Source organism: Chryseobacterium sp. FR054 (genome assembly GCF_056844565.1).
This window is the reverse complement of the sequence record NZ_JBXDSA010000001.1, coordinates 115343-173013: the sequence shown is the minus strand read 5'-3', so window position 1 is coordinate 173013 and position 57671 is coordinate 115343. Positions and strand designations below refer to the sequence as shown.

Below are 57671 nucleotides of genomic sequence, written 5' to 3'. Positions count from 1 at the left end.
TTATGACTGGTAAAGATAATATATCTCGTAAGTTTGAAAAAATATTTTCCCAATAATTTTATCCTAAAAATACTAATTTATTGACATTAAACAGAATAATCTGTAACAAAATCCGTAAAAATACGGTAAACAGCTTCCTGGCGGAACTTCCGGCACAAACCTTATCTTCAAAGTTTCAATCTGATATTGAAGAGCTTACAGAGTAAAAATTCACAAAAACAAAAGATACCTGAATTTTATATTTTCACTTTTTTATTTAGATTAAATTTTATTAACATCCTTCCGGGCAATAATCAGGCTATAATTGATGATGATTCCGAAACCGGGCCGTATCTTTGCAGCTTGTAAAATGTTATTTATAATGAAAAGTATTTATTCTAAAATTCTGATTTTAGCATTCATCTCCTCTTCGCTTTATTCTTATGCATGGGGGCTTACGGGACACAGGGTGATCGCGGAGATCGCAGAAAACCATCTGTCGGGAAAAGCAAGAAGGGAGATCAAAAAAATAATGGGAAAGGAAAGACTGGCGTACTGGGCCAACTGGCCGGATTTCATTAAATCCGATACGACCGGGGTATGGAAGCAGGCTTCATCATGGCATTATGTAAATATTGATCCACAGGCTGATTTTAAAGCTTTCGGACAAAACCTGAAGCATCAGGCCGGCCCGAGTCTTTATACCCAGATCAATACCCTGTCCAGCCAGATCAAAGATGCCAAAACCTCTGAAAAAGACAGAAAAATTGCACTGATTTTTCTTATTCACATCATGGGAGATCTTGCACAGCCTCTGCACGTAGGAAGAGCTGATGATCTTGGAGGAAACAAAATCAATGTAACCTATTTCGGAGATAAGACCAACCTGCACTCCGTATGGGACGGCAAACTGGTGGATTCCCAGAAATACAGCTATACGGAATATGCAAAACTTTTAGACATCAAGTCTAAGGATGAAGTGAAACAGATCCAGACCGGAACTGTGGAAGACTGGCTGTATGATTCCCATCAGATTGCCAATAAAATTTATGCACAGACGCCGGATGGCTCAAAACTGTCTTACGATTACCAGTACAAATTCAATGATACAATGGAAAGACAGCTTCTGTACGGAGGTCTGAGACTGGCTAAACTGTTGAATGACTTATTTTAATCGATAATTAAGATTAATACTCTATCATGATAAAAAGCGGAACTTCGGTTTCGTTTTTTTTGTTTAGGCTTAAAAGGGATTGAAGCCGGGAGCTGGAAGGGAAAGTTATATTATAATAGCCTTCAATACCATAAGTGTTGATCTGTTTTTACTCTTTTATACCATTAAAATTTTATAATGACTTGTAATACTTTATAACTAAAAGTAACCTGCAATTCGCTTCTTTGCTCCTTTAATATCAACTGCCTGATACAATAATTTCATAAAAAAGTAAAACTGGTGTAACCTTTGTATCATTTCATACGTATAATATATAGTAACTCTTTTTTGAGGATAAAAATAGATGAGACAATTAAAAATCACTAAGCAGGTTACCAACAGGGAAACTGCTTCATTAGACAAGTATTTGCAGGAAATTGGTAAAGTGGAACTGATCACTGCGGACGAAGAAGTAGAACTGGCACAAAGAATACGTGCGGGCGACAGAGCAGCACTGGAGAAATTAATCAAAGCCAACCTTCGTTTCGTGGTTTCCGTATCCAAGCAGTACCAGAATCAAGGTCTTTCTTTACCCGATTTGATTAATGAAGGTAACTTAGGACTGATGAAAGCAGCAAAAAGGTACGATGAAACTAGAGGTTTCAAATTTATCTCTTACGCGGTTTGGTGGATTCGTCAGTCAATTTTGCAGGCGTTAGCAGAACAATCCAGAATTGTAAGGCTTCCGCTGAATAAAATCGGCTCCATCAATAAAATCAACAAAGCATACGCTCACCTGGAGCAGGAAAATGAAAGACCACCTTCTCCGGAAGAATTGGCTGAAGTTCTTGACATGAGCGAGGAAGATATCAAAGAATCGATGAAAAACTCCGGAAGACACCTGTCTATGGATGCACCTTTAGTAGAAGGTGAAGATTCTAATCTTTATGATGTCTTACGTTCAGGAGAATCTCCAAGCCCGGATAAAGACCTGATGCTTGAATCTCTTCAGATTGAAATTGAAAGAGCTTTAAATACCCTGACTCCAAGAGAGGCTGACCTGGTAAGACTTTACTTCGGACTGAACGGAAAACATCCGATGACCTTAGAGGAAATCGGGGAAACTTTCGATCTTACCAGAGAAAGAGTGCGTCAGATCAAAGAAAAAGCGATCAAGAGACTAAAACACAATACCAGAAGTAAGATCTTGAAATCTTATTTAGGTAAATAACTTTAACGTAATAACGTATTTCAACGGAGTCTGTTTTTCAGGCTCCGTTTTTTTGTAACAAATCCTGAATAAATTTCAACTAATAGAGAAAATTTAAGTTCCGGACACAATAAACAGTTCTTTTCAGAACGGGAACTTCTTACCCAATACAAAAACGATTATGAAAAAAATACTTTTCGCCTCTGTCATGGCTCTGTCTTTCATCGCCTGTAAAGATAACCGCACTGAAAATGCTCCTGCCGTTGCCAATGCAGTAGACAACGCTGAAGAATCATCAGTTTCCCGTTCTCTTAAAGAAAGCTACCGTTCTGATGATATGATTGATCAGATTTATGCTGAACTTCTCAAAACCGACACCAATCTCAAGGCTTTGGATGAAAGGATAGCCGGAATTTATGATAAAAGCGGAAAACTCCTTGCCTCCTATGAACCTATTATCTATAAATCCGAATCTTATTATCAGAATGCCCGTGAGAAAACAATGGCCATTAAAGATTCACTCTTAAAAAAAGAAGTTGAACAACAGATTAAGATAAGTGAGGATGAGTACAGTCTTAAAATCAGGAGCATAAAGGAACTGATTAAAAAAATCAATGCCAATACCGGGGTAATTACAGACCAATATACTGCTTTTAAAATCAGGAAAACACTTCCGGAAATTCAGAAATATCAGAATGCCCATCCGCTGAAAACAGACAGCCTTGAGCATTTTATTGTCAAACAGCAGAATCTGCTGAACCAGTTAAAAAATATGAAGTAATTATAAATAAAATGATGAAGTATACTACCCAATGGCTTTCAGATAAAACAAGGATTAAAGAACTCATCAGATTCTTTATCACTCATAAAACGGATTCTTATATTTCACACGGTGAGATCATTTCCGGAAGAGCTTTGGACTCCGGCCACTGGAATCCCGATCTTGAAACGATACTACTTTCCCAGTTTTCTGATGATTTTAAAGATTCAGGGACTGAACTGAAGATTCTGATTGCTGAAAATGAGAATGGAGAAATAATCGGGATGCTTGTTTTTCATCTTATCTGTGGATTTAGAAAATATGCCGTCCTGGAAGATATGCTGCTCGATCAGTCTTACAGAGGACAATCCATCGGAAGCATGCTGTTGGAAAAAGCAATAGAAGAATCCGGAAACTGGGATATCGGTTTTATCATGCTGGAAAGCGGTGTACATAATACGGGAGCCCACCATTTCTTCGGAAAATACGGCTTTAAAAAGGTATCTGAAAATTATATATTAAATCTGTAAGGATCTTATGGACAGTATTTCAATCATAGGAGCAGGAATCGGCGGCCTGACACTGGGAAATATCCTGAAACAGCAGGGGTATGATTTTACCATTTATGAGTCTGCCCCGGAGATAAAACCTGTGGGAGCAGGAATTATGATGGCGGTGAATGCCATGCAGATCTTTGACAGACTGGGGCTTAAAGAAAAGATTGAAAAAGCGGGAAATAAAATTCACGGGATTTCTATTACCGATCCCTTTTTTAAAACCATTTCAAAAACAGATATTACGGAATTTGAAAAAAAATACAATTCCTGTAATGTAGCGATTCACAGGGCCGATCTTCAGAAGATACTCGCTGATCATGCAGGTTCTGAACATATTGAGCTTAACCATTCCCTTCGGCAGATCGAAAAAAAAGAAAACTATATTCTGCATTTTGATGGTCATTCACAGGAAAGTAAAATTGTTTTCGGAGCAGACGGGATAAAGTCCGGAGTGCGGGAACAGATCCTTCAAATCGGAACCATAAGAAATGCCGGGCAAAAATGCTGGCGAGGAGTTACAGATTTTGATCTTTCCGGGAAATTTTATCACGAAGCTTTTGAAATGTGGGGAAAAGGAAAACGTTTCGGATTTGTACGGATTTCTGATAAAAAAGTCTACTGGTATGCATGTATCAATGAAAAACAGTTGAACCGGGCAACAGATGTTTCAGCTATTTTCAAAGATTTTGATCCTCTGATTACAAAGCTTATTGAAGCAACTCCCAAAGAAAACATCATCTGTAATGAAATTGCTGACCTCTCTCCTATTCCCCAATGGTATTCTGAAAACCTCTGCCTGATTGGAGATGCTGCCCACGCTACCACTCCTAATATGGGACAGGGTGCCTGCCAGGCTATTGAAGATGCTTATGTAATCGGCAGACTGCTTGAAAAAAATAAAGATTTCAATTCTGTTTTTGAGGAATTTCAAAAGGTCAGAAGGAAAAAAGTAGATTATATCGTCGGTACAAGCCGGATGATCGGAAACCTGTCACAATGGGAATATGGAAACACTGTCCGTAATATTCTGATGCGGATGATACCGGACAGAATGAGCCAAAAGACGGTTGAAAAAGTGATTAAACTGGAGTTATAAAGAAAATAAGCAAACAGCTTTCAATAAAAACTAAATAATAGAAACAATGAAAAAAATCATTTATCTGGCACTGCTCCTGACCATAGGAATGCCAATGACACGGGCCCAGCAGGTTCCTTTACTGGACAGACAGTTGTTTTTTGGAAACCCTGAAATCTCCGGCGGACAGCTGAGTCCGGATGGAAAATGGATCTCATTTACCAAAGAATATGAAGGAATCATGAACATCTGGGTGAAGAAAATTGACGACCCCTTTGATAAAGCGCGTCCACTAACAGACAGTAAACGCCCGCTAAACGGCTATTTCTGGTCGGAGGACGGAAAATACATCCTGTTTGTGAAAGACAACAACGGGGATGAAAACATGAATATTTTCGCAGTAGATCCAATGGCAAAAGTAACCGGCGGAGTTCCTGAAGCAAGAAATATCACGCCGCTTAAAGATGTCACAGCACAGATCTATATGGTCAGCAGAAAAGATCCTGATCTGTTGATGATAGGTCTGAACAACCGTGATAAAGCATGGCACGATCTGTATTCCCTAAAAATATCTACCGGGGAACTGAAAAAAATCTTCGAAAATACAGACCGTATCACAAGTTATAATTTCGACTGGGACGAAAAACTCAGGGTTTTATACCGCACGGATGAAAAGGGAACAACCCAGTTCCTGTATAAAGACGGGGATAAACTGACTCCAGTTTACGAAACTCTGGTAACGGAAGAAGCCTATATTTCTGACTGGAATGAAGATAACTCGAAATTTTATCTGGTAACCGATAAAGGAAATCTGGATAAATCAGCCTTATTCCTGATGGATCCGAAAACCAGACAGCTCACCAAAGTAGAAGGAGATCCTAAGGGAAAAGTTGATTTCGGTGGATTATTTATCGACAGAAATACGAGAAAAATGATTTCCACGTCTTACACAGGTGATAAAACGGAAACGTACTGGAAAGATAAAACCTGGGAAGCCAATTATAAGTTCCTGCAAAGCAAATTTCCGGGAAGAGAGGTGAATTTTGCCAGCCCAACCAAAGATTATTCAAAATTTCTGATCTCGGTATGGGGTGATAAATATGCTCCTGAAGCCTACTTCTTCGATGCTAAAACCAAACAGCTGATCTTCCAGTATACCCCGAGAACCGAATTAAAGAAAGTGGAACAGTATCTTGCTCCAATGACTCCCATTTCTTATAAAAGCAGTGACGGCCTTGAAATCCCCGCTTATCTCACATTACCCACAGGCTCTTCAGGAAAGAATATGCCGGTTGTGGTACTTGTACACGGAGGACCGAAAGGACCGAGAGATTACTGGGGATACAATTCAATAGTACAGTTTTTGGCCAACAGAGGATATGCTGTACTGCAGCCTAATTTCAGAGCCAGTGGCGGCTATGGCAAAAAATTCAAGAATGACGGGGACCTTCAGTGGGGAAAACTGATGCAGGATGATATTACCTGGGGAGTAAAATATCTTATTGATAAAGGAATCGCTGATAAAAATAAAGTTGTGATCATGGGAGGAAGCTACGGCGGTTATGCCACGCTGGCAGGTCTAGCCTTTACTCCTGATCTGTATGCCGGAGGTGTGGATATTGTAGGACCGAGCAACTTATTTACACTTTTAGCCTCCGTTCCTGCCTATTGGGAAGCTGCCCGTGCTTCACTGTACGGAATGATCGGTAATCCTGATACGGAGGAAGGTAAAAAAGCCATCCGTGAAGCAAGTCCGTTATTCAGTGTGGATAAAATTGTAAAGCCTCTTCTGATCATTCAGGGAGCCAACGATCCGAGAGTTAAACAGGCTGAGGCAGATCAGATTGTCATTGCCCTGCGTGACAAAGGCAAAAAAGTAAACTATATTCTGGCTGATGATGAAGGGCACGGATTCAGAAAACCGGTCAACAGTATGGCAATGTATGCTGAAACAGAAAAATTCCTTTCTGAAGTTATCGGAGGAAGATACCAGAAAGAAATGCCTGAAAATGTAGCCAGGCGTCTGAAAGAAATGACGGTTGATATTAAGAAAGTGACTTATACACCGGCAGCAAAAACTGAGGAAGCTAAAAAATAAAAGCTGATTGGGTTCATAAAAACCGTCTCATTTTAAAATGGGACGGTTTTGTTTTGTAAAAAATAAAGAAAAAAATTAAGGTGGATATTATTCAGACCTTATAGGTTTTTTGAAACCTAACGTTTGCAAAATACAACGCAAACACCTACATATCAACAATATAATAAAAATACACCTTCAGGTTCTCCATCTGCAGGGTATTTATCCAAATAATAAAGGCTATCTATCAGACAGCCTTTATTTTTATAGTTAGTAAGTCAGGGTAACACCGGCACCCCAGCCCATTTCATTATCATAATTTCCGGAAACGGATAACCATTTCTGCAGGATATACCGTAATCCTGTGGTAAACTCTCCGTCGGAATTGATGCTGAAATTCCCTCTTATTCTTCTGGAAATGGGGATATCTTCCCTGCTCAGCTCCAGCAGAACCTTTCCGTTCTGGTCTACACTTGCATCAGCCGTGATGAGCATCGGTAAAACGTACTGCATTCCGACAATGAAAGAAGCTTTCGATTTAGAGGCTTTCTGCTGTCCGAACCATGATTTTTTCCCGTGAAAATCCATTCCCATATCCTCAGCCATCTGTCTTTCCATGATCTCGTGGTTTTTCTGGAATCTGAATCCGGCATATGGAAGTGCCCACTGGAATTTTCCTAAGAATCTTCCCACTTTTACATTTCCTTCAAAATGATCGAAATTCCAGTTGGAGTGGAACTCATTCAGATTAGCCCATCTCGGCCCGAACATCGTCATCGTTTCAGCATGCATTTTATTGCTGGCCACATCAAGCATCGCCATAGAACTGATCATCCTGTTGTCCTGTAAAAAGTTTTTCCAGGCCAGCTTTCTGTTGGGCAGCTGAGGATTGGGTCTGGAGTTTTCATAACTGAAAATTCTTCCCATCCCGGCCATCATATGATATAAGATATGACAGTGGAAAAACCAGTCTCCGTCCTGATTTGCCGCAAATTCTATTGTTACCGTTTCCATAGGCATAATGTCCACCACATTTTTCAATGGAGCATATTCTCCTTTTGAATTGATCAGTCTGAAATCATGGCCGTGAAGGTGCATCGGGTGACGCATCATAGAATTGTTATACAGCCTGATTCTTAGAATTTCTCCTTTTTTCACCAGAATTTTATCTGTTTCTGTTACCGTTTTATTATCCAGTGTCCACAGATAATGGTTCATGTTTCCTTCCAGGGTAAACTTCATTTCACGGATGCTGTCTGTTGGAAGAATGGTTTTTTCAGGAGATTTTAACAAATTATAAGACAGTCTCTTGATTGTTTTTTCCTCCTTCATATTCATTCCTGCATGCTGTGAGTGATCTTCTTCTGTCTGTTCTTTTTCTTTCGTTTTCACCCCCATCATTTCATTCATATGCTTTGCTGTCGTTTTACGCTGGCTTTCAGGAATTTCCGGATACATTACTTCATTCATATCCATCATCTGGTTGCCCATCGTCATGTTCATAGGTTTCATATTCCCGCTCATTTCCATCATTCCGTTCATCATTTTCATACCTTCGAACAGCATCAGTCTTGGCAGATTGGGAGCCTCAACCTTATCGCCGGAGCCCAGCCATAAAGAAGCATGGCCGATCCTGTCTTCAGAAGTGGCACGGAACTCAAAGCTTTTATTTTCAGGAACTGTCACTTCAATATCATAGGTTTCGGAAACTCCGATGATCAGGCGGTCTACTTCCACAGGAACCACATCATTTCCGTCGTTTCCTACGACTTTTATTTTCCCGCCGCCGTAATTCAGCCAGAAATACGTGGATGATCCTCCGTTGGCCACTCTTAATCTTACCTTGTCACCTGCTTTTAAACTGGAATAATCAGAACTTGGAAGCCCATTGATCAGGAACTTATCGTAATATACATCACTTACGTCCATCGCTTCCATTCTTTTCCATTCATTCAGGGCTTTTGTTCCGAAATGTCCGGATTTTATAGCTTCCCAGTAACTCTGAACTGCATTTTTCTTTATCGCATACCAGTCTGTATTGGCCATGTGAAGCCTTCTGGCGATCTGCATGGGATCCTCGTCACTCCAGTCGCCCAGAAGAACAGGAATTTCAGCATTGTATTGAGGAGCCGGTTCTCCCTCTCTTTTTTTGAATACAAGGATACCGTTCATCCCGATCTGCTCCTGAAGAGCTTCATGGGAATGATACCAGTACGTTCCGTTCTGGGAGATCTTAAATTTATATAAATGCGTTTCTCCCGGTTTTACAGGTTTTGTTGTAAGGTAGGGAACTCCGTCATGTTCATTGGGAAGAATAACGCCATGCCAGTGCAGTCCGGTATTTTCTTTCAGCATATTGTGAAGATAAATCTCTGCGGTATCTCCTTCTGTAAAATATAAGGTAGGTGCCTGGAGTTTGCCGTTGATTGCCAGCGCTCTCCTGTTTTTTCCTGTAAAATTAACGATCGTATCTTTCACATAAAGGTGGTATCTGACGGTTTTTCCTCCGAAAGTTACTTTTCCGTTCTCAGAATTTCTCTTTAAAACAGATTTCGCTTCTTTCGGTTCTTCAACAGCTCCATGCTGATGATCTTCTTTTTCTACCAGCTCCATTCCGCACTTCGGGCATTTTCCCGGCTGATCCGAAGTTACTTCAGGGTGCATCGGACAGGTGTATGTGGAGTGAGAATGATTCTGAGCTTTAGGCTGAGAAGTTATTGAGGGGCTGAGGGTCTGAACCGGTTTAGAAAGTTTGGTTTTTTCTGCTTCCTTTACCGTTTTTACCTTTTTAGCTTCTGTCGGTTTTGTTTTTGTTTCAGACTTCTTTAAGGGGGGTTCCTGAGGTTGGGCTGTTACTTTGGGCTTTATTACCACTATTTTCTTTACCAGTGTCATTTTGCATTTCGGGCAGTCTCCGGGTTTTGAGGAGACCACTTCAGGATGCATCGGACAGGTATAGTATGTTTTCGTTGTTTGCGCGAAGGTAAAAACAGAGAATAAAAGCACCAGAAATATGATCATTTTTTTCATAATATTCCGAACTTTTTTTAATTATACGGCTTAAAGCTAAATATAACCTAAACCGTACAACCGATTATTTTAAAGATAGATACAATACTTATTTAATCTCCGACTTTACACTTCCGCATGAAAGCATAGAGCTGCCGTAATACGGATTAGTGATCTTTTTTTCATCGCTTAGCCAGCTTCCGTCGGCCATTGGGCAGTATTGTACATAAACGGGCTTATCGGAAAGTTTGAATTCTTTCGTCAAAGCGATCATATTCTCTGAAAGGTTTAGGAAAGTTTCTCTCTGCGCAGCAATATTTCTGGCATCAGAAATTACCGTAGCATCTTTTCTCAGGATATTAAGGTTTCCTTCTGAAACTAATTTATAATCAACCGTAGAAGCAGTCTTAATGAACTCTGCTGCTGCTTTTGAGGTCTTATCAGCATCATCGGAAGCCAGGGCAGATTTGATGGCTATATAATTCTGGTAAAGTCTGGATACCTGCGCATCTTTTTTAGACTGTGCTGAAACTGAAAGGATTGAAAATAAAGACAGTGCTGCTGTAATGATATATTTTTTCATTGTTTTAAATTTTAGAATTAATTTTTAATAAGGAATTGCTGAATAACGCACGTAATGCGCCGAACCGTGTTGTCCGAGAAAGCATTATCACCCGGATAATACCAGACAACAGACGGATTCTAAATTCTAAAATTACAATGATTGATGTAGATAGGAACCGGCCTGTATTCAGGCGGTGCATTGATCCTTATCTGGGTAAATTTTGAAGCCGAAAAAGACCGGTCTGTAACGAAAAACTGATGGTCAGGTGCTTTTTCCGGAATCTGATTCAAAAAATTAATCTTCAGAAAATCCGATTTTTGGGAATCATCCACTTTTACGACCTTGATCTCTGTTTTGCAGCAGCTTTTTTTATTTTTAACACCGCATTTTCCACAGATATCATCTGTTTTCTGGCTTACGGAAACCAATTCCTGCATACAGTAATGAACACTGAAAGCCGCTCCGGAAGAAAACCCGAAGTAGAAAACAGAAAACAGTATGGCAAGAATCTTTTTCATTGATAGGGCAAAGTTAAAAATATCTCTGAAATCATTGTTATAAAATTCGGTATACTTGTTATAAAATTCTGCACAATAAATACGAGGACAGGAATTCTTCCTATCCCAGGTTAAAGCGTCCCTTCGGGACTTTGTGTTTTATATGAACTGTTATACTCTACAATATCAATCTTTAAAAGAAATAAAAAAAGTCTGCAGGATGATCTGCAGACTTTCTTTTTATTGTATAGCTGATTTTATATCATATTTACAGCTTAAATTCAAGCTTTACATTGAAGAAACGTCCTGTAAGACGAACAGGAACCGGATACATCTGATTCGAATTATAATCCGTGATCCATTGATTGGCCACTGTATTGTTGATATTGAACGCATTGAAAACCTGTACCCCTAAGGTAAGTTCTTCAAAATTACCCCAGAAGCCATATCTCTTTTTCTTGTCTTTGGAATCTATAAATACTTTGGAAAGTCCTAAATCCACTCTTTTATAGGCAGGTAAGGTTTTCTGGTACTGATAAGGGTCGGTAAATACAGGAGCCCCGTTAGGAAGTCCCATGGAATAAACCAAAGTAAGGTTTACTCTCATCGACGGGAATTTCGGCATATAATCCTGATAGAACATGGCAAACCTGAATCTCTGGTCAGTAGGTCTTGGGATGTTTCCTCTTCCGTCTATATTTTCGTAGATCCTGGAATAGCTTGCAGACAGCCATGAATCAACTCCGGGAACAAATTCCCCGAAAAGTCTGGTATCAATTCCGTATGCATATCCAGAAGCATTGTTTTTTCCGGAATAACGGATCCTTACATTATCCATATAATAAGGGATCAGGTTGTCCATTTTCTTGTAATAGGCTTCCGTAGTCAGCTTAAATGGTCTGTCATACATATAGAATTCATAGTCGTTGGCAAGGATTACCTGGATGGAACGCTGTGATTTTATATCAGAATTGAAATTACCGTCAAGATCTTTGATCTCTTTGTAGAAAGGAGCCTGGTAATAAATTCCTCCCGAAAGCTTGAAAGTCATATCAGATTCCCAGTCCGGCTTTATGGCGAACTGAGCTCTCGGTGAGAATATGGTTTCTTTATTGAAGCTCCAGTTGGATACTCTTGCTCCGGCATTTAAAAATACTTTACTTGCTCCCCAGTAGAATTTCTGGGAATACTGTGCATAAGCCGAAAGTCTTGATGGTTCAATATTATTTTTCCCTGCAATCTGGTAAAACAGTCTGAGATCCCCTGTTCCACCGGTTCTCGGGTCTACAATTGCTACCGGAAGGCTGTATCCTGCCGAGTCTACCAGTTTCCATTCGTTGGTAAGATCTTTCAGGTTTTCTTTTTCGTATTTGAAGCCTAATTCGATATTGGTATTTACATTCGGTGAAAAACGGGCTCTGAACTGGGTTCCGTAGGTTTTCACAAACAGGTCATTTCTTGCGTGCTCTATCTGTCCGCCCACATCAAAGCTGGATACAGGGGCCTGCGTTACAGGATCAAAGGTCTGAAGTTCATAGCTTGAAGCGATGGAATAGTATTCTTTTTCCCTGTTCTGATAGGCAAAGCTGTCTAATGTAAACCTCCATTTGTCTGAAGGCTTATAGTTCAGCGAGAATGTTCCCATCATGTTTTTGTACATATCCTGCTCTTTACCGCCATATCCGATATTGACCGTAATAGGCTGCTGAAGGCTTCCGAAAGTAACGCTTTTGGCTTTGGGAATCATTTCGTAGTCATTCTTGGAATAATATCCGATGAATGACATGGAAAATTTATCACTGACATGATAGTTGATATACGACTGGAAATCCCAGTAGGTAGGATTGAAATCTGTATCTTCATTCAGGGTGTTCAGCACAAGATTGGTATTCCTGTATCTCCCGGAGAATAAGGCAGTCAGCTTTTTGTTCTTTGAAGCCAGACCGGTTGTCAGTCTCCCCCCGATCAGACTTGCTTCTCCTGAAACTTCAAATTTTTCAGGTTCACGGTAATATACATTTAAGGCTGAGGACATTTTATCGCCGTATTTGGCTTCAAAACCTCCCGGAGAGAAGTTTACGATGGACACCATGTCCGGATTGATGATACTCATCCCTTCCTGCTGAGAGTTTCTGATCAGGAAAGGACGGTAGATCTCAATATCATTGATATAGATAAGGTTTTCGTCATAGTTTCCGCCACGTACCATATATTGTGAAGAAAGCTCGGTATTGGAACTTACGGAAGGCAGCGTTTTAAGCAGCCCTTCAATTCCTCCTCCTATGGAAGGAACACCTTTGGTATCTTTTGCTGAGAGCTTTATATTGGTAATATCAGAGGTTCTTCCGACTACTTTTTTCTGGAAAACAACTTCCTCAATATCGGTTACTCTTGTGGTTGTGTCTTTTTTTCTGTTTTGGGAGAAAATCAGTACAGGAACCATAAGGCTTAGTGGTAAAACTAGTTTTTTCAAAAGAAATATTTTAAGAATTTCTAAAATTAATTATTTTTTAACAATTACAAAATCGATTCTCTGATTCTTGTTAATTTTTGTAATAAATCTTCTAATAAATCCAGTCTTAGCATGTTGGCACCGTCTGATAAGGCGGTTTCCGGTGTTGGATGGGTTTCGATAAAAATTCCGTCTGCTCCTACCGCAATTCCTGCTTTGGCTACCGTTTCGATCAGGTCCGGCCGTCCTCCTGTAACTCCGGAGCTCTGATTCGGCTGCTGTAATGAATGGGTAACATCAAGAATAACAGGTGCATACTCTCTCATTGTAGGAATACCTCTGTAATCCACAATCAGATCTGTATATCCGAAAGAATTTCCTCTCTCAATAATGGCTACTTTCTGATTATCGGAATCCGTTATTTTCTGAACGGCAAATTTCATGGCTTCCGGAGAAAGGAACTGTCCTTTTTTCAGGGTTACACATTTTCCGGTTTTTGCTGCCGCTACCAGAAGATCGGTCTGACGTACCAAAAATGCCGGGATCTGCAGGACATCCACATACTGTGCCGCCAGAGCAGCATGTTCATTTTCATGAATATCCGTAGTAGTAGGGATATTAAAGGTCTCTCCTACTTTTTTAAGAATTTCCAGGGATTTTTCTTCACCGATGGTTGTAAAAGAATCTACACGGCTTCTGTTGGCTTTCTTAAAGCTTCCTTTGAAAATATAAGGAATATTATATTTGTCCGTAATACTGATTACTTTTTCGGCAATTCTTAAAGCCATATCTTCCCCTTCAATAATACAAGGGCCGGCAATAAGGAAAAAGTTTTTTGAATCTTTGTGACGGATATTATCTAAATACTGAATCATTTTTTATTTGAATTAAAAGTTCAGTAAAAATACTGAGAAAGTTTCAGAATAGGAAATTCTTTTATACAGTATCTTCTGATAAAATCCATTAATGATGATAAAAGTCTCTTTTAGAGTCTGAATTATAAATCCTGAACTTAAAAATATAGGCTGCAACCGATGTCTGTGGGGAATAAAAGTATGCCGGAAAACGCCAGATAGCGGTGTTTAAACCATTATGATATCTCCAATAAAAGTGCTCCATCACCTCATATCAAAAAATTAAAAAACCGTCCTGATACAGAACGGATTTTCGTATAATCAAAAGGTTAATTTTAATACCTGCTTGCCTGATTAAGCAAATCTATATCTTCTTTATCTAAAACAAGTTCCGGGGCACTGAACAGGGTTTCAAGCTGTGATGCACTGGTAGCACTTACGATAGGTGCGGTGATCAGAGGGTTGGAAAGAAGCCAGGCCAATGCAGCCGTGCTCTGTGAAGTCTGATGCTTTTCACTGACCTGATCGAGAGCTTTCAAGACTTCAAGGCCTTTCGGATTCAGGTATTTGCGGACACCTTCTCCTCTCTGGCTTTTTGAAAGATCTGCTTCCGTACGGTACTTTCCGGTCAGAAAACCTGCGGCCAGCGACCAGTATGGAAATACACTCAGATCATATTGTTCAGCCAACGGGGCATAATTTTTTTCAAATCCTTCCCTTTCCATCAGATTATAATGAGGCTGAAGGGCAACATATTTCGGGAGATTTTCTCTTTCGGAAGCATCAAATGAAGCTTTCAGCCGTTCAGGAGAGAGATTGGACGCTGCTATATAGCGTACTTTTCCGGCTTTGATGATTTCATCGTACGCTGAAAGGGTTTCTTCTACCGGAGTGGTGTTATCATCAAAATGGGTGTAATACAGATCAATATGATCCGTCTGAAGACGCTTCAGGGACTCATCCACAGATTTCAGGATGTGCTTTTTACTGATGTCATACCCATGTTCCTGGGTTTCAGATCCAACTTTGGTTGCAAGAACAATATTGTTCCGGCTGGCACGGCTTTTCATCCATTTTCCGATAATTTCTTCGGACTGTCCTCCTTTTCCGTTCACCCACCATGAATAGGTATCTGCGGTATCTATAAAATTGAATCCTGCATCTGTAAACTGATCCAGGATATCAAAAGACTGCTTTTCGTCCAGGGTCCATCCGAAAACATTTCCTCCGAAATTAACCGGGGCAACTGTCAGATCTGTATTTCTGATCTTTCTTTTTTCCATAAGAATAATTTTACTAAAGAGATACTAAGGTAAGGAATATCAGGAAGGATCACTTATTCAAAATAGGCATTTCGCTTATAGTTTTTATTCATGAAAAAGCTGATGAATTCTTTAAAATAAATGATACCGACAATGGAAAGTCTGCATCACAAAAACAGTCCTCCCGAAAGAAGACTGTTTTAATCTATCAATTAAAAAGAGCTGTTACTTTGAAGCCTGAGGAATCTCAATGGCTGTAAGTTCCAGTTTATGTTTCTGCAGCTGCAGGTTTATGGTATCCCCTGTATTTTTAAAGAAAGAAGATTTTTTAAAAAGTTCATGGTAATATTCTATGCCTTCCAGCAGATTCTTTTTGAATGCATTCCACTTTTTGGTTTGAGCATGGGTAACAGATACAGAAGATGTTTCCATTTCTTTTTTTAAATAATCAACGTACATTTTGAGTTCACTGATGAACATATTCGGGCGGTGGTTATCCGGCAGGATGTTGGCATTGCCGTAAATATGCTGTACCATTTCAGTCAGGGAGACTTCTTTATCAAAAAAAGCAAGATTAGGCCCCGGACATATCACAACTCCCTGTTTTTCTCCTTTGATCCGGATATTCTGCTCCATATAAGCTGAATTGACCAGCCCCACACACAGGCAGGCTTTATCTGTAATCTGCGCTTTTCTCCGGTTAAATTCCTCTGCGGATAATGTTTCTTTTTCCGACTGAAGCTCTTCCAGTTTTATATCCTGATATTTTTTAGATGCCGTACAGGTACCTTCCGGAGAATATTCTTTATTCAGTGCCAGAAGCTTTTTCGGACATGAACTTCCGTATCTTCCGGCTGTTTCTTTCTGATATTTCAGTACTTCGTTGGAGGTTCCGCGCACGGTATTGAAAGGAACGCCTAAAGGTGATATATTGCTCGTATAATAGTCCCGTTCTTTCGCTTCCAGAAGGAGTTTTCTGGTATCAGGATCTACGGAGGTCGCTTCCGGAACCAGCAGGAACGGAGATCCCCATCCTACGCTGTCCACATTGTAGTTTTCAAGAAGGAATTCATGTTCTTCCGAGGTTCCTACCCCGCCCTGAACGGTAATTTTCATCTCCAAAGGCTGAGAAACAGTAGATTTTCCTTTCTGTTCCAGCGCGGCTGTCATTAAAATATGAGCCGACTGAATCAGATCATTCTTTTTCTGCTTAAATTCTTCCATAATAGGCCCCAGAAGCAGCCCTTCCGTAGCAAATGCGTGTCCGCCGCAGTTAAGCCCCGATTCTATTCTGTATTCAGAAACCCAAAGCCCTTTTTTAGCCAGAAAATTCCCCTGGATCATGGCTGAACGGAAATCACTTACTTTTAAGATAATTTTCTTTTTTATCATTCCGTTCTGATCAGGAAAGAAATCGTCAAATTCTTCAAGATAGCTGTATAAACGAGGATTCATCCCGGCAGATAAGACCACGGAAGAAGACAGTTTGCTGTTGGCAAAACCCCGCAATGAAGCATGGGCATCATTGTAGATCACCGGAAGCTGCTCCCCTTTTTTATAGTTATCCTTATCTACTTTTGTCATGATATTGACATCTATATTTCCGGGCATTAAATTGGTTTCAATAAAATTTCTGACCACACACCCAAAATGATCCTTCTGACTGATAAGCTGCTGAAGTCCGGCTTTTAAATCTGAACTGTTGGGAAGAATCGAGATAAAGTTTTTTAATGCCTCTCTGTTTTTACTGATCTCCTGCTTGAACGATTCAAATTTTTCATTTACGATATCATCTACCATATCCAGGTAAGCCGTAATTCTTTTGGCTCTGTAATCCTCTGTTTTCACCGGGATTCCCAGATAATTGAGATTGAATTTTTTGTTATAAAAATCTTTCATTTTCTCCAGGATCTCATCATCAATAATAGAGATCACGGAAGATATTCCATATTGCGCGACACGAATCGGGCTGTCTATCGTATAGGCAAGCCCCATTACCGGAATATGGAAATTGTGCAAAGGTTTTTTTGTCATATTTTTTAATAAAAGTTCTTCATTAATAATACACTAAAATCCTTTTTAAACTAATTCACTGCTTAAATATATTACTTTAACATGAATTATGCACCGAATACTATTTTTAAAATTAAAAACCTGCGAAATATCATTCTTTTGCCACAGATCCTGAGTTTTCATTTTTCAGTTACCGCCAATTTTTATGCTTATGTTTACTTTCCTGTTTTATCTTTGTCTGTGAGTTCATGACTTCAGTTCTTTTTCACAAGTCCGGATTGCCGGTTTTCGGGAAACTCTTTTTCTAAAAAAGACTAAAAAGGTCCGCCACAGCCAACGATTGTAAGGTTTAAAATTTTCTATTCATTTCATAAGGCACAACCGGATATTTTATACAGTCGATAATAATTAACACCATCTGCCGTTCTTTAGATCATTAAACTTATCCTACCATGAAAAACCTGAAAAGACTCTTCACATTTTTAGTATTCTTATTTTTTAATTTCAGCAGTGCACAGAAAACAGGGTATGTAGATATTCAGTACATTTTGGAGAAAATGCCCCAATATAAGGAAGCAGAAGCAAGATTAAATGCTCAGATTAAGACATGGGAACTGGAACTCCAGCGTTTACAGTCTGAGTATGAAATCAAAAAATCAAACTTTGACAGCGAAAAGGTTTTACTGGTTGGAAATCAGCTGAAGATAAGAGAAAAAGAAATAGAGGAACTTGAGAAAAGCATTAAAAATACAACCAGCTTAAGATTCGGATCTAACGGAGAAATTACGACTCTCAGAAAAAACCTGATCGTCCCCTTTGAAGACCAGATCCATAATGCAATCACAATAATTGCTGAAAAGAATGGATTGAGCACGGTTCACAATAAAGACAGCAATATTCTTTATCTTCAAAAAAGATTCGATTATACAGAAAAAGTACTGGAGTTTCTTTTAAAAGGAGCATCAGTAAAAAAATGATAACACGAAATGAGCACCATAAAAGTATCAATAAAAAAAGCAAAAAAGACAACCTGAAACTGTTTCTCTTTTGCTTTATGAGGATAAGAAATAGATGAAGTATTCTACTCTGCTTTGTTTTTAAGCATCATCAGCAGGCTGTAAGCACCTTTCTGCACTATTTTTTTATTCTTCAGATGTTCTGCCTTTAAGATTTCCGTAAACTGATCATCTGAAATTCCGGCAGCCACCGGGATCATTTTATACTGCGATTTTCCGAGGTCTTCAAAAACATAGTTTTTATTCTCAAAAGATACTACGGATTCATTAGGCAGCCCTTCTGTATAACGGCTGCTGATAATCACTTCAGCATTGATGTACATTCCTTTTACAAACTCGGAATTGGTGGTTGACAGCCTGGCTATTGCCGTAGCGGAACCTCCGTTTTCGATATTCGGAACAACGCTTATGATCTTCGCATTGGATTTCAGTTCAGGATTCTGGTTGCTGTACACCAGGATTTCCTGCCCTGTTCTGATATCATTCACATCATTTTCAAATACTTTTAATTCCAGCAATAGTCCGGCCGGGTTGATCAGCTCAAACAAGGTATCGGAAGGATTTACATACTGACCGTTATTCACCAGGATTTTGCTTACAAAACCACTGAAAGGGGCATACACATTAATTTTGCTTCTGATATTTCCGGAATTCAGCCCTTTGGCACTGATCCCGATAATTCTGAGCTTTTCCTCCAGCCCTTTTAAAGTTGCATTAAGCGTGGAATAATCTGCCTGAGCCGTCTGTAAAGTTTTATCGCTGCTGGCTTTGCTTGTATTAAGGTCTTTCTGGCGGTTCAGGTTCAGTCTTGCCGACTCCAGCTGGGCTCTGGTTACCAGATAATCCTGCTGAAGCTGGATAAACTGTGGATCTTCCACTACCGCGAGAACCTGCCCTTTACTGAAACGGCTTCCGCTGATCACATTAATCGATTGGATATGTCCGCCCATAATACTGGAAACCGAGCTGATATGCGACGGGGCGATTTCTGCTTTTCCGTTCAGCCTTACCAGCTTTTCCATATTCCTGTTCTGAATGGAAGTAGTCGTTAATCCTACGGACTGAAGCTGTTTTTCCGAAAGATGAACCGTATTTTCGCTGCTTTGGGCAAATTTATTGTTTTCATACACTGTTTTTTCTTCTTCCTTTTTCCCGGAGCATGAAGATAAAACCAGAGTTAAGCAAAGACTGTATATTGATATTTTTTTGAATTGCATTCCGCTGTTATTTTGAAATTAAAAAATTGAGTTCTGCACCGGTTTGGTTCAGCTTTTCCAGCTGGTCGATATAATCTGCCTTGATCTTCACCGCCTGATTGACTAAAATCACCCAATCCAGGTAATCGATTTCCCCAACTTCCATCTGTTTCCGTGCTGCATTCAGAATGGTTTCGGATTTGGGAAGCTGTTTCTGTTCATAGTTTTCAATGATTTTTTCCAGGTTCATGTATTGGCTGATCTGCTGTGAAAGCCTGTTTTTAAGCTCAATTTCTTTACGCTGATACTGGTTTTCGGTAACGGCGATTTTAACTTCGGCAGCCTTAGCCAGAGCACGCTGACCTTTCGTAAATACAGGAATTCCCACGCCCACCTGAACAGAATTGAAACGGCTGTTATTGATATTTTTCATACTCTGGTTGGTATATCCCACCATAAGTTCCGGTAAAAGCCTGCTTTTTTCCAGTTGAACTTCCGCTTCATTTGCTTTGATCTGCTGCTGAAGATACAGCAGTTCCGGATGCTGCTTTACTTTATCATCAGAAAGCTGAAGATTCACATCCATGAGTGCTTTGTCTGCTACCGGCTGGTAAGGTGTTTCAGACTGAAGTAGTAACTGAAGCTGGAGTTTGGCAATATTAAGGTCGTTTTCAAGAGAATTAAGCTGTATACCTGCCTGCTCTTTCTGTAAAGCGGCTGTTGATTCTTCCAGAATATTGGCTTCTCCTTTTTTCAGTCTGAGGCCCGCTTTTTCTGAAAACTGACTGTACAGCCCGCTGATGTATTCCAGAACTTTCTTTTTTTCCTGGAGGGTTAAAATCCTGTAAAACACATCAGAAACTTCTTTCGTAAGCTGGGCTTTTGTAAGTTTCTGATTGATTATACCGGCATTCCATTCCGCATCCAGAAGCTGTTTTCTTTTGGAATATACCGTAGGAAAACTGAACCTCTGTGATACGGTAAATGAATTATCGGTTTCCTGCCCCTGAATCTGTCCCACGGCTCCTGAAAGCTCAAGCTGTGGAATATCCAGATAACTGGCCTTCAGTTTTTCCTGATAATCGGAAATTAATTGTGTGTTTTTTAAAGTTCCGTTCTGCTGATAAGCCTTTTCCAGGGCCTGTTCAAAGGTAATGCTCTCCTGTGCGCTGATGCCTCCGAATGAAAGCAGTAAAGCCAGTACAGACAGTTTTTTATAGTTTGTTTTTTTTGAAAATTTCATTTTATCTTTATTAATATGTTCAAACAGGACGTAGAGAATGGGAAGGACAAATAAAGTAAGCAGTGTTGCCAGCATAAGACCGCCGATCACTACGGTTGCCAGTGGCCGCTGTACTTCTGCTCCCGCTCCGTTGCTTAATGCCATCGGAAGGAAGCCCAGGGAAGCCACAAAAGCAGTCATCAGAACCGGACGGAGCCTGATTCTTGTCCCCATCAGTACAATTCTGCTGGTATTGCGTATCCCGTTGCTTTTTAAACGGTTGAATTCTGATATCAAAACAATTCCGTTAAGTACCGCAACCCCGAAAAGCGCAATAAATCCAACTCCGGCACTGATGCTGAAAGGCATTCCTCTCAAAGCAAGAAAATAAACACCGCCAATCGCCGACAACGGAATCGCTGTATAGATCAGAAGACTGTGTTTTACCGAACCGAATGCAAAGAACAGCAACAGGAAGATCATAACCAGGGATATAGGAACAGCGATTCCAAGTCTTGCTTTGGCCTCATTCAGATTCTCGAAAGCCCCGCCGTAAGAAATGGTATAGCCTGATGAAAGCTTAAGATCTTTGCCGGCTTTCTGCTGAAGTTCTTCCACAATACTCTGAACATCTCTTCCTCGTACATTGAACCCTACCACAATTCTTCTTTTGGTATCTTCTCTCTGGATCTGGTTCGGGCTGTCTTTAAGCTCCACTCTGGCCAGTTGGGATAAAGGAATCTGTTCGCCGGAAGCCGTAGGAACCAGAAGATTCTGAATGCTTGAAATATCTTTCTTATGCTCATTATCCATACGCACAACGATATCAAACTTCTTTTCTCCTTCATACAAAGCTCCGGCCGTCTGTCCCGCGAATGCCATATTGATCACCCTGTTGATTTCTGCAACAGAAATATTGTAACGGGAAAGCTCTGCCCGGTTATAGTCAATCACTACCTGCGGAGCCCCTACAACAGGTTCCAGATAAAGATCCTGAGCTCCTTTTACGGTGTTGATAATGCTTCCGAGTTTTTTCGCATACACAGCCAGACTGTCCAGGTCTTCACCGTAAATCTTGCATACCACATCCTGACGTGCTCCGGTCATCAGCTCATTAAAACGCATCTGTACCGGGAACTGGAACCCGGTGGTAAGTCCCGGAATAACCTGAAGGGATTTGCTCATTTTTTCAGAAAGTTCAGGGAAAGATTCTGCAGAGGTCCATTCTTTTTTAGGTTTTAAAACAATAATCATATCGCCGGCATCCATTGGCATCGGCTCTGTGGGTATTTCAGCACTTCCGATTTTGGTTACCACTTTCTCTATTTCCGGAAACTCTTTTAATAAAATTCCGGCGGCCTGGGTTGTTATCTTTTTAGTTTCATTGATATTACTTCCCTGAAGAATCCTCATTTCAACAGCAAAGTCTCCTTCTTCCAGTGACGGAATAAATTCTCCTCCCATTCTGGAAAGCGTAAACACAGCACCTGCAAATAGAACCAATACTCCCAGAATGATTGATTTTTTATATTTTAGAGCTCTGATCAGCAGTTTCTGATGCCCTGCTTCTGCTTTGGCCATTACCTTATCTGAGATATTATCCTTAACTTTTTTCTTTCTGCTCAGTACCAGAGAGCTCATCATCGGAATATACGTCAGCGAAAGAAGAAACGCTCCAACCAGGGCAAATGCAACAGTCTGGGCCATAGGCTTGAACATCTTGCCTTCAATTCCCTGTAAGGTAAAGATCGGAAGGTATACGATCAGGATGATGATCTGCCCGAATACAGCACTGTTAACCATTTTTGCAGCAGAACCGGAAACCTGGGCATCCATTTCTTTTTTGCTGAGCATATTGTCTTTTCCGAAATGCTTTTTATGGGCCAGCTGATGAAGGACAGCTTCCACAATGATGACGGCTCCGTCCACAATAAGCCCGAAATCAAGAGCTCCGAGACTCATCAGATTCCCTCCCACGCCAAAAATATTCATCATAATGATGGCAAAAAGCATGGATAAAGGAATTACCGACGCTACTAATAATCCTGCCCTGAAATTTCCTAAAAACAGAACGAGAATGAAAACTACAATTAAAGCCCCTTCCATTAAGTTTGTTTTTACTGTACTGATGGTATTGTTTACCATTTTGGCACGGTCCAGGAAAGGTTCTATAACCACTCCTTCAGGAAGTGATTCCTGGATTTTTTCAAGCCTCTGCTTGATGTTTCCGATTACTTCGTTGGCGTTTTCACCTTTCAGCATCAGAACGATAGCTCCGGATACCTCTCCTGTATCATTGTAGGTCATCGCACCGTACCGGGTTGCAAATCCAATTTTTACAGAAGCAACATCTTTGATGTGTACCGGAATTCCTTCTTTCGTATCTGCCACCTGAATATTTCCTATATCCTCCGTACTTCCCAGAAGTCCTTCGCTACGGATAAAAAGTACCGTTTCTTTTTTCTCGATATAGGCGCCTCCCGTATTCTGATTGTTCTTTTCCAATGCCGCGAATACATCGTTGATATTAATGTTGAAGGCCTGAAGTTGATTCGGATTGATGGCAATCTCATACTGCTTCAGTTTTCCTCCAAAGCTGCTGACATCCGCCACTCCTTTTGTTCCTAAAAGCTGACGTCTGATTACCCAGTCCTGAATGGTTCTGAGCTCGGTTTCATCGTACACATGCTCATACCCTTTTTTGGCGCGTACAACATACTGAAAAATTTCACCGAGACCTGTTGAGATAGGTCCCAGTTCCGGTTTTCCGATACCTTCCGGGATATTTTCCTGAACAAGCTGGAGACGTTCCTGAACCTGTTGCCTTGCCCAGTAAACATCCGTATCGTCATCGAAAACTACCGTTACCAGGGAAAGCCCGAAACGTGAAAAACTTCGCAGTTCGGTAATTCCGCTGATATTGCTGGTAGCCTGTTCAATAGGAAATGTTACCAGTCTTTCAATGTCTGCGGCTCCGTAAGACGGTGCTGTGGTAATAACCTGCACCTGATTATTCGTAATATCCGGCTGGGCATCGATAGGGAGTTTCATAGTTTCATAAACCCCGAAAAGGATAAGCCCGATGGTAAAAAGAGCAATGATGAGTTTATTCTTTACAGAGAACTCAATAATTTTGTTTAACATGAAAATAATGAATTAGATAATCCGGAGTAGTTCGTAAAACACTTTTCAGGCTTTTGTTCTTCTTTTGGTTTTTAAAAACAAACATGGTATATAAGAAATAAAATATAAATTCCTTTTACAAACACCTGCCATTCAGTGTTTAAAACATAAAAACACTGTTGTATACAACGGATTAATTAATGATAAGTAAGAACCGACTGCTTAAAGGCTTAAGCACTCATTTTTAATATAGAATATCTTTAAGACTGCCGTGGTGGCTGGAAAATTCTGGAAAGGTAAAGGCTTGGAAAATCTTTTTCCTGATAAGATGTTTTCTTCTGCGAAACAATGATTTCTTTGGGTTTCTCGATCTGAAAGCTGAGTTCGGGAATCTGGGCATGTACCATCAGTACAACCGGAGGATTGATGAAGGGCAGTTTCTGATCTGTATCCCAGTCTGCATCTTTTTTGTGATTGTCATAGTGTTCCATGACAAATTCAGCAAAATTACCTTCGTATTCCATAAGATGCTCTACGAAGACAGGTACTTTGAGTACTTCCGCCGCATTGGTGGTAGCAAACACATACATCATTGAACATACTATGGAAAACCATTTTAACATTGCCCTGCAAATATAAGGCTTAAATTTTTCCGGAAAGAACGTCTTACATTAATTTTTTGAGAATTTTTCTTTATTATTAAGCTTTTCCAGAATAAATTGAATCGGATTAAGAAAACCGGAAGCAAGACAATCTATGGGTTGAAAACGCAACAGGGCAAAAATTTTGATTATGCTGATATTTTTAAGAAGCAAGAAAATCATAGATTTCCAGCAGATAATTTTTGTACTTACTAAAAATATTTCCCACAGGTTGCACAGATTTCACAGAAAAAAATCAGTGGGAACTAAATTTATGTGGTTTTTGAAAAAAATCCTGTAAAAATCTGCCCGATCTGCAATATCTGCGAGAGAATATTAAATCAATATTTTTGTTGGATTTTCGCAAAGGGCAGCAAGGCTTTGTTTAATGTTGATATGGATTTTAAGGCGCAAGAAAATCAAAAATTTTCAGCAAGTTTTTACACCTCTAATCACTTTAGATTAAGTAGTAAAAACGGCCGAAGGCTAATCCAACGCTTCACCGGATCAACAGAGTTGATTCTGTACTTGGCTCGCTGAAATATGCACAAAGAAGCTGAGACCTTTGCGTTTTCAAAAAAGCATCCACAGATTTCACAGATTTATGGTTTTTAAATCTCGCAGATCTGGCAGATAAAGCAGATTTTTTGTTGGACAATCGCAATGGCGCAAGTTTTTTTTACTATTAGAATTGTGTTTAAGGCGCAAGAAAATCAAAGATTTTCAGCAAGAAGTACAGCATCAAATATTATCGGAGATAAAATCTTTGCACCCTTACACCCATGATGCTGGTAAAAAAATAGCGCCCTTGCGCAAATCCAACTTCCATATCCCAACTTCAAAACCTGTTTCCTATAAATTAGTACCCTAAGCTAAGGTCAATATATTTTCAAAATTCCGGAAGAAAAATTCTTTCTGATGTACCTGGAAACAGCTTCTGTAACTGATGCATTCCCTAAAATATAAGCGATGGTATTTTTTGCATTTCCCGGGAAATGATTCCGGATATGCTCAATGATTTCTTCTGACCGGATAGGATTTGAAATAAAGAAATTCAGAGGAAAACTGTGATCCAGATCAGGGAAAAGGTCTTCCTCCTGTTCCGCATAAATCAGGCTGCTGACCGTTTTACTCACAGATAACATCCTGTTGATCTCATATAACCGGGATAGTGAAGCGGAATCACCAATCAGGAAATAATGCTCTCCCGTCTGATCTGTAAGAGGTTCGTCCGGGTTCTGCCTGAAAAATACAGTATCTCCTTTCTGAACGGTTTCTATCCACCGGGCAGCTTCTTCCGAAAAGGTATCAACAGCAAAATCAGCAATGTGATAAACAGGTTCATAATTCCAGAAGGCATATTGAAGAACTTTACTCTGAGGATTATAATAAGGATTGGAAAAGAAAAATTCTGCCATATTTTCCTGCTGAAAATCTGAGCTTTGTATCTTTAAATGATAGGTACAGGCTGCAATTTTAGTTTTCAGCAGGACCGTTCCTGTGAAAATATCTGATTTGTTCATGATTGGAGTATTAAGAATTACAAAGCCGGACTGTTCTGAAATAGTTCCGGCCGGGAAAATTTAAAGCCTGGATTTCAGTCTGCTTAAGGTCTCCTGAGAAATATTGAGATAGGAAGCTACCATTTTATTGGAGAGCCTGCGTACAATAACCGGATTTTCATCCAGCAGCTGGCGGTATTTTTCAAGCGCATCCTGAACCAGAAAAGACATCAGCCGTTTGGTATTGGTAACATAGGCAATTTCAAGATATATCCTGTAAAACTTTTCCCACTGCGGAATAATATCCAGCAGATGATAAAAGTTCTGATGGGTTATATAATACACTTCCGAATCTTCCACAGCCTGAATAAACTCCTCGGAAGGCTCCGAAGTAATAAAGCTGACAAGCGCAGTGGCAAACTGATTTTCAAAAGCAAAATACCGGGTAGAGTCCTGCCCTTCTTCATTGATGAAGAATATCCGGAGACAGCCCTTCACCACGAAAAAAGTACGCTGGCTGGTCTGCCCGTTGGTGAGCAGAAGTTCGTTCTTTTTCAGGACGATAGGTTTGAAGTAAGAAAGAATGGTATTCATTTCTTCATCCGTTACCGATATTTTGCTTTTAATATATAAGCTTAACAGTTCTTCCATTGATCTTAATCAGTTATCAGCAAATGTAGTAATAAATGTGTAATAAGGCTGTATTTCTGCGTTTCCTTATGGTTTTTCCCCGTCTTCAGACTGCCCGGATTTCCAGTATGAACAGGCATATAATCCATGGGGGTCCCAGCTCAGTTCTGTTTTGAAATAGTCTTTCACAGCCTTTACCGTTGAATATTCCGCGGCAGCATATATGTATTTTTTCAGTATTCCTGCGGGAAATTCAATGGTTCTGGCTGTATCTGCAAGTCTGCTTCCATTTTCAGGTTCCGCATTATGCAGCCAGTGTACGGATACATCCGCGGCGGAGCACAGGATCATTTCATCTTCTTTCCCGTATACTTCCAGCAGGACTTTTGCTGTAACGTAAGACGGAAGTTCTTCTACAATGGCACAGATCACCGGAAGAGCTGTCGCGTCTCCTATGAAAAGATAGAAATCTGCATCAGGAACCAGGGGCCTTGAACTTTGTTTCATTCCTATTTCAAGAATGTCACCCGGAACTGCTTTTAACGCCCATGCTGAAGCCGGCCCGTTGTCTCCGTGAGCGACAAAATCAATCAGCAATTCTTTATTTTCCATATCAATTTTACGGTTGGTATAAGTTCTTGTGATCAGTTCCTGTTCAGCATTGATTCCATTTTCGCCCGATGGAATAAAAAGTTTATTATTGGAACCTGATTTCACATGAGCCAGCCATTCTGTCTGCTGATCATCTATTTCAAAAAACAGACGGATAAAATGAGGGGTCAGGAATTTTTTATCTTTAACAGTAAATGCTGAACGTATTTTTTCTGTTTTTATAGAATTTGCAGTCATATCTGTTTTATTTTTTATTAAGCATCAGGATAATTAATGAAAGAACACAGCTGATTCCGCCAAACAGATACACGGCCTGATAGCTGAATCCGCTGGCAACAAGTCCTGCCACAGGACCGGCAAGCCCGAGGGAAAGATCTACAAAAGCGACATAAGCCCCCAAAGCTGTTCCTCTCATCTGGGGTTTTACTTTTTGAATGGCCAGTACGCCCAATGCCGGAAAGACCAGTGAAAATCCTACTCCCGTTAATCCGCATCCGATAACAGCACCTGTTTTGGAAGCCGAGGTCCAGATCAGAAGCTGTCCGATAACTTCGATGATCAAAGAAATGAAAGCAATTCTGAAGCCTCCGTATTTGTCCGGAAAAGAAGCGAAGAAGATCCGGGTGAGAACATAGCAGGCTCCGAAAGTAATGAAAGCAAGAGAAGCATCGCCCCAGTTCTTTTCTGTAAAGAATAAGGCGATAAAAGAGGCAATACATCCGAATGCCAGGGAAGAAAATGCCAGACTGAGCCCCTGCCCGGAAATAGCTCCGATAACTTTATAGAAAGGGGTTCTCACATGATCTTTATCCACCGGGATTGAGGGTAACTTCACCGTTGCGATCCAGCTTACAAAAGGCAGCAGGATAATAAGCAGAAATGCGGAAAAATTCCCATATCCTTTACTGAGCCATATACTCAGCGGAGCTCCGATAGCAATCCCTGCATACATGGCAATTCCGTTCCACGTCATTACTTTTCCTGAACTGGAAGGACCTGCCAGCCCTATTCCCCAGGTTAAAGCACCGGTAACCAGGAAGCTTTCGCCTACCCCATGAATCATCCTTGCCAGCAACAGAAAAGAAAGTGCCAAAACCGGATTTTCCTGAAGTGATACAGCCAGTATATAAGCGATTCCGGCAATAACGGCCAGGACCACCCCTGTCATTTTACTGTTCTTAGCTCCTTTCGTATCGGTGATTTTACCGGAATAAGCCCGCGTTAAAAGAGTTGACAATGACTGCAGCCCGATAACGAGACCTACCACAATACTGTCAAAGCCCAGGTTCTTCTGAACAAACTCCGGCAGCACTCCCAGCACTGTTCCAATGGTAAGATAAACCCCGAACACTGATATGATGATGGGTGCGGCAGCCTGATAAAAGCTGAGGGTCTGTCCTTTTTCTAATGTTGTACTCATAAATGTGTGTGTGTAAAAATATTCGGATGCAAATGTCCTGTACGCGGCAATGCAAAACTTTGATTTAAGTCAAAAAAGGAAAAAATCATTTTTTGGAAGAGGGGTTGCCGGTGTTCAAGGCTTCCATTTCATGACGGATGGTGGCTGTCCAGAAATCCAGTTCCCATTCTTTTTTGCGGATCACATCAAGAGAAAATTCACCGGAGTGATAACTTTTGATAAGCTCTTTTCTCTGATGTCCGGCAAGCTGAAGTTCCAGATCATAATACACTTTTTTCAGGAAAGCCTGATCTCCGGAAGAGGCAGATTCTTTTTCACTGTTAAAGATTTCACTTTCTTCTTTTTCCAGTTTTTCTGTCATTTTTTTTACGGCATAGTCTGAAGCGGTGCTTTCGCTTTTAAAATTTTTCAGAAATGATATTGATTTTTCAAGAAGCTTTCTGTTCAGGATTTCTTCATTCTGTATGTTCTGTGCTGCCGGTTTTATCATCCTGATGAGCTTCGGGAGGGTAAGCCCCTGTATCAGAAGCGTAAAAAGAATCACAACAAAAGTGATGAAAAGCAGAGTGCTTCTCTGTCCGATGCTGATATTATAATGGAGAGGCAGGGCCAATGCGGCTGCCAGTGAAACGACTCCCCTCATTCCCGACCATGATAGAATAAGGTATTCTTTTTTGGTCTGGTTCATAAAAAGGGTCCGGTTTTCCGGATTCTTATCGGAAAAAACAGGAAATACAGCCAAAACAAAGAGCCTGATAACAACCAGAATAATGAATATCAGAAATCCGTACACGATGAGAACCGGCAGCCCGGAAACCGGAATATCTGCTATAATCCCGGGCAGCTGCATTCCCAGAATAAGAAATACCAGCCCGTTCAGTACAAAAATGATCACCTCCCAGAAATTTCCCATCTGTATTCTGCTGTCTGCACTAAAGATGAAAAATGAATTCCAGGAAAGGAACATTCCGAGGGTGACAACAGCCAGTACCCCGGAGCAGTGTAAATGTTCCGCCAGGCTGTACACGGCAAAAGGCAGAAGCAGAACGGCAAATGTTTCGGCATTGCTGTGACCGTTAAAATATCTGTGAAGTTTCAGAAAGAGAAAACCAGGCAGCAGCCCGGCTATAATTCCGCCCAGGCTGGCTGTTATAAACTGAGTTCCTGCATCCCGGAAAGAAAAAACGCCACTGGTAATCGCGGCAACAGCACATTTATAGGCAATGAGTGCCGAAGCATCATTCAGCAGGCTTTCTCCTTCAAGGATGGTCACCAGCTTTTGAGGAATCGGAAGATTTTTGGTAATGCTGGTAGCGGCAACTGCATCGGGAGGAGAAACAACAGCACCAAGAATAAATGCGAGCGGCCAGCTAAACCCCGGAATCATGCTGTGAACAGCAAAAGCAATTATGGTCGTGGTAAGAAATACCAGCCCCACAGCCAGAATAGATATTTTTAAAAATTCTTTTTTAAAATCCGGAACAGAAGTATTCCAGGCAGCGTCAAACAGAATTGGAGGCAATACCACATAAAAGATCATTTCCGGACTCATTTCAATGGAGGGAACTAATCCTGTAAGATTGAGTATAAGTCCTGCCGATACAAGAAGGACAGGAAGAGCCAGTTTAATCCTGCCTTTTACCGAAATAATAACGATTAAAATAACGGATATCCATATGATTTTTTCAAGTTCTGCCATAGCTTATTTTTTAAGCCGCGAAAATAGGCAGAAGGCATTTCCGGAACTTTGATGTAAGTCAAAAAAGGACGATCCGGCTATCAGTCGAAATCAAGAAAGCCGTCAGCAAGCTGCTTCCACTGGATTTTGGAAATACCCATTATTCCTCCGGCAGCCACCATGAGATTTCTGACCACATCAATGAAACCGGCTTTAAAATTAGGAGTTTCGTTTCTTCCGTACACCGCGGCTTTTAAGTAACCGGGAGTTCTGGATATCATAAATGTAGAGGTAGCTCCGTTGCTGTAAAAATGAGCAATGTGACCGTTATTTGTTATTTGGGGATCTCTGGAAGGTCTGCAGGTCATCTGTATGCTTTCTGAAGTATTGTCCTGATAATAGCAGATGTCTGTAACTTCTACCCAGTCATATCCCCTGGCTTCACTTTCTCCAGGTCCCGGAATATCAATCCTCATATAATCTCCTTTCCGGGGATCGCGGCCGGCTTCTTTTCCTGATGAGTCATAAAGCCTAAAATCAGCAAAGCCTTTGCCGCAGTAGCTTTTCCATTTGTTGACTGAGAAAAATCTTTTTTTCAGTATTTCAAACTTTAACGGAAGAAGGGCTTCTTCATATTGCTTCCGGCTTTCTGTATCATGAAATCCACCTGAATGCTGCTGTGGGACTCCTTTAATCAATTTTGGCTTCATATTACTGTGGTTTGACAGAATAAATTAACGAAAAAAAAATACCGTTCTTTTATGAGCATAGTCACAAATGATTGATTTTCTTTCCGGCTATATCATCTTAAATCCTGCATATAAAAAGAAAGTCTGTAAAACAGATCAGTTTGCTTCACTTCATCCTTTATCTCCCGGCAATTTCTTATCAGAAATCTGTAATCATCATCTGTACATTACAAATAAATAGTTGATAACAGAAATTACTTATTGAATCCTTATTTTTATCTGGAATGAATATTTTTTAAAATTTTATATTGAAACAATGTTTTGCATAATGTAATTTTTGCTTATATTTGTGGATCGAAATAATTTTTTTTCATCATTTGTGTTTTTTTAAGGTCTCCCTTTTACGGGGACCTTTTTTATTTCTTTAAATGTAATTGTTTATCTTACCATTAAATGAAAACAGGCTCTCAGGGTTATATAACGATGATTTTTACCTGGAATCATGTTTTTAATCTCAATTTTGTATCCCATTTAGGTGAAAATACGCAGTTAAATATTTGGTATTTTTCACGGTAGTATATCTCTCTTTAAAGTGACAACTTTGTAATGTTAAATAACCACAAAAACTTTACATCATGTCAAAATTTAAAATCAACATCGTTGCCGGCCCTCTCTGGAGCAACGATGAGGCACAAAAATTAGGAGGCCGTATTGCTGCGGCTCATTTAGGAAAATTTACCGGACAATGGAGCACCGTTGTCGAAGGGGCGATGAGTGTTATTGAAGTTGAATATGATACGGAAGCATCCGGAAGCACGGAGTATAAACTGAATGTTCTTGCCGGGCCTATCTGGAGCAATGAAGATGCTAAAGAGGTATGTCCTGCGATATGTGCTTCTTACGGGGGAACCTGGACCGGGTCCTGGAGTACGGTTGTAGAAGGTAAAATGAGTGTTTGCGAATGCTTGTTTAAGTTCTGAAAAATTAATAATTAACCTGATTGCAGGTCAATGAATTTGGTATCTCCGGAAATCTCCGGAGATTTTTTAATATTTTTACTTCATATTCTTAATAAAATCTGAAGGCCGGAACTGCATGACCGTCTGAAAACTTCTTGTAAAGGCCTGAACGCTTTTATAGCCTGTTTCATAAGCAATCTCGGAAATGGTAAGATTTCCTGAGCTCAGCAGTTCCATACTTTTGATGATCCGGAGAATTTGCTGGTATCTGTTCAGGGTAATACCCGTTTCTTTTTTGAAGATGCGTTCCAGGGTACGCAGGGAAAGCATGGAAATCTCACTCAGTTCTTCAATTCTTACATCTTCTCTGTAATGGCTGTGAAGATAGCTGATGGCTTTTGTGAGACGCTTATCTTCCGGAAGGCTGATATGAAGTCTGATGGCATGCTCTACAAAATATGGAAGTTCATTGAAAAGCGCTTTCAGGAAAATCTGTTCGTGAGGATCTTCGGATTGATTTTTTGACCATTTTTCAGCGTATCTGATCATCTCTTTCAGTGCCGGAGGAACAGAGAACACACTGATTTCCTGATCGAACCCTCTTCCCTGTTCCGCATCCGCAAACATAATCATCAGTTTGATTTTTTCAGAGTGCGAATTGGTCTTGTGAATGGCTCCGGGAGGAATCCAGACAGCATGATTCTGAGGAAGTAAGTAGATTTTCCCTTCTATTGTAATATACTGGAACCCACTTTCTACGTATACGAGCTGGCCTTTCCGGTGAGAATGAAGGATATCATCATGTTTCCAGTCTTCTTCAAACCATACAAAATAAGGTTTTTTCAATTCATCAATATCTATACTGTCGTGAGGGTTCATGTCGTTTTATGTTAAAACTTTGGCAAAATTAAACAAAAATACTAAAGTAAATTTGCAGTAAATATTTCCATCATGAATAACGAAACAGGAAAAAACGCTTCCTATGCTCTTCTGATCATCAATATACTTGTTGTAATTCTTATTTCCGGTAATCTCAGGTCTCCTATCATTTCTGTTGCTCCTGTACTCGGTGATATAAAAGCTGCTATGAAGCTGGATAGCTTTCAGGTCAGTCTTCTTACTTCTATTCCGTTGTTTATGTTTGCCACCTGTTCTATATTGGTAAGCCGTTTTTCCCATCAGTTCAGTATCAGCCGTTTTTTACTGTATTCTTTAATTATTCTGAGTTTCGGGCTGTTTCTCCGCATTACAGGATCGGTGTGGATGTTGTTTCTGGGTTCTGTATTTATCGGGTTGGGAATCTGTATCGGAAATGTGGTAACCCCGGGATATATTAAAAATAATTTCCCTAAACAAATCGGTCTGATGACCGGGATTTTTGCGGTGGCAATGAATCTTACGGCTGCCCTGGCTTCCGGGTTCAGTGTAAAAATCGGGGAATGGACAGGATTCGGATGGCGCGGTTCTCTGGGCATATGGCTGGTTATTGCCGGACTGGGACTGTTTGTACTGGCCCTGGAACTGATTTTTAACAAAAAAAATCCTGATCAGGTAAAAAGCTCTTTAAGCAGTTCGGATTTTAATATGTTCAGATCTGCACAGGCCTGGAATATCAGTATATTCATGGGATTGCAGTCGCTGTTCTATTATTGTATGGTGGCGTGGCTTCCGTCACTTCTCACGGATTATCATATGCAGAGCGACAGCACAGGCTGGGTGCTTTTTATGATCCAGATCACTATGATTCCGGTTACCTTCTGCAGCCCGATCATTGCCCATAAAATGAAGGACCAGAGAATACTGATCGTACTGATCTGTGTTCTGATGATGGCGAGCACGATGATGTTTGCGGGATTAAAATCACAATGGATCTATGTGAATGCGGTCATTATAGGTATTTCCAATGGTCTGTCTTTCAGTCTGTCTATCCTGTTTTTTTCCACCCGGACAAAGAACAGTGCCAATGCGGTGAAAATATCCGGAATGGCTCAGTCTGTGGGTTATCTGATCGCAGCATTCGGACCTCCGGTTTTTGGGAAGCTGCATGACTGGGATCCTTCATGGAAAAGTTCTTTCTATTTTTTAAGTATTGCGGTGGCCCTGATGTTTTATTTTGGAATGAAAGCGGCGAGAAACAGGTATGTTGAGGATTAAAAGAGTTTTCCACAGATTTTGCAGATTTTATGGTTTAAAATACCGCTGATTTTGCAGATTGAGCAGATTTTTTTGTTGGAATACGCAAGGCCGCAAGAATTATTTTACAGGCTGTATAAAAAAGGCGTAATGATTTTATCTCCGATAAAATTTCACACCGCAAGATCCATAAAAATCTTTGATTTTTAAGTTTAAGTGTTCTTCTCAACATAAAGTTTGTTTCTTAAAAGAATCTTTGTGTAAAAATCTTTTGACTACGTCGAACCTTCGGTTTGTGGTTAAAATAATTTCCCGCGGATTTTGCAGATTGAGCAGATTTTTTTTAGTGGAGAATTGTAATGCTGCAAGGATTTTAATGATGAAGATTAAAGAATTTAAGCTGAAAAGACAGAATGCTTTGAAATGTTCTGTCAATAAGTATAAAATGATAATGAGGGGTGCCGGAACCGGGATAGAGTTATTGATTCTTCCGCAGACCGGCAGATATTACAACAGGGTGTCTGGCCTGCGGAAAGAATACAATATTATAGCATAAAGAATCTGAGACTCTCTATGAACACATTTAAAATGAGTAGTATCATGGTTTGATTTAAAATCGGATTAAATTTATTCTTCCGCAGACCGGCATATTACTGATGAAACCACAACCATATTCGTTTTTTGCCAAATCTGCGTGAAGAATAAAAAATATTAACATAAAAGATCTTTGCTTTTAAATCTTTCTCCCACAGACGAGCAGATTACTGACAAACCACAACCATCAGTGCAATCTGCAGGGTCTGCGAGAGAAAAATCATATAAAAAAGGATTAGAAGTATTATAAAATACTTGTAATCTATGAAAAACTGGCTCATTTTATGTGATCCAGTATTTTTCCTGTTGCTTTGCTGAAGGTCAGTGTTTGATCCGGACCTCCGTAAAACAAAGTCAGCGTAATGGTGCTGTCTGTTTCTTTTTCAAAAATAATATCCTTTGAATTCCGGATCTTCGCATCTATGTGATGATCCTGTAACTGTGAATCGCTGCATTGCAGGATCTGTTTTTCAAAAGGTCCGTTTTTTTCTGTGATCTGAAGCCAGGGCGGAACCATCACACTGTATGATACGATCTGTGCACGGTAACTTCCGTTCAGATCTCTGTCCATCCATAATCCGGCAGGTGTAGTGGCAAAGACCAGCGCATAAAATGGCAGTCCCATCGGCAGCATACTCAATATTAAAGCGGTAAACATGGCCGCCAGTAATAATTTTGCCCCTATTTTTTTCCAGAACACAACGATTACCGATATGCATCCAAAGAACCATAGCCAGAAAAGAATAATATCTGCATAATATCCTCTCAGACTTACTCTGAAGAAAAAACAGGCAGTAATATCTGCGGCCAGAAGCAGGGACAGTATCAGATATATTTTTAATAAAATTTTTGCCATTAGGGTTATTTTGACAGCAGTATGTTAATTGTAATTATCAGGAAGTTAAAGCAGCATTACAGCCTGTGTAGTGCTGCTTTTTTTAATTTGTTAAAATTTAGAGTTTTCATGGTTATTAGTTTTTAACTCTACACTTCCTTTATATATTATTCACAGTCTTATTCATGTGATCATCAACAGATTGTTGCAGTAAAAACAACACCGGCACGTCCCCCTTTGTGCCGATGCTGTATATTTTTTCTGCTCTACCGTCAACAGTTATAAAAATAGAAGAAAAACAGCAGGAAAATTACGAACAGGTATCCTGTTGTAAAAATGGCAGAGCAGTTATTCCTGTTAAAAAAACAAAGTTGTCATGGTTACTAATTCTTCAGCCCTGGATATTCTTTTCTTCTTTTTTATAAATGATCGCTCAGTACAGCTTTTATCAGCTGTTTACTGAGAGTTTTCATGGTTATCGTTATTATAGTTTTATAGTTTTTACTGTATCAGGTGTTTTGTCGGGAAGTAAAAAAGCGGTACGTCTCTTACATCAGGTTTACTGTTGCAACTGACAGTACCACTCTTTTTATTGCTCTGTTTAAAACTAAAAGTTTTCATGGTTATTATTATTCCAGCTCCAGACATCCTTCTTCCTTTTATAAATTATATGCAGTATAATGATTATGGTCATTATCCCGATCAGCCAATAGCCGATCCATTGAAAGAAGATCAGAGAAAACTCCTCATCATCCCCAATACAGTCTATTGTGTATCCCCAGATGGTTTTTCCCTTTCCGTTTTCAGAGGTATTCCTGCAGGCACAGTATTCGGGAAGTACCAGCAGAAAATCTACTGCCAGCAACAGGATCCAGAATACAGACAGAATGTTCCGTAAAACTTTAATGGCCATCATAGGGTCAATAGTATTTTTCTGTTTATATTATTATCGTTTTGTACTTATTTCAAAGAGCGTAAACATTGGTCTGTAAAACCGTTCAGAACAGGTGTTTCATTCGACAGATACGGAGAAATAATTTCCGGGGGTTTATGAATTATCCCTGTTTCTTATTTCAAAAGTAGATAATATTTTCATCCTTTCCCTCTTTCATTTACAATCCGCATGATGCCGTTTACAATTCGCAAAAAAAGGTCTTATACCTATGAATAAAAGACCTCAGAATTTCTTAGCAGGTGAGTCTTACGGCACTTTCTTATGGCCAACGGCTTCTTTTGCCATTGCTTCTGAATAAGAAGTATTGCCGGTCTGTTTCCCTGTTTTATCATAAGTAAGGATCCGCTTTTCTCCGTTGATGTTTTTAACGGTTTCTTTTTTATCAAGGTTACCGTTCTTATAGTATTCTGTCACGTCATTCCCTTCTTTATTGGTGTAGGCATGCGTTGCGAGTTTTCCGTCGTAGTAATAGTCGTTGTACCGGACGTTATTTTTGGTGTATTGTCTGTTATACAGGGTCCCGTTTTCGGCGTAGCTTTCAAAGATGTTCTGTCCGGATCTCTGTTTTTTATTCCCGTTGGGGTAAAATTCGGTATAGGTTTCGGTAACATCGTCTGAAATGCTGCTTACATTTCCGTTTTCAAAATAATGCTTTGAGCCTCCTCTTCCGTAATGTTTATTTTTGTCCAGAGAAACCCATCCGTCGGATTTAAGGACTTTATTGGGATCATATTCCTTAAAGTAAGCATTTTTTGCATCCCGCCAGGCGTTGATGACAGTTCCGTCACTGTGTATATTATAAGCCTTTACATAGGAATTTTCAATGGTAAAATCGGTTTTTATGCCTTCCCGCAATTCTGTAACAGTACCGCTGATCATCTTATTTTTCACCGATATATCTGCTTTCCGGTGATCGTTGCCCAATATATAACGGCCGTCTTCAAGCTGGACACTTTTAGTACCGGAACTATCGGTAACCTTTACTTTATCGAAAAAAGCATGGTCTGCATTTCCCACATGAATCATAAGATTTTCTCTTTGCTGCTGGAAAAAAACAACACCGGATGCTAATATAAAAATACTGAACAATATCCTTTTCATATGTTTTTTACTATTCTTTTCGCGGTTTTCAACCTGAATAAGTTAAATGAAGAATAACTACCGGCAGTCTTTCATAGGCTTTTCCACCAGTTTCTGTTTTTTATCATTCCAGCGGTAGCAGTGCTGATTAAGGGGAATCAAACTGTCGTTCACCACTTTATATTCAACTGTTGTGACCACTGTTCCGGCACAGCATTGATTTCTTTCATACACTCTTTTCTTAACAGGATCGAATTCCAGAGAAATCCCGCTGAAGCTGCTTTCGTAATATTTATGAGTTTTTTTATTATACAGAAAGTAAATACTGGATGTATTGGGACCTGCATAACTGGATTCGAAGACAGAAAAATCTTCAGCTCCGTCAAAATTATAGTCTCCGGTGCTGATATTATTTAATCCCCAAAGCTGACAGCTTACATCAAGCTCCTGCAGCAGTTTGTCCGTACGTTTTTCAAATATTTTCACGGAGGTAACCATTGGGTAATACTGTTCTCTTTCTTTTGAAGCAACTACCTTGAAATAATGATTACCTGCAGAAACGGACTGTAATAATTCCCGGTTTTTCCACTCAATATTTTCACCGTTTTCAATGGAATACTTTTTTGATAAATTAATTTTTAGCTCTTTATTGGTTTTAATATTTTTCCACGTCCCGGATAAGGTATTTTTATCTTCAGCAAAGTGATCCAGTGTAAAAATCGCTTTGGTCTGCTTCTTTCCGGCTTCTTCTTCAAAAGTAAGTTTACCATTGCTGAGAGTTCCATTATGCAGTGAAATGGGTTCATCAAAATCGGTATAGGAGTACACGGCATCTGCTGTTTTAGCGGCCGGATAAATAACCATTTCAATGGGATAATCCCCGATAGTTCCTGTATAAACGGTCTGTGCACTGATCTGGCCGACCGTAAGAATTAAAACCGGAAGCAGAATTGTTTTCATAGTTTAAAAAAATTATTTTAATTCCTGAATGGCTTTCTGTACATATTCGTTATTCATATTGTCTTCTGAGATCCGGTCTCCCCATTGCAGATATCCGTGCCGGTCTTTTGCAAAGCAGCCTGCCAGCGTACTTTTGGTCCTGAATGTTGTATAATCTACACTATCCAGTATTCCCTGCCGTGATTCATAAATATGGTTTTTATCTTTTGCATAGCACCCGCTCAATACCTCAAAGGTCTGCGGGTCTGCTTCCGGGAAAACGGAAAAACTTCCTCCGTATGCCATTCCATAATATCTGTATACATGATTTTTATCTTTGTAAAAGCTGCTATTCAGTTTTTGGAAAGTGGCCGTATCAATGATCTGCCTGAGAGGTTCATGATCGTTAAATCCCATCCGGGTAATATAATTGTCAGCCTGCTTCATTCCTTCCGGCCCTACCGCAATAATTTCCTTTACTGCCCAGTCCCCTTTTCTGCTGATCCACAATCCGTTCTTCTGAAGTTTCCATCCTGAAGCCCGGTTCGCACTGTCTATCGACTTTACAACGGTCTCAAAATGCTGCTTTTCTATCTCTTCAGGGCATATCACCGGCTGAATCCCTAAGAACATGAATAAACCGCCTATTTTCTTATATTCTTTTTTTTCTGCAATACCGGAGCTGATCTGATATATTCCCGTTTTGTAACGGTATATATTCCCATCACGGCAGCTGCTGTTATATTTTACAGGATAGAAATAAGTACCTGTACACAGAAGTACAAAGATCACGATACCCAAAATCAGTATAAATCTGAATACTTTCATATTTCTCTCTTTATTTCAGCTTTTTAAAAATACGGATGAAAATCACAACACAACCGGATTTCACTGGAAATTTCAGTTGTTCCATTACAGCAGCATCTGCCAGGTATCTTCTTTTTTATATACCCAGGCATCATTTTCTGATTGTACGGATACTTTTGTTTTCCGCTGGATAATCTGTTCTGCAGAAGGATAGGTATGTCCTCCCTCAGATATTACAAGGCTGTCTCTTTTTTCACCGTTAAAATAGTCAGGAATATAAATTCCATACGCTTTTTCTTTAGAGGCTGCCCATAAAAAGAAACAGATCATTGCTCCCAATAAGAGGAGTATGGCGATGAGTATTGCTTTAGGAGAGCGTTTAAAGTAGGTAAGCCCGCCTATTACAATACAGATTAACATGGCTACAATTAATATCATATTTTATCAATAATATTGGTAAGCCAGTTACAGAAACCGTCTCCGCCGGACCATAAACAGCTTAAGTAAAGAATCGGAACAATAAAAACCAGAAGAAACGGTACATCTGTAAGCGCTACTTTATAGTCCTTCTTTATCAATCTGGTGATAAAATCCGTTATAAATCCGAAAAACAAAGCGCTTAACACAAAGATCAGCATCAATGCCACTCCCATCCCCACATCGGTAGGATGTTCTTTTTGTCTGTTGGCCCTGAATGCCATTTCTGCCCAGAAGTATAACCCTATGAGGGGAGCAGCAGCAATCAGCAGTCTTATCAGAAGATGTTTAACGATTTTCATGGTTTGTTCAAATATAAATATATTAAAAGTTATTCTTTTATTTTTCTTAAAATATTATGGATTATGATGGGAAAAAGTACCATCAATGCCAGACAGGCACAGGTGAGTGGAAGGTTTCTTCCGTTATCTGCAAAAAAAACGATAACAACTCCCAAAACGGGCACCGGAGAAAAGATGATGAGCTTGTTAAGATAAAACCGGTTTTCTTTTCTGCGGTTTTCATCCATAACCCCGGTATTCTGTAAAAGATCGGGAAAATACTGCTGTACATAATCCCGGATCAAATGAAGGTCGTCCGGCGAAAGTTCTTTTGGTCGCACCAGCAGGTCCCCCACAGCAATTGTCATGCTTTTCCCGGTAAAAGAAACGGCTTTGACTGATGATGAGGAAAATTCTTTCAAATAGTTTTTGGGATCAAACATATAGCCTTTATAATCGGAATCGGCCATTGTTACCAGGCATCTGAGTTTTCTTTTATCAAAATAAAAAACTTCAAAATCTGATGCTTTTTTATATTCTCCGTAACAGGGCTTTATAAAGAAAATAAAGGAGAGAAACAGTGATGTAACGGCAAAGAAAGCAAATTCTATATCCAACAGCATCTGCCCCAGCCAGTATGCTACCGCGAATATGACTGCAACAGACCATAACAGATATCTGTTCCCTGATATTTTCTGAAAGAGACAGACTAATGTGAGAGCACCTGCTGCACAAAGTCCGCTTTTCAGATTTGTAAAGACAGAGAGAATTCCTGTAAGAGAGAGAAAAGAAACAAAAATCAGAGAAACAATGGTGCTTTTTTTTCCGAAATATTGCTTTATAATACTTATAGAAGCAGTCTTTTTTTCCATCATCGTCTCTCTGATAGGTTATTATTTTTTACCCGAATAACAGTAGATTCTATATACTTTTCCCGAAATCAATAAAATTAATTCCAGATTTGTTATCATTGCTGATATGGTTCATGATAACGGCAAGATCCTGTTCCAGCATCAGAGCCTGTTTGTCGTTATTATTGATAATATAAAAATAATTTCTGTCTGCCGTTTTTATCCGGAGCCGGTAATGCCCTCCTCCCCGGCTGTGTATTTTTTCAAGATTATACTTAATTATACTGCTTCCTTTAATACAGCTGACCTTCCCCAGCTTAAAGATATGCAGCATATCTTTCTGAAAAATGAATGAAATATGATACTTATTGATAAAAGTCTGGCTTTCATTATATTCTTTCAGTTTTTTAATGTCATTACTGTCCAGCGATTTCAGTACCGGAACATAGCTTTCTAAAAACCGGTTAAGCAGAAAAGCCAGCGGCAATATCATTACAGCCAGAAGACCTGTCATGGCCAAAGCATATTTTACAGCATCTTCTATTCTTTCATTATATCTTGTTTTCCCCAACAGATCTTTTCCGAGGTCATTCGTTTCTTTATATGCAACAATAAAAAAGATAAACGGGACTATAAAAACGGCCAAAACCAGCAGAAGAATCAAGATTCTTTTTCTTAATCGAAGATGGCTTATAAAATGGCTTATATATTTTGTATTCGTCATTTGTGCAGCACATTTTATACTCTTTTGCTTGGTCTGGCTGTCAGGTCAAAGGTAGAAAGTATATTCTGCAGGCGAAAGTCCCGTTTACAATTCGCAGGAAACGGTTTACAATTCGCAGTATTTTTCACTCAATACAGATTTAATAAATTACCGATACTGATAAACAAGATGTTGTATCCATTATTTTTTACAGGTAAAAATAATACCTGACGCGATAATGAGAAAAAATACTCCTATTAAAACAGCAAATGCATACAACCCTGAACCCTGTGGGTAGAAAAGCTGCCGGGAAAGAAAAAATCTGCTTTCTGACGGATGATCAGGATTGTACAGAACAATGAATTTTTTGTCATCAATCCGTTGTCTGGTTTTCTGAAGAACTTCTTTTTTCAGTTTCTGAATCCTTTTTTTATTTTCCCAGACCGGGTAATATAACTTTTCAGCTTTGTGTTCAGTACGGGTGAAATGATGATTCCCGGCTTTGTAACTGTATGTAATATCTGAATACGCATATCCGCTGGATTTGCGGTAAGGTTTATCCCATCCTGACTGATAAAACACAATCTTAGCATCTGTGGTATTCCATGATAAATGCGTCCATTGAAACTCTTTAAACCTTAAAAACGGAGAAACCGAAAAAAAAATCAGCAAAAAAGCATAACTGATTCCCAGCAGTATCAGAAAATATTCGCCTTTTTTCCTCCAGCCTTTCCGCTGTGTTTTTTTCAGTATAAAAATAAAACCCGTGATAACCAGTGCATAAATAAAATAATGATAAGTGTTGACCACGAATATAAAGACTAAGAGCATTGCTGTCATGATAACAGCTCCGAGGTATTCGAAAAAACAATCGGTGATATGTTTAAAGCCTTTTTTCAATACTATTTAAATTAAGATATTGACGGGTTTATTCTCCCGTGGTGGTGGTTTTGAATTTCTGGGAATCCGGATCATAAAGAACAGAAAGTTCAATATCTTCTCCTGTAACGATGATTCCGCTCCGGGATACGGGAGCATAGTCTGTCTGGTCCAGGCGAATCTTCATCTTATCCGAATAATTTTCAGCAAAAGCAATATAAGGCAGCCTGGTCACCTCATTGGAACAGATAATCAGTAACCGGCTGATCTGCTTTTCATTATTATCCATCAGTACAGCTGCGTCACGGATGCCATCACCGTCAAAATCCCCCAGTACTACTGAAGATTTCGCTCTTTCTTTATTTTGTGTAATACTGTATTTATTTCCGTCACTGTAATTTTCATTCATCAGGATCTTCTTCACCCCGGTAGGCAGCGAAACAAAGGGTGGCAGTGAAAAATTATTTTTATATTCATCAAAACGGTAATCTTCAATAAACAGCCCGGCATCTGCATCATAGCCTGGCGTACCGGGAAATTTATACGGATTTTGAAGAAGAATTACTTTCCTGCTTTCCGTAGATTTACTGTCATCCGCAAACACTCTGTCTCCAAAGTTCAGTTTACCTGAAGGCAGGTTTACAGAACCGGCAATAACCCTGTATTCGCTGTAAGGAGATTCCTCTCCTTCATATTCCGCACTCTTCAAGGTGTCTTTCACGGTAGAAACAGAGTCTTTTTTAGCTATGGAAAGGCTGTCTTTAGGCGCTTTTCCGGGAACATGCGGCAATGGTTTGGTTTTATTGATGTAGATAAAAATTCCGGCCGCTATAAGAACAGCAGATAAGCCCGCTGCAATATATATCTTCTTTTTTCTGTCCGGGTTGGATGTTGGTGTAGGCTTGTTTTCCATTATTTTGTGATTTAATTGCTTATATATCCGGCTTTAAGGATCTTCATCACTTCTGTTTTAGCTCTTTCATCCGGCAGATTCTCCATAATTACGATCAGTAAAGCAGCAGCTTCTCTCTGTTCTTCCCTGCTCTTAAAATATTCATTAAATATCCTGAACGTCTCCATAGCTGTTTCATCATCTTCTACCCGTGGAGGAAGTCCGCTGTCAGTATCATTTTTTTTGCTGATAACACCTTTGAACAGTCCGGCGATCATATCCAGCTTTTTGAGATCTGCTTTTCGGCTGTTCTGAAAATAATCCTCCAGGAAAAGCCGGAGTGAGCTGAGGTAATATATTTCTTTAGCCTTTTGATTTTCACCGGAACGTACCAGATGCTCAGATTGTCTGAAAGCCGACGGGTAATCCTTTAAAGCATAGTAGGTAAACTGCATCTGCTCTCCGGCGGTAGGATTATCGATCCAGATTTTAAAGATTTTTGCACATGTACCGGCAGAAAAGCTGTATTTACTGCAGATATTGTCAGGCTGTGCAAAGCCTTTCATGATATTTTCCCTGGAAACTTTTGTCCCGGATTTTCCGATTATCTTTTTTATCTCTGCAATTACTGTATCAATCTTTTTTTCATCTGTTTCGGCAGCAACATTAAAAAGGGATGCATAAAGAAAATAATTGGCCTCGGTTTCTGTATCCAGAGTTACAAATTCATCGCGGGGATCATATTCACTGAAGAAACGCCTGTAACTGTCTGCCGCTTCTCTGTATCGTTTTGTATGGTAATAGCACCTGCCGTATAACGTCTGGTATGCAATATGAAGGTTGTCTTTTCCGGCCTTATCCATCAGCTTGAGGCATTCCTCATATTTCCCGGCGTTCTGAGCCATAGAGGCGGCATTCCAGAGGTTATTATTATCCAGCTGATAAGCTTTTAAGGCATTTTCATAGGCTTTTTCACGGTTCCCGGTATGATCATAACTTGCTGAAAGATTGGAATAGTAAAGCCCCATGTTGGTCTTATCACCCGGAGGGCAGTATAATGTTGCCAGACGGAATTTATCCCGGGCCTTTTCATATTTTCCCTGCTGAAAATAACTTAAACCACACTGATTGAGAAGGTAGGTATTCTTATAATCATCTTTCAGCAATTTCTCACAGAATGCGGCTGCTTCTTCATATTTTTTACTGTCATAAAGCTCACGGGCTCTCTCCATCTGAACTTCGGAAGCTGCCTGTGCAGCTGCCGGATGATTCACCAGGGTGACAAGAATAAAAAAGATATATTTTGTGACGGATTGTAATTTCATTTTTAACTGGCTTCATTAGCATTAACCCCGGAATTGTACAATTCCGGGGTTAAAAATATAAAAGTATTGATAACAGAACAGACCTGATTTACAATCCGTCCTGAATTATTTACAATCCGTAAACTAAGGGTATACCACAGGGATTAATAAGGTTACCATAGTTCCGCTGCCGGCATTTTTGGATATATTCACGCTGGCTTTTTTACCCAGCAGCTGCATTCTTTCCCTGCTGATCGTTCCTGATAATGAGCGGTGGGAAGTATCTGCCTGATGCGCCTGGCTTCGTCCGGTATCGGTAACGGTTACCTGTAAAATGTCTTCGTCCAGTTTAAAGGTCACTTCAATATTTCCGGTATGGGAATCCAGATTAATTCCGTGAAGAATTGCATTTTCCACATAAGGCTGTATGAGCATCGGTGGCAGCATGGCAGCCCCGGGATCCTGTTCGTCCGGTTGAGTGATATGATAGGTAAAAGCATTATCATAACGCATCTGCTGCAGACAAAGGTAATTTTCCAGGGTTTCAATTTCTTCATTCAGAGGGACAAGATTTTCCCGGCTCAGCTCCAGGCTGCTTCGGAGAAGACGGCTGAAGCGGTTAAGATACTTAATGGCATCTTCTTTTTTATCCAGCCTTACAAAACTCTGTACAGCAGATAAGGTATTAAAGATAAAATGAGGTTCCATCTGGGTACGGAGTAATTGCTGCTGAAGCAGGAGCTTTTCTTTTTCCTGGCTTGTACGGCGCTGGCGGAAGCTGTAATATAAAAACAGCAGTACAATACCCAAAAGAACAGTTCCCAGTACGGAAATAATAAGCCATAACTGGTTCTGCTCAAGTTCTAGCCTGTTGATCTGAATATTTTCGTTCAGAGTGCGAATGGAACGGTCTTTGGTCTGAAGCTGGTAAAGCGCGCTCATTTCAGCAACCGCCTGAGTGTTTTCTGTTTCGTAGATTTCTTCTTTAAGTTTTGAAGCCTCTTTCATCAGATCGATCGCCTCATCAGGTTTTCCCTGTAAATGATACAACCCGGCAAGGCTGTTCAGGTATAATGCCTCATTAAATTTAAAGATCAGTTTGGCGTGCTGTTCCTTCAGTTTTTTGGTTTTTTTCAGAAACTCCTGAGCTTTTTCCGGCTGCTTAAGTGCAATATAAGTGGATGCAATATCACTGTAATCTACGAAAAGATTATTGACTTCAACGGCTAATGTCTTTTCATGGTAATGACCTTCGTCATTCTTTGCTTTCAGGAGCTGGTAATGAAGGAGGGAGTCCTTTTGCTTCTGGGTATCAAAATATTTCATTTTGGCATCATACAGATAGCTGATATCATACTGATCAGGACTTTGCGCATGAAGTGCTTCCAGATCGCGGAGATAAGGTTTAATGCTGTCTGCCGGTTTATGCAGGGTACTGAGCGTAAATATCATCTGTACCAAAACCCGTTGCTTATTGATATGGCCTTTGGGCAGTGAAACCGTCCAGGGCATAGCAGCACGGTTCATTTTTTCGGCAAGATTATACTGATAGGCACTCAGATTACTCTGTGCTGCCGAAAGCAGAATTGCTGAACGGGCTTCATCGGTAAGATGAACAGTGGTATCTGAAACAATAGCTGCTGCTTTGTTGTAGTAATAGCCTGACTCCCGTTGTTTGGCTTCCATACTCCGGATATTCCCTATCCCGTTGTATATAAGCGTCTTGTACTGAAGGTTTCCGGAAGTAGGCTCTATAAGTTCCAGTGCCTGCTCTATAAAATAACGGGCAGAATCCTTACCACGCATAGCATACAGTCTGGCCATATTATACTTTACAATGGCAGACATGGTAGTGTCTTTTACTACCACAGGATCTTTGTCATATTTGCGCCATAAGGCAACCAAAGAATCTGCATTTTTAGGTTGTATGGGTGCTTTTTCCAATGCATAGATCTGTTTCAGCAGAGCAGAATCTTCTTTGGGAGCATTCTTTTTTTTACTGCATCCTGAAGCCAGCAAAGCGGCTGTTACAAGGCAGGTTATCCGAAATATAGGTTTCATTTATTTATTCAAAAGCTGGGTTAAAATGGCATTCTTGCGTCTCAGGGAAATAGGAATTTCTTCTTTATTTTTAAGGACAATATATTCTGAACGGTTAAGTCCTGAAATGTACTGGCGGTTGACCAGATAAGACTGATGGGTACGCAGAAAATGCGGTGCGGGTAAAAGCTCTTCGTAATATTTAAGCGGTTTGGAGATAAGTTCTTTGGTTCCGTTATTCAGGAAGAAAAAGGTATAGGGTCCATCGCCTTTGCAGTAAACAATATCCTGAACTTTAATGATCTGCGTACTGTGAACGGTATTAAGGGCAATACTTTCAGGAACGTCTGAAACTCCCATAGACTGTTGGGTCAGCATAAGCTGCTGCATCCACTGCGGGTTGTTTTCACTTCTCCGGCGGTATCTTCCCAAAGATTCTCTCAGTTCGCCCTGGTCAACAGGTTTCAGAAGATAATCCAGAGCTCCGTATTTAATGGCTTTGATCGCAAAATGATTATAAGCTGTAACAAATATGATATTCTGGGGGATTGGGTTGAGCTGTTTCAGAAGGTCAAAAGCCGTCCCGTCCCGAAGCTGAATATCCATCAGGATAACATCGGGCTGTTTTTCCTGAATGAGTTGTATGGCGGTCTGTACACTATCGCTCCATCCGATAATTTCCGTATCGGGTTCCTGCTGGATAAGAAAGCTTATTTCTTTGCGTACTGCCGGTTCATCTTCTATGATCGCAATGCTTATCATTTCTACATTTTTTAGCACGGTAAAAATAATGATTGTAAACTAAGAAATCAGATACATTTACAATTCGCTGCTAATTTTTTATAAAACGTGATCAAATAAAGCCGCTAATGTCTGAAAATCATCTTTTTAAGAACAGTATTTTCAGGATGTTTTTTTCTATTCTTTGTTTTTATTCATTCATTTTTTATGAATTACAAAGAAAACCGGAGCAAAACCAGGACCTTCATGAACTGAAACCTCTGATTTTCCTCCGGATCCCATGATTTATCCTGCGGGATTATTTTTAAAAAACAAAAAGATGATCTGCCTGTTCCAGTACATTAAGTATGCCCGTATAGACAAGCTCCAGTTCCTCTGAAGTAATGCAATACGGAGGAACCATATACATAATATTTCCCAACGGACGCAAAATGATCCCATGCTCCAGAAATCTGTCATACAGAACCTTCCCTATTTCATTGAAGTAGGAAGTACTTCCATTGGTTTTGAGTTCAAAAGCAAGAATAGTCCCGGTCTGCCGTACCTTTTCAACGTTACGGTGGCTCTTAAGAACTGATGAAAATTCTGAATGCTGCCGGCATATGCGGTTTATAGCAGCCTGAGTCTCTGCGCTCAGAAGCAGCTCCATACTTGCCAGAGCGGCAGTACAGGCCAAAGGATTCGCTGTAAAAGAATGTCCGTGGAACAGGGTTTTGTATTTATCATCAGACAGAAATGCATTGAAAACATCCTCGGAACATGATGTAATTCCCATAGGCATAGTTCCCCCTGTAAGTCCTTTTGAAAAGCACATGATGTCCGGCATTTCAGACAGATGGTCTGCTGCAAAAAGCTTTCCGGTTCTTCCAAACCCAGTAAATACTTCATCCTGGATCATTAAAATTCCTGATTTTCTGCAGTAATTCATCAGTTCACTAAGATCTTCAGCATTATACATCAGCATTCCCGCGGCTCCTTGTACCAGAGGTTCATAAATAAAGCAGGCCGTTTCAGATGCAATATCTTTAATCCGGGCTTTTAAATCATCAAGATTTTCACGGGTCGGGGTATCTATAAAGATCACTTCGAAGAGCATATTTCCGAAAGGCCGGGTCCATGCACTTCTCCCGCTCACAGACATCGCTCCGAAAGTATCTCCGTGATATGCGTTTCTGAATGCGAGAATTTTTGTCTTTTCCTCTCCTTTGTTCCAGGCGTACTGAACACACATTTTCAGTGCCGCTTCCACAGCCGTGGAACCGTTATCTGAATAGAAAATCTTTTCCTGATTTCCGGGAAGTAATTTTAAAAGGTTCTCTGACAGCCTGACTGCCGGCTCGTGGGTGAAACCTGCAAAAATAACCTGCTCCAGGGTATTCAGCTGGCGGAATACCTGTTCAGCAATATACGGATGGGCATGGCCGTGTAAAGTTACCCACCATGATGATACGGCATCAATATATTGTTTTCCTTTGTCATCATAGAGATAGACTCCTTTCCCGTTCACAATGGGAATCGCATCCCCGGCTGTCTTCATCTGGGTATAGGGATGCCAGTTCACCGCCCGGTCTCTTTCCCCGAGACCTGGTATTGATGTATTCATGTACAAAATGTATATTTATAATTTGGAAAGAAAACAACCGGTAATCTTTTAAACAGTATCCGGTTGTTTTCACTCTGTATCCGGTAAGACTGGTTTATTATATTACATCAAGGCTGACAGTAATTTTTTAATCAGTTTCAGAAGAATGATAACCAGAAGCCAGAAATTCATATCTTTTATTTTTAACAGGATTAACAGCAGGTTTCTGTTTTTTTACCTGATTTCATAGGTTTAAGCCCCAGGGTCTCCAGCATCTGCATATCTTCCGACACCCCCGGATTAGGTGTTACCAGAAGGGTTTCTCTTTCTCCTGTGAATATGGAATTGGCCCCTGCCATAAAACACCATGCCTGTTCAGTTTCAGTCATTTCAATTCTTCCGGCGCTTAGTCTCACCATAGACGAAGGCATTACAATTCTTGCGGTAGCAATCATTCTTACCATTTCCCAGGAATCTACTTTTTCATTATTTTCAAGGGGAGTCCCTTCCACTCTTGCCAGTGCATTGATAGGCACAGATTCCGGGTGTTTAGGCATTGTAGCTAAAGTCAGTAACATTGAAATCCGGTCACCATGAGTTTCTCCCAATCCGATAATTCCTCCTGAACAAACCGTAATACCGGCTTTTCTTACATTGCTGATCGTATTGATCCTGTTATCAAAAGTTCTGGTAGAAATGATCTCTTCGTAATACTGTTCCGAAGTATCCAGATTATGATTATAGGCATACAGCCCTGCTTCCTGAAGGCGTACGGCCTGTTCTTCGGTAAGCATTCCCAGGGTACAGCATACTTCCATTCCCAGTTCATTGACCCCTTTTACCATATCGATAACCCTGTCGAAATCCCTGTTATTCCTCACTTCACGCCATGCTGCGGCCATACAGAAACGGGAAGATCCGCTGTCTTTTGCTTTCTGGGCATGAGCGATTACGGTTTCGGTAGGCAGCAGTGCCTGTACTTTGATATTGGTGTGATAGCGGGCTGCCTGTCCGCAGTAAGAGCAATCTTCCGGACATCCCCCTGTTTTGATCGATAACAGCGTGGAAACCTGCACTTCTGAAGGATCATGCCATTCACGGTGTATGGTGGCTGCCCTGTAAATAAGTTCCAACAGCGGCAGATGGTAAATATCTTCTATTTCTTTTTTGGTCCAGTTATTTCTGATTTCAGTTTTTTTATCCATTATCATAAATTTGTTATTGTTAATTGTTCTGCGACAGCTTTAATGCTGTCTTTTGTGGGCTGTCCGATCTCAGGAATCCTGATGATCTTTGTTTCTGTTTTAATAAATCCGGCAATCACCCGTTCGGTATCAGGAGGAAAAGGTCCGTTGAAAATGAGATATTCCACCTTTATTCCTTTCTGATGAAGCGCCATAACGGAAAGTAAGGTATGATTGATGCATCCTAAATAATTTCTGACGACCAATACAACGGGAATGGCCAGTTTTTCAATCAGATCGATCATCAGCTCATGGTCAGAAAGGGGAACCATCAGTCCTCCTGCACCTTCCACGATCAGGCTGTTATCTGTTTCCGGAAGCTTAAAGTCGTTCACACGGATCTGTACATTTTCTTCCCCTGCGGATTGATGGGGAGAAGCAGCCAGCTTCAGACGGTACGTTTCCGGATGACATTGGGTATTGTCTGTCCATGCTGAAATTTTATGACTGTCTGTACAATCCAGGTCTCCTGACTGAACAGGTTTCCAGTAATCAGCTTTTAAATATTGGGTTAAAACGGCAGAACATATGGTTTTTCCCACTTCTGTTCCGATCCCGGTGATGAATAGTTTCATGTAATCAGGTGAAAAATTTCAAATTTTTGAAGTTGTTTATCTTTTTAAATATTTTTTTTAATAATTTCTGAAAGGTTTATAATTTCCTCTTCCGTATTGAAGCTGTGCAGACATATCCTCAGTCTTTCTGTTCCCATTTTTACGGTGGGACTGTATACTGCGTAGACTGAGAATCCACTTTCTGACAGGGTATCCTGCATGATTTTAAGTCGTTCATTATCAGGTATCAACACTGCCTGAACAGGACTTTTTTCCGAAGAAGGTGTGGTAATAGCCTGCTTCCTGAACAGCTGAATATTCTTCTGAAGTTTTTCCGGTAATTCCGGAGATTCTTTCAAAAAATCATATCCTGTTTTTATAGCGGCCCACTGGAAATCCTGAGCTGCAGTACTGTAAATGAAAGGTGAAGAAAAATTGATCAGATAGGATTTCACCCGGTTATCACATAATACCGCCGCACCGTGGGCTCCCAGAGCTTTTCCGTAAGTAATTACCGTGGCGCAAACCTTTTCCTGAAGCCGGTATTTCCAGATCAGACCATATCCAAATACTCCGAAAGCATGGGCTTCGTCTACAATCAGTGATGCACTGTATTTTTCCGCTAATGCTGCCATCTCCATAAGCGGAGCAAGGTCTCCTTCCATCGAGTACAGACTTTCTGCAGCAATAAAACAATGTGCGTTCTGTTTTTTCAGCAAGTGTTCCAGGTGATTCAGATCATTATGCCTGAATTTCAGCTTCCGGGCATGGGACATTCTGCAGGCATCATGAACCGACCGGTGTATCTGTTCGTCCACAATAATGGTGTCACGACGGTCCGGAAGTGCAGAGAATAAAGCAAGATTGGCGCTGTACCCTGAAGGAAACAATAAAGTAGCGGAAGACTGATGTTCTTCAGCAATATATTCTTCGGTTTCCGATACTATACGGCTGTTTCCGCTGATCAGCCTGGAACCTGTGCTTCCTGAGAGTAGTTCAGGTTTACTGATAACCTGTTCCAGAAGTCTGTTCCGAAGTTCCCTATTTCCTGCGAGCCCCAGATAATCATTAGAATAAAAGTCAATGCCTTCCCTTCGCGTTTTCAGACTTCTTAATATTCCCGATTCCTTCCTTTTGTTAAGGTTTTCCTGAAGCCTGTTAAGCATATTGCAATCTTGATACTTCTTCACTTATTGCGCCTACCCATTGCTCATGAAGCTCTTTTTCCATCATCAGAATATTTTCTGCATGGAACTGCCAGTCTTCAGAAAAACCGTTCAGCTGACTGATCATTTCTTCCAGATGGCCTTCTTCTTCCAGGATAATAGATTTTACCATAATTTTGGAAGATTCCCTGGTAAGAATGTCCTGATAAACGGGATACAATTCATCAGCACGAACTTCTATGGCATAAGTCACAAAAAGGTAAGCAGCATATTTCAATTCTTCTCTGGTAAGCCGGAAAACATTCTGAAGGTAGCGGCAGGCCCTGATGTCTAAAGAGTGAAGATATTGTCTTGTAGCTATTGCAGCGAGCAGTTCATGATCTTCGTAGCCCGGGCAGTATTGCGGATTAATTTTTCCGATCTGTTTTTTCAGATAGTAAGCGTGGCGGTGTTCTTCTGCGGCGTGTTTCAGTTGAATCAGGCTTACAGAGACAGGATGCTCACATTTTGAAATTTTTCTGGCTCCTGCGTTTTCCATAAAAGAAAGGGTGTTGAGCCATCGGGCATGCGTTCTGCCATCCTTTACGATCTTTTCGAGCATACGGTGAAATTCCATAGATTTTTATTTTGAGCCAAAATTAGTATATTGCCGGACCATCAAAAGGTGCCAGTTTTAATATTATGGATAGTCCGGTTAAAATTCCTTATCAAAGCTTTATAGAAATCAACAGACATTCAGAGACTCCGATCTATCTGCAGGTTGCCAATCAGCTGATCAATGCCATCCAGAGAGGATTTCTTCCTTTCGGTACGAAACTGCCCGGAACCAGGCTGTTCAGTGAAATTTTAGAGGTTCACCGGAATACTGCAGTAGCCGTTTATGATGAGCTGTATGCACAGGGATGGGTAGAAAGCCTTCCGAACAAAGGAACTTTCGTTATCGGATCCCCTCATGAAAAACCGGTTGAGGTAAAAAATTTTGAAAAGAACAGCCTTCAGAATTATCCGGAAACCACAGGATTTTCTTTTAAAACATCCAATATTCTGGATAATCCTTTTGAACATTCGGACTGTGAATATATTTTCAACGACGGTATTCCCGACATCAGGCTCACACAGATCGGCCAGCATTCAAGATTTTACAGTTCTATTCTTAAACGGAAATCCAACCAGAAAATGCTCGGCCATTACAATCACGACGGAAGTGAGTTCTTTAAACAGCATTTATCCCATTATCTGAATCTTTCCCGCGGTCTTCCGATCTCCAAAAATAACCTGCTCATCACCCGAAGCACAGAAATGAGTATTTATATTGTTTCACAGATCTTGCTTTCCGAAGGAGATACGGTTCTGATTGGAGCTTTAAGTTACTTCTCGGTGAATATGATCTTCCAGAAATCAGGGGTTGATATTGTATCCCTGCCCATAGATGATGAAGGAATTATCGTAGAAAGCGTAAGGGAAGCCTGTAAAAAACAGCGTATAAGAATGCTGTATCTTACCCCGCATCACCACTATCCTACGACGGTTGCTCTAAGTGCACAGAGAAGGATGGAACTGCTGGAACTGGCCAATGAATACGGCTTTATCATACTGGAAGATGATTATGACTATGAATTTCACTATGATAAAAGCCCTATTCTTCCGCTTGCGAGTGCTGATACAAACGGCATGGTTATTTATATCGGTTCTTTCGGGAAATCTCTTGCTCCGGGATTCAGAACCGGATTTATTGTGGCTCCGGAAAATCTGATGACAGAAATGAGAAAATATCTCGGGATTATAGATCGTCAGGGAGATATTCTGATGGAAAGGGCTTTGGGAGAAATGATTGAGGAAGGAGAAATACACCGCTATCTGAAAAAGTCTTTAAAAGTTTATCAGGAAAGAAGAGATCATTTCGCCTTGTTACTCGATGAACACCTGAAGGGGCTTATTGAATTTCGGAAACCTTCAGGAGGGCTTGCTTTCTGGATGGAATGGAAAGTTCCTGTTAATCTGATGCGGCTAAGCCGAAACTGCGCTCAACACAATCTTTTTATTCCTAAAACACTGCTTTATCAGAACAGAGATCTTACGGCTATGAGAATAGGTTTTGGAAACCTCAATGCTGAAGAAATGGAGAGGGGAATTGAAATTCTTTCGAAGAATGTAAGTGATTTGATGTAAATTCTGATCCCGCTGAATATATGAAAATATTGGCATATTTGTGTTTAAAAAAGGATCCCACAGATCCCACATCTGTACTTAAAAGGGATACTGAAATATAAAAAGCTGAGGTTCAAAAGTTATGTTTTAGTTTAATGCAATTTCATCAACCTCTCTTTCTTTGCTCAAAACTTCGGCATTCATGGATATATTTTTCAGCACAATCACAGCTTTTAATTTATATTTGCAACGATTAAACTAATATTACATGACAAAGTCAATGATGACATCAACCGTAAAAAAAGCAGTTTGTGTGAATCTCTTTTTATTATCGATCGGGATAACTGCACAGGACAAAACTAAAATTCTGGACAGTATCTTTACTTCTCTTTATAATCAAAAAAAATTCAACGGAAATGTACTGATCGCTGATAAGGGTAAACCTATCTTTGAAAAGAGTTACGGGATAGCCGAAGAAGCCACCCAACGGAAACTGGATCCGAAAACAACCTTTGAACTGGCCTCTGTTTCTAAACAGTTTACCGCAATGGGTATCGTTCTTCTGCAGAAACAGGGAAAACTTAATTATGACGATAAGATTTCGAAATATATCCCTGAACTTTCTTTCTATGATAAAATCACGGTAAGAAATCTTCTGAATCATACAAGCGGGCTTCCTGATTATATGGAACTTTTCGAAAAAAACTGGGATGCAAGCCAATTTGCAGTGAATGAGGATATCATCAAAGAATTTGCAAAATACAAACCGGCTCCTGGATTTGAACCCAATCAGAAATATGAATACAGCAATACCGGTTATGCTTTGCTGGGCAGTATTATTGAGAGGGTTTCCAAACAGTCTTTCGGAGATTTTCTGAAAGCCCATATCTTTAAACCCCTCGGAATGGACCATACGCTGGTATACAGGAGCCGTTACAAACCGCAGGCTATCGCCAATTATGCATTAGGCTATGAAGAGGATGCTTCCGGAAAAAAAGTTCTCCTGGACAGCTATGGAAAGGATTTTTACACCTATTATCTGGATGGAATTGTAGGGGACGGTATGGTAAATTCTACCGTTGAAGACCTTTTGAAATGGGACAGAGCTTTATATACGGACAAACTTGTGAATGACAACGATAAAAAGTTAATCTTTAACGAGGTGACAACGGATGACGGCAAACAGAGCGGTTACGGTTTCGGATGGAAAGTAAATAACAGCCCGAAATACGGGAAAATAGCTAACCATTCAGGCGGATGGGCAGGATATGTTACTTATATAGAACGGCATATGGATAACGATAAAACGTTTATTCTGCTTCAGAATAATCTGACCCGGAAAACAGCTATTCCGATAGACGAAATCCGGAAAGTTCTGTATAACGAAAAACTGGAAGTGGAAAGGCCTCTGAAAGCTGCCACACCCACCGATGCACAGCTGAATGCTTATACAGGAATTTACAGCGCTCCTGGTTTCCCTATGAAACTGAAGGTATTTGTACAGGACCATACGCTCTATGTACAGGCAATAGCTGAAGGACAGGGACCGGTAAAGCTGTCTGCTTATGAAAACCATACCTTTAAAAATGAAGATATTGAAATTAAAATGACCTTTAATCCGGAACAGAAAACCATAGATTTCAGCCAGGGAAAATCGCTGAAATTAAAGTTCACAAAAGACAAAGAATAACAGCTGTAAAAAAGCCTTCCGGAACCGGGAGGCTTTTTTATTATTAGAACTGACCGTTAATGTCTGAAAAAATCATTAAACAGAACCAACTGTTCAGACAGTGACCTGCTCCAGTACTGATCGTCATGCCCCCCTAAGGATTCGCTATAAAGATGCTGGATTTTAAGATCCGTAAGCTTTTTATGAAAATTCCTGTTCATTTCAATCATCTGGGTATCTTCTGTACCACAGTCAAAAATGTAGCGTTGTCCGGCAGAAACCATCAGTTTTATTTTACTGTCTGTCAGAAAGTTTTTATTTAATGAAGCCACAGGTCCCAGCACTTTATCTACGCCGTATTTATTGTATCCCGGCCCGAATGATGCCAGATCCAGGGCACCGCAGGAACTCCCCACAATACCGAAGGTTTTATTGTAAACGGTTCCGATATTCACAGCTCCGTAGCCGCCCATGCTCCATCCCAGAATCCCCCGGAATTTCTTTTCCGCTTTTACCGGATAATTTTTATCGATGAACTCTACAAGCTCTTTTCCAATGAAGGTCTGATACTGTGAATCTCTGATAATCGGACTGTCCACATACCAGGAATTGAAATTTCCGTCCGGCAGTACATAAACGGTTTTATTTTCCTGTGCTTTCTTAGCCAGATCCGGAATATCCTGCTTCAGAATCCTGTCCGGATTTCCGCTGTACCCATGAAGAATATAAACTGCCGGATAAGTGGCTCCCTGCTGAGGATCCGGTGTGATAATCACGGTTTTTATTTTCTTATTCATTCCGGAACTGAAAACTTCCTGGTGAATGATTTTCTGGGCAGACACCGCAATGTATGCTGTTGCCACAACGATAAGACTTATTAGCTTTTTCATACGATAAAAATAATTAATTACTGAATAATTTCCTGATACAAAGATGCCCATGATCTCATAAAAAAGCCTCAACATATGTTGAAGCTTTTGTTATTATATTTCTTTTTTTATACGGCTGAGCTGGGTGGGTGTAATCCCCAGATAGGAAGCAATATGATGCTGTTTCAGGCGGCTGTACAAAGATTTATTCTCCAGAAGCTTCAGGTAACGTTCCTTCGCGGTCTGATGTTTTAAAGATATTTCCAGGGGTTCTTTTTTTACCACCCAGTTTTTTTCCAGGTAATGCACATGAAATAATGCCAGATCATGGTATTTTAAAAGCAATTCTCTGTATTCCCGGGCCGGATATCTGATTACCTTGCAGTCTTCCAGAGCAGTAATATTAAAATCGCTCACCCTGTTTTCAACAATTGCCGATGTGGAAGCAACGAAGCTGTTTTCTTCAAAAAAGATCTTATACACAGCACCTCCCTGTTCATCTAAAGTATAATATCCTACCAGCCCGGATTTTATAAAATAATAATACCTGGCGGCCCTTCCTGCCTCCTGCAGAAAATCATTTTTCATGAACCTATCTTCTGTACAGATATTGAGTAATGCTGCTGCTGTTTCTTCGGACAGAGGATAATAGCTATGGATATGTTCTAAAAACTCTTTCAAACCTTACAGAACTTTTTTCATCATCAGATCGGTCTGTTCATCATCTCCCAGCCTGAAAATGTGGGTTCCGAATGTTTCAAAGCCATTCTTTTTATA

At 40.2% G+C, this 57671-nt stretch carries 50 protein-coding genes (1 of these 50 cut by a window edge); 11 read left to right on the top strand and 39 right to left on the bottom strand.

Going from position 1 to position 57671, the window contains the following annotated elements; genetic code table 11:
- Positions 1 to 361: 361 nt before the first annotated feature.
- From AC106S_RS00810 to AC106S_RS00785, 6 genes are all read left to right on the top strand, one after another.
- Positions 362 to 1153 carry a S1/P1 nuclease gene (locus tag AC106S_RS00810; protein WP_482437232.1) on the top strand — a complete coding sequence of 264 codons (792 nt, stop codon included), beginning with the start codon at positions 362 to 364 and terminating at the stop codon, positions 1151 to 1153.
- A gap of 343 nt (positions 1154 to 1496) precedes the next feature.
- On the top strand, positions 1497 to 2363 hold the full coding sequence (locus AC106S_RS00805) for a sigma-70 family RNA polymerase sigma factor (protein WP_002979276.1): 867 nt from the start codon (positions 1497 to 1499) through the stop codon (positions 2361 to 2363).
- A 160-nt stretch (positions 2364 to 2523) separates the two neighbouring features.
- A complete protein-coding gene (locus AC106S_RS00800; RefSeq protein WP_482437231.1) occupies positions 2524 to 3123 on the top strand; it encodes a hypothetical protein in 600 nt (199 codons plus the stop codon).
- 11 nt (positions 3124 to 3134) lie between these two features.
- Complete coding sequence (locus tag AC106S_RS00795; RefSeq protein ID WP_482437230.1) at positions 3135 to 3632, top strand: GNAT family N-acetyltransferase; 498 nt, start codon at positions 3135 to 3137, stop codon at positions 3630 to 3632.
- 7 nt (positions 3633 to 3639) lie between these two features.
- Positions 3640 to 4755: an FAD-dependent monooxygenase gene (locus AC106S_RS00790; RefSeq protein ID WP_482437229.1), complete on the top strand. Its 1116-nt coding sequence runs from the start codon at positions 3640 to 3642 to the stop codon at positions 4753 to 4755.
- Positions 4756 to 4801: 46 nt separating this feature from the next.
- Positions 4802 to 6832: an alpha/beta fold hydrolase gene (locus AC106S_RS00785; protein WP_482437228.1), complete on the top strand. Its 2031-nt coding sequence runs from the start codon at positions 4802 to 4804 to the stop codon at positions 6830 to 6832.
- A gap of 249 nt (positions 6833 to 7081) precedes the next feature.
- Here the strand turns inward: AC106S_RS00785 and AC106S_RS00780 are convergent, their stop codons facing one another.
- The 7 genes from AC106S_RS00780 to AC106S_RS00750 form a co-directional block, all read right to left on the bottom strand.
- Positions 7082 to 9841 (bottom strand): multicopper oxidase domain-containing protein, encoded by a 2760-nt coding sequence (locus AC106S_RS00780; RefSeq protein WP_482437227.1) that lies wholly within the window; start codon positions 9839 to 9841, stop codon positions 7082 to 7084.
- Between the two features lie 88 nt (positions 9842 to 9929).
- Complete coding sequence (locus tag AC106S_RS00775; RefSeq protein ID WP_482437226.1) at positions 9930 to 10403, bottom strand: DUF3347 domain-containing protein; 474 nt, start codon at positions 10401 to 10403, stop codon at positions 9930 to 9932.
- A 119-nt stretch (positions 10404 to 10522) separates the two neighbouring features.
- Positions 10523 to 10903, bottom strand: coding sequence for an HYC_CC_PP family protein (locus tag AC106S_RS00770; protein WP_482437225.1), 381 nt, complete (start codon positions 10901 to 10903; stop codon positions 10523 to 10525).
- Positions 10904 to 11150: 247 nt separating this feature from the next.
- Positions 11151 to 13355: a TonB-dependent receptor plug domain-containing protein gene (locus AC106S_RS00765; RefSeq protein ID WP_482437224.1), complete on the bottom strand. Its 2205-nt coding sequence runs from the start codon at positions 13353 to 13355 to the stop codon at positions 11151 to 11153.
- Positions 13356 to 13399: 44 nt separating this feature from the next.
- Entirely contained in the window at positions 13400 to 14209 is an 810-nt protein-coding gene (gene kdsA / locus AC106S_RS00760; protein WP_482437223.1) for a 3-deoxy-8-phosphooctulonate synthase, read from the bottom strand.
- Between the two features lie 314 nt (positions 14210 to 14523).
- Positions 14524 to 15471: an aldo/keto reductase gene (locus AC106S_RS00755; protein ID WP_482437222.1), complete on the bottom strand. Its 948-nt coding sequence runs from the start codon at positions 15469 to 15471 to the stop codon at positions 14524 to 14526.
- A 204-nt stretch (positions 15472 to 15675) separates the two neighbouring features.
- Positions 15676 to 17484, bottom strand: coding sequence for a hypothetical protein (locus AC106S_RS00750; protein ID WP_482437221.1), 1809 nt, complete (start codon positions 17482 to 17484; stop codon positions 15676 to 15678).
- Positions 17485 to 17915: 431 nt separating this feature from the next.
- Here AC106S_RS00750 and AC106S_RS00745 point away from each other — a divergent pair, with 431 nt between their 5' ends.
- Positions 17916 to 18440, top strand: coding sequence for an OmpH/Skp family outer membrane protein (locus tag AC106S_RS00745; RefSeq protein WP_482437220.1), 525 nt, complete (start codon positions 17916 to 17918; stop codon positions 18438 to 18440).
- 104 nt (positions 18441 to 18544) lie between these two features.
- Here AC106S_RS00745 and AC106S_RS00740 read toward each other — a convergent pair whose 3' ends face one another.
- The 9 genes from AC106S_RS00740 to AC106S_RS00700 all read right to left on the bottom strand — a co-directional run bounded on the left by AC106S_RS00740 (position 18545) and on the right by AC106S_RS00700 (position 31213).
- Positions 18545 to 19696: an efflux RND transporter periplasmic adaptor subunit gene (locus AC106S_RS00740; protein WP_482437219.1), complete on the bottom strand. Its 1152-nt coding sequence runs from the start codon at positions 19694 to 19696 to the stop codon at positions 18545 to 18547.
- Positions 19697 to 19703: 7 nt separating this feature from the next.
- On the bottom strand, positions 19704 to 24041 hold the full coding sequence (locus AC106S_RS00735) for a CusA/CzcA family heavy metal efflux RND transporter (RefSeq protein WP_482437218.1): 4338 nt from the start codon (positions 24039 to 24041) through the stop codon (positions 19704 to 19706).
- Between the two features lie 239 nt (positions 24042 to 24280).
- The gene (locus AC106S_RS00730; protein ID WP_482437217.1) at positions 24281 to 24643 is read right to left on the bottom strand and encodes a hypothetical protein; all 363 of its coding nucleotides are present in this window, start codon (positions 24641 to 24643) and stop codon (positions 24281 to 24283) included.
- 896 nt (positions 24644 to 25539) lie between these two features.
- Complete coding sequence (locus AC106S_RS00725) at positions 25540 to 26184, bottom strand: hypothetical protein (protein ID WP_482437215.1); 645 nt, start codon at positions 26182 to 26184, stop codon at positions 25540 to 25542.
- Positions 26185 to 26244: 60 nt separating this feature from the next.
- Complete coding sequence (locus AC106S_RS00720) at positions 26245 to 26814, bottom strand: Crp/Fnr family transcriptional regulator (protein ID WP_482437214.1); 570 nt, start codon at positions 26812 to 26814, stop codon at positions 26245 to 26247.
- A 66-nt stretch (positions 26815 to 26880) separates the two neighbouring features.
- Positions 26881 to 27642 carry a siderophore-interacting protein gene (locus tag AC106S_RS00715; protein WP_482437213.1) on the bottom strand — a complete coding sequence of 254 codons (762 nt, stop codon included), beginning with the start codon at positions 27640 to 27642 and terminating at the stop codon, positions 26881 to 26883.
- A gap of 7 nt (positions 27643 to 27649) precedes the next feature.
- Positions 27650 to 28825, bottom strand: coding sequence for an MFS transporter (locus AC106S_RS00710; RefSeq protein ID WP_482437212.1), 1176 nt, complete (start codon positions 28823 to 28825; stop codon positions 27650 to 27652).
- Positions 28826 to 28910: 85 nt separating this feature from the next.
- Positions 28911 to 30524, bottom strand: a complete 1614-nt coding sequence (locus AC106S_RS00705; protein ID WP_482437211.1) for a Na+/H+ antiporter — start codon at positions 30522 to 30524, stop codon at positions 28911 to 28913.
- Positions 30525 to 30604: 80 nt separating this feature from the next.
- Complete coding sequence (locus AC106S_RS00700) at positions 30605 to 31213, bottom strand: hypothetical protein (protein ID WP_482437210.1); 609 nt, start codon at positions 31211 to 31213, stop codon at positions 30605 to 30607.
- 614 nt (positions 31214 to 31827) lie between these two features.
- On the opposite strand from AC106S_RS00700, the gene AC106S_RS00695 reads away from it, so the two are divergent.
- Positions 31828 to 32172: a mannan-binding protein gene (locus tag AC106S_RS00695; protein ID WP_482437209.1), complete on the top strand. Its 345-nt coding sequence runs from the start codon at positions 31828 to 31830 to the stop codon at positions 32170 to 32172.
- A gap of 75 nt (positions 32173 to 32247) precedes the next feature.
- On the opposite strand, the gene AC106S_RS00690 is transcribed toward AC106S_RS00695, so the two are convergent.
- The gene (locus AC106S_RS00690) at positions 32248 to 33030 is read right to left on the bottom strand and encodes a helix-turn-helix domain-containing protein (RefSeq protein ID WP_482437208.1); all 783 of its coding nucleotides are present in this window, start codon (positions 33028 to 33030) and stop codon (positions 32248 to 32250) included.
- Positions 33031 to 33102: 72 nt separating this feature from the next.
- On the opposite strand from AC106S_RS00690, the gene AC106S_RS00685 reads away from it, so the two are divergent.
- Positions 33103 to 34305, top strand: coding sequence for a CynX/NimT family MFS transporter (locus tag AC106S_RS00685; protein WP_482437207.1), 1203 nt, complete (start codon positions 33103 to 33105; stop codon positions 34303 to 34305).
- 850 nt (positions 34306 to 35155) lie between these two features.
- On the opposite strand, the gene AC106S_RS00680 is transcribed toward AC106S_RS00685, so the two are convergent.
- The 19 genes from AC106S_RS00680 to AC106S_RS00590 form a co-directional block, all read right to left on the bottom strand.
- Positions 35156 to 35734 carry a hypothetical protein gene (locus AC106S_RS00680; protein ID WP_482437206.1) on the bottom strand — a complete coding sequence of 193 codons (579 nt, stop codon included), beginning with the start codon at positions 35732 to 35734 and terminating at the stop codon, positions 35156 to 35158.
- 586 nt (positions 35735 to 36320) lie between these two features.
- Complete coding sequence (locus AC106S_RS00675; RefSeq protein WP_482437205.1) at positions 36321 to 36629, bottom strand: hypothetical protein; 309 nt, start codon at positions 36627 to 36629, stop codon at positions 36321 to 36323.
- Positions 36630 to 36914: 285 nt separating this feature from the next.
- Positions 36915 to 37769 (bottom strand): hypothetical protein, encoded by an 855-nt coding sequence (locus AC106S_RS00670; protein ID WP_482437204.1) that lies wholly within the window; start codon positions 37767 to 37769, stop codon positions 36915 to 36917.
- Between the two features lie 57 nt (positions 37770 to 37826).
- Positions 37827 to 38708 (bottom strand): XAC2610-related protein, encoded by an 882-nt coding sequence (locus AC106S_RS00665; RefSeq protein WP_482437203.1) that lies wholly within the window; start codon positions 38706 to 38708, stop codon positions 37827 to 37829.
- A gap of 12 nt (positions 38709 to 38720) precedes the next feature.
- On the bottom strand, positions 38721 to 39515 hold the full coding sequence (locus AC106S_RS00660) for a DKNYY domain-containing protein (RefSeq protein ID WP_482437202.1): 795 nt from the start codon (positions 39513 to 39515) through the stop codon (positions 38721 to 38723).
- Positions 39516 to 39599: 84 nt separating this feature from the next.
- On the bottom strand, positions 39600 to 39932 hold the full coding sequence (locus tag AC106S_RS00655) for a hypothetical protein (protein WP_482437201.1): 333 nt from the start codon (positions 39930 to 39932) through the stop codon (positions 39600 to 39602).
- The gene (locus AC106S_RS00650; RefSeq protein WP_482437200.1) at positions 39929 to 40273 is read right to left on the bottom strand and encodes a hypothetical protein; all 345 of its coding nucleotides are present in this window, start codon (positions 40271 to 40273) and stop codon (positions 39929 to 39931) included. Before AC106S_RS00650 ends, AC106S_RS00655 begins: the two co-directional genes overlap by 4 nt.
- 29 nt (positions 40274 to 40302) lie before the next feature.
- Positions 40303 to 41127 (bottom strand): hypothetical protein, encoded by an 825-nt coding sequence (locus tag AC106S_RS00645; RefSeq protein WP_482437199.1) that lies wholly within the window; start codon positions 41125 to 41127, stop codon positions 40303 to 40305.
- 46 nt (positions 41128 to 41173) lie between these two features.
- The gene (locus tag AC106S_RS00640) at positions 41174 to 41827 is read right to left on the bottom strand and encodes a hypothetical protein (RefSeq protein ID WP_482437198.1); all 654 of its coding nucleotides are present in this window, start codon (positions 41825 to 41827) and stop codon (positions 41174 to 41176) included.
- A 180-nt stretch (positions 41828 to 42007) separates the two neighbouring features.
- Positions 42008 to 42706, bottom strand: a complete 699-nt coding sequence (locus AC106S_RS00635) for a hypothetical protein (RefSeq protein WP_482437197.1) — start codon at positions 42704 to 42706, stop codon at positions 42008 to 42010.
- A gap of 28 nt (positions 42707 to 42734) precedes the next feature.
- Complete coding sequence (locus AC106S_RS00630; protein ID WP_482437196.1) at positions 42735 to 43598, bottom strand: FG-GAP repeat protein; 864 nt, start codon at positions 43596 to 43598, stop codon at positions 42735 to 42737.
- Positions 43599 to 43609: 11 nt separating this feature from the next.
- Complete coding sequence (locus AC106S_RS00625) at positions 43610 to 44902, bottom strand: tetratricopeptide repeat protein (protein ID WP_482437195.1); 1293 nt, start codon at positions 44900 to 44902, stop codon at positions 43610 to 43612.
- 123 nt (positions 44903 to 45025) lie between these two features.
- Positions 45026 to 46942, bottom strand: coding sequence for a histidine kinase (locus AC106S_RS00620; RefSeq protein ID WP_482437194.1), 1917 nt, complete (start codon positions 46940 to 46942; stop codon positions 45026 to 45028).
- Positions 46943 to 47683: a LytR/AlgR family response regulator transcription factor gene (locus AC106S_RS00615; protein ID WP_482437193.1), complete on the bottom strand. Its 741-nt coding sequence runs from the start codon at positions 47681 to 47683 to the stop codon at positions 46943 to 46945. It abuts the gene before it with no gap.
- Between the two features lie 283 nt (positions 47684 to 47966).
- Complete coding sequence (bioA, locus tag AC106S_RS00610) at positions 47967 to 49265, bottom strand: adenosylmethionine--8-amino-7-oxononanoate transaminase (protein WP_482437192.1); 1299 nt, start codon at positions 49263 to 49265, stop codon at positions 47967 to 47969.
- 191 nt (positions 49266 to 49456) lie between these two features.
- Positions 49457 to 50449 carry a biotin synthase BioB gene (bioB, locus tag AC106S_RS00605; protein WP_482437191.1) on the bottom strand — a complete coding sequence of 331 codons (993 nt, stop codon included), beginning with the start codon at positions 50447 to 50449 and terminating at the stop codon, positions 49457 to 49459.
- A gap of 2 nt (positions 50450 to 50451) precedes the next feature.
- Positions 50452 to 51063 (bottom strand): dethiobiotin synthase, encoded by a 612-nt coding sequence (bioD, locus tag AC106S_RS00600; RefSeq protein ID WP_482437190.1) that lies wholly within the window; start codon positions 51061 to 51063, stop codon positions 50452 to 50454.
- A 44-nt stretch (positions 51064 to 51107) separates the two neighbouring features.
- Complete coding sequence (locus AC106S_RS00595; RefSeq protein WP_482437189.1) at positions 51108 to 52232, bottom strand: aminotransferase class I/II-fold pyridoxal phosphate-dependent enzyme; 1125 nt, start codon at positions 52230 to 52232, stop codon at positions 51108 to 51110.
- Positions 52201 to 52824, bottom strand: a complete 624-nt coding sequence (locus AC106S_RS00590) for a hypothetical protein (protein WP_482437188.1) — start codon at positions 52822 to 52824, stop codon at positions 52201 to 52203. The genes AC106S_RS00595 and AC106S_RS00590 overlap by 32 nt, the downstream gene beginning before the upstream one ends.
- Positions 52825 to 52889: 65 nt before the next feature.
- On the opposite strand from AC106S_RS00590, the gene AC106S_RS00585 reads away from it, so the two are divergent.
- The gene (locus tag AC106S_RS00585) at positions 52890 to 54377 is read left to right on the top strand and encodes an aminotransferase-like domain-containing protein (protein ID WP_482437187.1); all 1488 of its coding nucleotides are present in this window, start codon (positions 52890 to 52892) and stop codon (positions 54375 to 54377) included.
- Positions 54378 to 54624: 247 nt separating this feature from the next.
- Positions 54625 to 56046, top strand: coding sequence for a serine hydrolase domain-containing protein (locus AC106S_RS00580; RefSeq protein WP_482437186.1), 1422 nt, complete (start codon positions 54625 to 54627; stop codon positions 56044 to 56046).
- A gap of 56 nt (positions 56047 to 56102) precedes the next feature.
- Here the strand turns inward: AC106S_RS00580 and AC106S_RS00575 are convergent, their stop codons facing one another.
- The 3 genes from AC106S_RS00575 to AC106S_RS00565 form a co-directional block, all read right to left on the bottom strand.
- Complete coding sequence (locus AC106S_RS00575) at positions 56103 to 56915, bottom strand: alpha/beta hydrolase (protein WP_482437185.1); 813 nt, start codon at positions 56913 to 56915, stop codon at positions 56103 to 56105.
- Positions 56916 to 57008: 93 nt separating this feature from the next.
- Positions 57009 to 57575 carry a Crp/Fnr family transcriptional regulator gene (locus tag AC106S_RS00570; RefSeq protein ID WP_482437184.1) on the bottom strand — a complete coding sequence of 189 codons (567 nt, stop codon included), beginning with the start codon at positions 57573 to 57575 and terminating at the stop codon, positions 57009 to 57011.
- A 3-nt stretch (positions 57576 to 57578) separates the two neighbouring features.
- Positions 57579 to 57671: the final stretch of a GNAT family N-acetyltransferase gene (locus AC106S_RS00565; RefSeq protein ID WP_482437183.1), read on the bottom strand. 426 nt of this gene lie beyond the right edge of the window; 93 of the gene's 519 nt are visible here — the last part of the coding sequence; the start codon falls outside the window, past its right edge — the gene reads right to left on this strand; it ends in the stop codon at positions 57579 to 57581.

Bases quoted from the DNA above. Each gene is read 5' to 3' on its own strand.
- AC106S_RS00800 (WP_482437231.1), top strand. From the start codon at position 2,524: ATGAAAAAAATACTTTTCGCCTCTGTCATGGCTCTGTCTTTCATCGCC.
- AC106S_RS00675 (WP_482437205.1), bottom strand. From the start codon at position 36,629: ATGATGGCCATTAAAGTTTTACGGAACATTCTGTCTGTATTCTGGATC.
- AC106S_RS00770 (WP_482437225.1), bottom strand. From the start codon at position 10,903: ATGAAAAAGATTCTTGCCATACTGTTTTCTGTTTTCTACTTCGGGTTT.
- AC106S_RS00650 (WP_482437200.1), bottom strand. From the start codon at position 40,273: ATGAAAATCGTTAAACATCTTCTGATAAGACTGCTGATTGCTGCTGCT.
- AC106S_RS00690 (WP_482437208.1), bottom strand. From the start codon at position 33,030: ATGAACCCTCACGACAGTATAGATATTGATGAATTGAAAAAACCTTAT.
- AC106S_RS00580 (WP_482437186.1), top strand. From the start codon at position 54,625: ATGACAAAGTCAATGATGACATCAACCGTAAAAAAAGCAGTTTGTGTG.
- AC106S_RS00730 (WP_482437217.1), bottom strand. From the start codon at position 24,643: ATGTTAAAATGGTTTTCCATAGTATGTTCAATGATGTATGTGTTTGCT.
- AC106S_RS00725 (WP_482437215.1), bottom strand. From the start codon at position 26,184: ATGAACAAATCAGATATTTTCACAGGAACGGTCCTGCTGAAAACTAAA.
- AC106S_RS00575 (WP_482437185.1), bottom strand. From the start codon at position 56,915: ATGAAAAAGCTAATAAGTCTTATCGTTGTGGCAACAGCATACATTGCG.
- AC106S_RS00710 (WP_482437212.1), bottom strand. From the start codon at position 28,825: ATGAGTACAACATTAGAAAAAGGACAGACCCTCAGCTTTTATCAGGCT.
- AC106S_RS00615 (WP_482437193.1), bottom strand. From the start codon at position 47,683: ATGATAAGCATTGCGATCATAGAAGATGAACCGGCAGTACGCAAAGAA.
- AC106S_RS00740 (WP_482437219.1), bottom strand. From the start codon at position 19,696: ATGCAATTCAAAAAAATATCAATATACAGTCTTTGCTTAACTCTGGTT.
- AC106S_RS00665 (WP_482437203.1), bottom strand. From the start codon at position 38,708: ATGAAAACAATTCTGCTTCCGGTTTTAATTCTTACGGTCGGCCAGATC.
- AC106S_RS00805 (WP_002979276.1), top strand. From the start codon at position 1,497: ATGAGACAATTAAAAATCACTAAGCAGGTTACCAACAGGGAAACTGCT.
- AC106S_RS00750 (WP_482437221.1), bottom strand. From the start codon at position 17,484: ATGACAAAAAAACCTTTGCACAATTTCCATATTCCGGTAATGGGGCTT.
- AC106S_RS00810 (WP_482437232.1), top strand. From the start codon at position 362: ATGAAAAGTATTTATTCTAAAATTCTGATTTTAGCATTCATCTCCTCT.
- AC106S_RS00695 (WP_482437209.1), top strand. From the start codon at position 31,828: ATGTCAAAATTTAAAATCAACATCGTTGCCGGCCCTCTCTGGAGCAAC.
- bioA (WP_482437192.1), bottom strand. From the start codon at position 49,265: ATGAATACATCAATACCAGGTCTCGGGGAAAGAGACCGGGCGGTGAAC.
- AC106S_RS00785 (WP_482437228.1), top strand. From the start codon at position 4,802: ATGAAAAAAATCATTTATCTGGCACTGCTCCTGACCATAGGAATGCCA.
- AC106S_RS00680 (WP_482437206.1), bottom strand. From the start codon at position 35,734: ATGGCAAAAATTTTATTAAAAATATATCTGATACTGTCCCTGCTTCTG.
- AC106S_RS00755 (WP_482437222.1), bottom strand. From the start codon at position 15,471: ATGGAAAAAAGAAAGATCAGAAATACAGATCTGACAGTTGCCCCGGTT.
- AC106S_RS00670 (WP_482437204.1), bottom strand. From the start codon at position 37,769: ATGAAAAGGATATTGTTCAGTATTTTTATATTAGCATCCGGTGTTGTT.
- AC106S_RS00775 (WP_482437226.1), bottom strand. From the start codon at position 10,403: ATGAAAAAATATATCATTACAGCAGCACTGTCTTTATTTTCAATCCTT.
- AC106S_RS00655 (WP_482437201.1), bottom strand. From the start codon at position 39,932: ATGATATTAATTGTAGCCATGTTAATCTGTATTGTAATAGGCGGGCTT.
- AC106S_RS00620 (WP_482437194.1), bottom strand. From the start codon at position 46,942: ATGAAACCTATATTTCGGATAACCTGCCTTGTAACAGCCGCTTTGCTG.
- AC106S_RS00660 (WP_482437202.1), bottom strand. From the start codon at position 39,515: ATGAAAGTATTCAGATTTATACTGATTTTGGGTATCGTGATCTTTGTA.
- AC106S_RS00720 (WP_482437214.1), bottom strand. From the start codon at position 26,814: ATGGAAGAACTGTTAAGCTTATATATTAAAAGCAAAATATCGGTAACG.
- AC106S_RS00585 (WP_482437187.1), top strand. From the start codon at position 52,890: ATGGATAGTCCGGTTAAAATTCCTTATCAAAGCTTTATAGAAATCAAC.
- AC106S_RS00685 (WP_482437207.1), top strand. From the start codon at position 33,103: ATGAATAACGAAACAGGAAAAAACGCTTCCTATGCTCTTCTGATCATC.
- bioD (WP_482437190.1), bottom strand. From the start codon at position 51,063: ATGAAACTATTCATCACCGGGATCGGAACAGAAGTGGGAAAAACCATA.
- bioB (WP_482437191.1), bottom strand. From the start codon at position 50,449: ATGGATAAAAAAACTGAAATCAGAAATAACTGGACCAAAAAAGAAATA.
- AC106S_RS00780 (WP_482437227.1), bottom strand. From the start codon at position 9,841: ATGAAAAAAATGATCATATTTCTGGTGCTTTTATTCTCTGTTTTTACC.
- AC106S_RS00645 (WP_482437199.1), bottom strand. From the start codon at position 41,127: ATGATGGAAAAAAAGACTGCTTCTATAAGTATTATAAAGCAATATTTC.
- AC106S_RS00705 (WP_482437211.1), bottom strand. From the start codon at position 30,524: ATGGCAGAACTTGAAAAAATCATATGGATATCCGTTATTTTAATCGTT.
- AC106S_RS00640 (WP_482437198.1), bottom strand. From the start codon at position 41,827: ATGACGAATACAAAATATATAAGCCATTTTATAAGCCATCTTCGATTA.
- AC106S_RS00590 (WP_482437188.1), bottom strand. From the start codon at position 52,824: ATGGAATTTCACCGTATGCTCGAAAAGATCGTAAAGGATGGCAGAACG.
- AC106S_RS00630 (WP_482437196.1), bottom strand. From the start codon at position 43,598: ATGGAAAACAAGCCTACACCAACATCCAACCCGGACAGAAAAAAGAAG.
- AC106S_RS00795 (WP_482437230.1), top strand. From the start codon at position 3,135: ATGATGAAGTATACTACCCAATGGCTTTCAGATAAAACAAGGATTAAA.
- AC106S_RS00715 (WP_482437213.1), bottom strand. From the start codon at position 27,642: ATGACTGCAAATTCTATAAAAACAGAAAAAATACGTTCAGCATTTACT.
- kdsA (WP_482437223.1), bottom strand. From the start codon at position 14,209: ATGATTCAGTATTTAGATAATATCCGTCACAAAGATTCAAAAAACTTT.
- AC106S_RS00790 (WP_482437229.1), top strand. From the start codon at position 3,640: ATGGACAGTATTTCAATCATAGGAGCAGGAATCGGCGGCCTGACACTG.
- AC106S_RS00700 (WP_482437210.1), bottom strand. From the start codon at position 31,213: ATGAAGCCAAAATTGATTAAAGGAGTCCCACAGCAGCATTCAGGTGGA.
- AC106S_RS00625 (WP_482437195.1), bottom strand. From the start codon at position 44,902: ATGAAATTACAATCCGTCACAAAATATATCTTTTTTATTCTTGTCACC.
- AC106S_RS00735 (WP_482437218.1), bottom strand. From the start codon at position 24,041: ATGTTAAACAAAATTATTGAGTTCTCTGTAAAGAATAAACTCATCATT.
- AC106S_RS00745 (WP_482437220.1), top strand. From the start codon at position 17,916: ATGAAAAACCTGAAAAGACTCTTCACATTTTTAGTATTCTTATTTTTT.